Origin of the sequence: Streptomyces cellostaticus, assembly GCF_023630175.1 — a bacterium.
In the GTDB taxonomy this organism is placed as follows: domain Bacteria; phylum Actinomycetota; class Actinomycetes; order Streptomycetales; family Streptomycetaceae; genus Streptomyces; species Streptomyces cellostaticus_A.
On sequence record NZ_JALLIN010000011.1, the window covers coordinates 54,641 to 111,821 of the forward strand.

Consider the following 57,181-nt stretch of genomic DNA (forward strand, 5'->3'; position numbering starts at 1 on the left):
ACCTGCGTGTCGAGCTGGCGGTCGGTCAGGGCGGCCTGCCGTTCGGCCACCTTCTCCTGCTCGATGAGGATCTCCTGCCGCCGGGCGGCCTCGGCGAGCGGACCGGCGGCCGCGGCCCGCGCCCCGGCCTCGTCGGTCTCGGCCTTGATCTCCGCCTGCTTCAGCGCGAACGTCCGCTGGGCGACGGCGATCTCCTCCTCCGCCTTCAGCCGGGCCTGCTCCGCCGCCCGCCGGGCCACGGCCTCGGCGATGTCGGCCTCCTGCTTGGCGCGGGCGGCCTCCGGGCGGCCGAGGTCCTCCAGGTAGGAGCCCTCGGTGGTGATGTCCTGGATCTGGAAGGCGTCCAGCACCAGGCCCTGCCCCGACAGGCTCGCCTCCGCCTCCTCGGCGACCTGCCCGGCGAACGCGGCCCGGTCCCGGATGATGTCCTCCACGGACATCCGTCCCACGATCGCGCGCAGCGCGCCGGAGAGCACTTCCTGGGTGAAGCCGACGATGCCGTCCTGCTGCATCAGGAACCGCTGTGCGGCAGCCCGGATGGAGTCCTCGGTGCCGCCGACCTTCACGATGGCCACACCCTCGAGGTTGGCCTTCACGCCGCGCAGGGTGACCGCGCCGCGCACGGCGACGGGGATGTGCCGGGAGGACAGGTCCAGGGTGAACTTCTGCTGCACGAACGGCACGACGAAGACGCCGCCGCCGACGACGACCTTCTGCCCGCTGTTGTCGGTGAAGACCCGCCCGGTCTCGGGATCGGTGGTCTTCTTGCCACGGCGTCCCGTGATGATGAACGCCTCGCTCGGACCGGCCACCTTGTAGCGGCTGACGACGACGAGAGCCGACAGGACCAGGAGTACGACGACTCCGATCACGGCGACGACTACAGGACTCATGACAGTGCCCCCAGACACGTAGCACCCCGGAGGGTTGGAAGGACCGCCCCGTCAGGGCGGTGAGAAGTTGGCGAACGGGCCGCGGGACGCGGCGCGGGTCAGCGGTCCACCGGGCGCACCAGGACGGACGTCGTGGACGGCGCCGCCTCCACCCACACCTCGGAGCCGAGGGGGACGGGCGCCGTGCTGCGCGCCGCGAGCTTGACCGGCTGGCCGCCGAGGCGCAGCAGCACCTCGCCGAACCCGCCGGCCGGGATGGCGGTCACCACCTTGCCGGACGCGCCGATGAGGTCGTCCCCGGTGGGAGCCGCCGCCGTCCGGTCGCGCATCAGGGCGCGGCTGAAGCGGTATGTCAGCCAAGCCGCGCCCACCCCCGTCAGCGCGCCGACGCCGGCGGCTCCCACCGGGCCCACCCCCGTGGTCGCCTGTGTGATGACACCGCCGAACCCCGTCATCGCCAGGAATCCGGCGACCACCGGCAGCGACAGCCACCCGTCGAGGCCGCCGCCCAGCGCGCCGTCGAACACGCCGTCCAGCAACCCGTCGAAGACCAGCGACAGGGCGAGCAGCACGACCCCCGTGATGCCGAGTCCCAGAAACCAGGCCATGCGTGCCGTCCCCCTCTCGTCCGTCGCCGGTCTTCGTCCTGATGTGATCCTGACACCTGAGGGTGGGGGTTTCATTTCCCGGTTCCGGCAATGTTCACGCGTTTTCGATGCCGGTCGACAGCCGGGCGGACGGCACCGGCCCCGCTCCGGGCCGGCCGCCGGCTGCCGCCGGGGCCCCGGTGCTCGCCGGTGCGGCACCCCGAAGCGCGCGCGTATGCGGAATCGAGACCTTCCCGCACGCCCGTGCGCACAACCCCGGCGGCGGCCCACGGGTCTAGTGCGGCAAACCTTTCCGGTCGCAGCGCTGGAGTGCCGCGTCGGTCACGGTTCGCCCCGTCGCGAACGGTGACCGACGCGGCACCGGAAGCGACTTCTGATCCGGGAACGAGCCGGCGGCCGGCCGCACGGCACCACCTTCCGGGCGGGTGGTCGCGCGGGTCGTGGCCGTGGCTTCACCATCGAGGAGAGGACTTGCCGTGCCGGGTCTGAGGGGTACGTCGCTGACGGCGGTGGTGGGCGGCATCCTGCTGCTGACGGGGTGTCAGGATGCGGCGGGCTCCCACGCCGGTTCGTCCGCCCCCTCCGCGTCCTCGCCCGCCGCGAGCGCCTCGGCGCCGGCCGGCACCGCGCCGAGGGCTCCTGCCACCGCCACACCTTCGGCCTCCGCCGCCACCGAGCCGGCGAACCCGGCCACCCGCACGCCTTCGCGGTCGTCCGCCTCCGCCGTCACGGCCGGGAGCGCGTCCCCCGCTCCCACGCGAACCCTCTCCCCGCCCGCCGCCCGGAACGACTGCCGCAACCTGACCGTCAGCGACACCGTGAAGGCCGCCGTGACGGGGTCGTACCAGCGCGCGTTTCCCCGTTTCGTGCACGTCCGGCCGGTGCCGCAGCAGTTCTTCTACGGCCGGTGCGGAGACGTCGGCTACGCCGCCACCCGCTTCGAGGCGACCCCCGGTGCCACGCAGGAGGAACTCGTGGGCATGCAGGACGAGGGCAGTGCCACCAAGTACTTCCGCTTCACGTCCGCCGGCGGCTGGACCTATCTCACGAGCGACGCCTTCCCGCGTGGAGCCCACGGCTGCCGCGACGTCCCGCAGATTCCCGAAGCCCTGGCCGCGGTCTGGGGGGACTGCCCGCTCGCACGGTGAATGCGGGGCGAGCACGACGGGGAGACCGGGCCGCCGGCGCCGGGCCCGGCTCTCGGTCGGCCGGGCGCGCCGGGACGGTGGCGGTCCGCACGGCGCCCGTGCGGTCCGGGCGATCGAAGGCTTCCGGATCCCGGCAGTGACGGCGGACCGCGCGCGGTGCCGGGCTTCGCGCCGGGAGGCACGCGGAGGCCCTGGACCTCATACGGTCCGCGACCGCACCGCGACCGCACCGCGCCCGCTGTTCCTGGGGCCGGGACCACGGGACCCCGCGGCTGCGCGGTCACCTGTGCGCGGTGCCCGCGCTCGCGGCCCGAGCCCCGGATCGGCGGCGCGTTCGCCACCCGCGCGGGCGCGGCCGCCGGCCGGTCCTCCGGCCCGGCTACGCCAGGCCGGAGGGGGCGCCTGCCTCGGTGGCGCCGGTGGTGCCGGCCGCCGGGGCGGACGGGACGGTGCGGCGCTGGGCGTGCAGTTCGTCGCGGAGCCGGCGGACCTCTTCCGTGAGGGCGGAGATCTCGCTGTTCGTCCGGGCCTCGGTGGCGCGGAGCTCGGAGAACCGGTCCATGAACCAGGACGCGAGCGTCGCCGTGACCAGACCCGCGAGCGCGATGCCGCCGACCATCAGCGCGATGGCGATCAGGCGCCCCTCGGTCGTCGTGGGATAGAGGTCGCCGTAACCGACGGTGGTGACCGTGGTCACAGACCACCACAGGGCGTCACCGAACGTCGTGATCGAGGCGTCCGGGTTGCGCCGCTCGACGTCGAGGATCGCCAGGCTGGACAGGAACAGCAGCAGAGCGGTGCAGGCCCCCACGTAGGTGCCCAGACGCAGCCGGACCCGGCCCAGAGTGGAGGCGTTGCGGCGCACCACCATGAACACGATGGTCACCAGCCGCAGGGGGCGCAGCGGCGGCAGGATCAGGGTCGCCAGGTCGAACAGCCGTACCTTGACGAACTGCCACCGGCTGCCGGCCATGACGAAGCGCAGGACGAACTCGACGGCCAGCAGCGCCCAGATGGCGAAGGTCACGGTTGCGGCGGTGTTCCGCCAGGCGCGGGGGAGTTCCGGGGCGAGGATCGGCACCGCGTAGGCCGTGAGGTAGACCACCGCGAGGCCGATGAGCCAGCCGCCGGTGCGCTGCTCCCAGCGCCGGAGCCGTTCATTCCTGATGGCAGGTGTGGCAGACATGGCACGCCATTGTGGCATCGGGCCGTGTGTGCCGGTCATGGCGGCATGCGCTCCGGGCCCCTCCCCGGGAGGAGGGCGGCCGAGCCGGGCGGCGCGGGCGGGACGAGGGGAGGCCGCGATCCCCCTGCGACCACGCGGCCACGCGAGGCCCCCGGGGCCGGAGGGCAAGGCTCGGCGGGGCCACCGGATCGCCGGATCGCCGGATCGCCGGATCGCCGGATCGCCACGTCGCCGGTTCCGTGGCTGGGCCCGTCGCGGCGAGGGTGCCCGGCGGCGAGGCTGCGGAGCGTGGAGCGGGTCAGGTCAGCCGCGGCGGGACCCAGGCGTGGTGCCGAAGGATCATCCGCGTGCTGATCCGGCCGGGTGTCAGCCGCATCGCCGTGTTCCGCAGGGCGACACCCAGGGGGTGGGAGAGCTGCTGGCCCATCCGCCCGGCCTGGCGGGCGGCCCGCGCGACCGCCTGGCTGCGCGGCCGGCGCTCGGCGTCGTAGCGGGCGAGCGCGGCCTCGACGGTGGGCTCGGTGCCGAGCGAGGCCGCCAGCACGACCGCGTCCTCCAGCGCCTGGCAGGCACCCTGCCCGAGATGGGGTGTCATCGCGTGCGCCGCGTCGCCGAGCAGGGCGATCCGGCCGACCGCGTACGCGGGGAGCGGCGTGCGGAGCTCGTCGACGTCGTGGTGGAGCACGGCGTCGGGCCGGGTCGCGTCCAGCAGGGCGGGGATCGGGTGGTGCCAGGTGCGGAACCGTCTGCGCAGCCAGGTCAGGGGGTCGGCGAAGCGTGTCCCGGCGGGGAGGTCGAGGACGGCGTGCCATTCGGCCCGCCCGTCCAGGAAGGCGATGTGCCCGAACTCCATGCCCCGGCCCCAGGTCAGCTCGAAGTCGTCGTGCAGATCGACCGCGTGCTCGGTGATGGCGCGCAGCACGGTCGAGCCGCTGTGGACCGGGCCGGGGTGGGCCGGGAGGAGGCGGCTGCGCACCCTGCTGCCGATGCCGTCGGCCGCCACCGTCAGGTCGGCGTCCAGGACCCTGTCGCCGCAGCGCACCCGGACCGTCCCGGGGCCGGTCTGCTCGACAGCGGTCGCCTCGGAGCCGATCAGCAGCGATGCGGCGGGCAGGCGGTCGCGGAGCAGCCGGTGCAGGGTGGAGCGGGGGATGCCCATGATGGGCGTGCCGACCGCGTTCTCCAGCGCCGAGCCGTCCATGCGGGCCAGCCGACCGCCCCGTGGTGTGCGGGTGCCGCCGCGGTACTGGCCCCGCGAGGCCTCCCGTACCGCCGCTCCGACGCCGAGTTCGTCCAGCGCCCGCAGACCGTTGGCCGCCAGTGAGATACCGGCCCCCGCGTCGTCGAGCGCGGGCGCGCGCTCGACGACCGTCACGTCCCACCCGACGCGGCGCAGGCCGATGGCGGCGGCAAGCCCGCCGATGCCCCCTCCGACCACCACTGCCCTGCCGCCCATGCCGACCCCCCGGTTCTTCTACACCTGTAGAAGGTGATCCTATCCAAGGTTCTACAGGTGTAGAAAGGGGGTATGGCTTCCGACCGGCGCACCCTCCTCGCGGACTCCGCCATCGACGTACTCGCCGACGAGGGGATCCGCGGCCTGACCCACCGCGCGGTCGACCGCCGGGCCGCCCTGCCGACCGGCACCACCTCGGCCTACTTCCGCACGCGCGCCGCGCTGCTCACCGCACTCGTCACCCGCCTGGTCCACCTCGACCAGGAGGAACTGCGGACGACGGCCGAGGGGCTGCCCCCGCTGCGTACCGCCGAGGAACTGGTGACCGGCATGGCCCTGCTCGCCCGGCAGCGGCTGGCCGGCGAGGGCCGCCGCCGTTCGCTCGCCCGCTACGCCTGCGCCGTCGAGAGCGTCCGCGACCCGGAACTGCGCGAGATCCTCGTCCCCCGCGAGAACGCCGGCCGCGAGGCCGTCCGGTCGTTTCTCGCCGCGCGCGGCGTCACGGACGTCGAGAGCCGCACCCACACCCTGCTGACCTGCATCGACGGACTGGTCTTCGATCGGCTCGTGAGCGGCGGCGAGGTAGGGCGCGAGGCCCTGGAGGGCCTGGTCGCCGCCGCGCTGCGCTAGCGTCCTCGGCCTTCGGTGGTTGGACGTACGCCGGGGCGCGGAAACGGCCCGGCCGTGGCGAACGGTCCTCGAACACCACCGTCCATGTGTGGGTCTCCGACTCGCCGGCCGGTCGGCCGCGCAGCGGTGACGGCGCCGGCGTCGGCGGCCGGCGGCCGCGCACCTGCCGCCGTGGCCGCTCCCGCGGCCGCTGCCGGCCGGAGAGCCGACGTCAGTGCCGGCCGGCCGCCGTCTCCCGCCCGCCGGTGTGTGACGACGGTCGGCGCCCGGGAACGTGTCACTGCACGGCGGGCGCGGAGGCGAGGAGACCGAGTGAGGGCATCAGGTGGGCGGGAACAGCCGGCGGGGCTGGGTGTGCCGGCTCTCGTGTCGATCGGTGTCGGCGGCATGGTCGGCGGGGGGATCTTCTCGGTCCTGGGGTTGACCGTGCAGGTGGCGGGTGCGGGCGCCTATGTCTCCTTCCTCGTCGGTGGCGTCGTGGCGGCTCTGACGGGTGTCTCCTACGCGATGCTGTCGGTACGGGTCCGCAGCCGCGGGGGCACCGCCGCGTTCCTCGACCAGTCCTTCGGAACGCGGGTGGCCGGGCCGCTCAACCTGCTGCTGTGGCTGAGCTACTTCGTGATGCTCGGGCTCTACGCCGTGGCTTTCGGTTCCTACCTGGCCGCGCTGCTGGGCCTGTCCGGCGGCTGGAACCGACCGTTCGGCAGCGTCGTCGTGATCTGCTTCGCGGCGCTCAACCTGGCCGGCGCCCAGGTGGTCGGCCGGGCGGAGTCGGTACTCGTCTATTTCAAGGTCGCCGTCCTGCTGGTCTTCTGCGTCGGCGGGCTGGCTTTCGTGGACACCGCCCGGGTCGCTCCGTCGGCGTTTCCGCACGGCGGCGCCGTCGTCTACGCCGGAACCCTGATCTTCCTCGGTTACGAGGGCTTCGAACTGATCGCCAACGCCGCGGAGGACGCCGCGGAACCGGAGCGCACCCTTCCGCGGGCGTACCTCCTCTCCATCGGCAGCGTGATCGTCCTGTACGTGCTGGTGGCGTTCGTCGCGGTCGGCAACCTCACCCCGTGGCAGATCACCCACGACCGGGACTACGCCCTGGCCGTCGCGGCCCGGCCGCTGCTGGGCCAGGCGGGGTTCTCCCTCATCGCCATCGCCGCCGTCGTCTCCACCGCGAGCGCCATCAACGCCACCCTCTACGGCACCGCCAAGTTCACTTACCTGATGGCCCGCCACGGAGAACTTCCCGAGCACCTCGCCGAGCCGGTCTGGAACCGTCCGATCGGCGGGCTCCTGGCCACGACCCTCGGCACGCTCCTGATCGTCAACCTGGTCGACATCGAAGGCATCAGCCTGATGGGCTCGGCCGGCTTTCTGGTCGTCTTCGCCGCCGTGAACCTCGCCGCGTCCCGGGTCCCGGACGCCCGCCCCGCCGTGAGGGCCGCCGCGGGCTGCGGCGTGGCAGCGTGCGTCGGCTGCCTCGCGGCGCTGACCGCCTACGCCGCCACCACCATCCCGAGGCAGCTCGCCGTGTTCGGCGCCATGCTCGGTGTCGCCGTGCTCGCCGAGGCCGTCATCCGGGCACGCGGCCGCACCCTCCCGCCGGGCACCAGGCCGCCCGGCCCCGCATCGAAGCGGTGACCGGACCCGGGATCGCAAGCAGCACGAGGCGGGACACCGCCACCCGCCAGGGAGGAGCAGCCCCGGGAGGCCCGAAACCGCAAGGCGGCTGACGCACGGGACGGCTGACGTACCGGTGCGCGCGGGCGTGGGCCGCCGTGCGCGCTGTCGGTGCGTCGGACTCCTCGCCGAAGCTCATCAGGGCGCTACGGGTTGAGTACGACCTTTCCGGCGACGGTGCCGGACTCCGCCAGGCGCAGCGCCTCGGCGGCGCGGGTGAGCGGCAGCCGGGCGGCGATCTGAGCGGTGATCTCCCCGCGCTGGAGCGCCGCGAACACCTCGGCGAGGTCGGAGTGCAGCCGGGCCCGGAAGCGGCCGCGGCTGAAGCCCCGGCCGGCCCAGACGTTGAAGAAGTAGGCGCGGCGGCGGTTGGGCAGCGCGTTCCAGGCCCACACCCGGCCGAGCAGTTTGAGCACGGGCCACTGCTTGGAGCCGTTGTCGTCCCGGGTGGAGGCGCTGCCGTAGCAGACCAGCGTTCCGCCGGGCGCGAGGAGGCGCCAGGAGTCGACGGCGCTGCGGCCGCCGACGTGGTCGAAGACGGCGTCCACCCCGTCCGGGGCAAGCTCACGTACGCGGGCCGGAACGTCCTCCGTGCGGTAGTCGATCGGAGTCACTCCCCGTTCCCGCAGGAGGTCGTGGTGGCGCACGGACGCGGTGCCGATCACCTTCGCGCCCGCGGCGTGGGCGAGTTGCACCAGGACCGAGCCGACGCCCCCGTTGGCGCCGTGCACCAGGACGGTCTGCCCCGCGCGCACCCGGGCCTTGCGGTGCAGCATCTGCCAGGCGGTGATGCCGTTGACCACCACGGTCTCGGCCTCGGCCGCACCGATCCCGTCGGGCACCGGCACCGCGTCGGCGGCGTCGACGAGCACGTGGCTGGCCCAGCCGCCGACCTTGACCAGCGCGGCCACCCGGGTGCCGACCAGGTCCGGACGGACACCGTCTCCGGTCTGCGAAACGGTGCCGACCAGGTCGTAGCCGGGGACGAACGGGAACGGCGGCTGGTCGTAGTAGCGGCCCCGGCGCATCTGCTGCTCGGCGAAGGAGACACCGGTCGCCTCCAGGCGGATCAGGACCTGACCCGGACCCGCGGCGGGGACGACTCCCCGCCGTATCCGCAGCCCCTCGGGCTCCACCGTGCCCGGCAGTACGACCTCGACCAGCGTTTCGCCGCTCACGGCTACCTCCAGAGGTTCTCATGCATGTCAGTGGCTCACTTGTTCGTTAGAAGTTATAACTAGCAAGAGCGTGACGGTCAAGTGCTTTCGCGATAGGGTCTAACGAAAGTGTTCGGTGAGCGAAGGGACGGGGCACGTGGCGACCAAGGGCAAGGGGACGACGCCGCGGGAGCGGTACCGGGCCCAGGTGCGTGCGGAGATCAAGGAACGCGCCTGGGAGCAGATCGCCGCTTCAGGGGCGTCGGGGTTGTCCCTGAACGCCATCGCCCGGCAGATGGGCATGAGCGGACCCGCGCTCTACCGGTACTTCGCCAGCCGCGACGACCTGATCACCGAGCTGGTCCGGGACGCCTACCGCAGCCTCGCCGACACCATGCGGGACGCCGCCGCGTCCGGAGCGGATCTGGCCGGGCTCGGGCACGCGCTGCGCACATGGGCGCTGGACGACCCCCAGCGCTACTTCCTCGTCTACGGCACACCGGTCCCCGGCTACCACGCCCCCGATGACATCACCACGATCGCGTCCGGGATCATGGCAGCCCTCCTCGACGCCGCCCGGCCGGCCGGCGCCCCCGCCGACGCCGCTGCGGACGGTCCCGACGAGGCCCGTCTCGAAGCACACCTCGCCGAGCACCGGGAGTGGGCGGCCGACCACCCCGCGGCCCCGCCCGCCCTGCGCCGCGCCCTGTCCTTCTGGACCCGTCTCCACGGCATCCTGTCCCTGGAACTGGCGGGCCACTTCACCGGCATGGGCCTCGACCCGGCCGTGCTCTACGACACCGAACTGCAACAGCTCACGCGACGGCCCGCGGCGTCCACCTCGCGGCCCTGAGCGATGTCGTCGTCGCCCTGCCCGGTCCGCGGCCGGCCCCGGCGGACGGCGGCCCGGGTGCGGCCGGTTCCTTCGTCCTGGGCGTGGCGCGCCGGCCGTTTCGGTGTCAGCCGGTGCCGGTGCCGGTGATCGGCCGGCGGTCGGAGCACACGGAGTCCGGCTGCGCGTTCGCGGCCTGCCAGCCCTTGAGCTCGACCCGTGTCCCGGGCCCGATGACGTCGTACACCTCCTTGCCGGTGTCGGGTCCGAGGGCGATGGAACCGGAGTTGGTGTCGTGGCCGATGCTGTTGAGACCCGCGGAGCGGTCCAGCGCCCAGAGCAGCAGTCGCTCGTGGTGATCGCGGTCGGTGAAGGTGACCGCCCACCGCCTGGTCGCCGAGGTCTCGCCGACGCCGGCCGGGCCGGGCATGGTCAGCGTGGGGTACTTGGCGGTGACCGTGACCGCCGTCTCGCCGATCGGGCAGAGGGCCACCGGCCCGTCGATTCCGTACGTGTCGCCCCCGACGACCAGCAGCTTGGAGTTCAGGTCGACCGTCATCCGCCGCACGGGCGCCGGGGACGGGGCGGGGCGCGGGGTGTGGGACACGGACGTCGCGGGAGGTGCGGCCGGCTTCGCGGGGGAGTCGAGGACGCCGGAGGTGACGACGGTGGCGACGCCGAGGGCCGCTGCCGCGACGGCGGTGGTGGCGAGCACGGCGCGTCGGTTGCGGCGCCGCCGTACCGCCCGGCTTCTGACCTGCGCGCCCGAAGTCGGGGCCGGCGCCGTGCCCGACACGGCCAGGTGGTGGAACCGGGCGGACAGCTCCGACTCCGTCAGGGGCTGCGGGGGCTGCGGCTCAGGCACAGGCTTCCTCCGTCGGGTGCGATGCCTCGCTCACGAGGTGAGCGGCGAGTGCGGTGCGGCCGCGTGACAGGCGCGCCTTCACGGTGCCGGGAGCCGCTCCGGTCTCGGCGGCTATCTGCTCCACGCTCAGATCGCACAGGTGATGCAGCACGATCGCGGTCCGCTGGGCCTCCGGCAGGTGCCGCAGGGCGCTGACCAACGCCACGTGGTCCGGGCTCGGTCCGGACACCGGCCGCGGGGCGTGCTCGCCCCGGACGAGCTGCCACCAGTGGCGTGCCCGCCGCCAGCGGCTCATCGCCAGGCGGTGTGCCACCGTGCGGATCCACGCCTCCGGATCCCGGTCGCCGTTCAGGACGGACGCACGCCTGTCCCAGGCACGTATGAATGCCTCCTGCACCACGTCCTGCGCCTCGGCGTGGTCGCCCGTCAGGGCGTACAACTGGCCGACCAGACGCGGGTAGGCAGCCGTGTAGAAGAGGTCGAACTCGTCTTCGGTCACCGGGTGGTGCTTTCCTCCTACGGCGCGGGGGGCATGGTGTACCGCCGCTGCGGCGGTGGTCATGCGGTCGTGGTGGCGCCGGCGGCGCTGTGGTCGAGCCACTGCTTCCAGGTCAGGTTCCAGTCGCCGTAGCCGTTTCCGGGGGCGACCGTGTCCTTGTTCGAGCCGGTGACCTTGATGACGTCGCCGACCAGGACCTGGTCGTAGAAGCCCTTGGCGGTGCTGGTGGCGAGACCGACACAGCCGTGTGTGACGTTGCCGTGCCCGGCCGCCGTGTCGGCGTGCGGGTTCTGGTGCACGTAGGTACCGGACGCCGTCAGGTGCAGGGCCCAGTAGTAGTAGTCGTGGTACGTGTCGTTCGGGCCCATGCCCACGGTGCGGGAGTCCATGAACACCTTGGGCTCCTTGTCCATGACGACCATCGTCCCTCTCCACGTGTCCAGCCCGGGCCTCCCCGCGGTGATCGGGATGCGGCTCCTCCTCCCACCGGTGTCGACGGTCATCATGTCCGTCTTCGTGTCGACGGTGGCGACCAGCGAGCGGCCGATGGTGAAGCGGCTCACGCCGTGCGAGCCGCGGTGGAGGGTGATCCTGGTGCCCGGCTTCCAATAGGTGGTGCGGGGGCGGAAGTCCACCCGCTGCCCGTCCCGGAGGTTCCGGTCCCGCACCCAGCTCCAGGCGCCGGTCGTGCCGGACGAGGTCTCCACGCGCAGCCAGCTCTCCACGGCCTTGCGCTCGGCAGCGGGGACCGGCCGGGCGAAGGTGACCGATATCGGCATGCCCACACCGACCGTGTCCCCGTCGGACACGTGCACCTGCGACCGCGCGAGCACGGTGGGCTCCGGCACGGACGGAGCCGGGCGGGCGTTCGAGGTCTCGCGCGTACCGTCCCCGCCCCCGCCCACGGCCTTCGCGCCGACCGCGGCGGACGCCTGGGCGTCCGGTGCGTCGGCCTCCCGGACGCCGGTACCCGCGTCCGCCGAGCAGCCGACGGCCGAGAGCAGAGCGACACAGGCCGCGACAGCGGCCCCGAGACGACCGGCGGTCCGACCGGCCGAACGGTTCCAGTGCATGAGCCCCCCTGTGAGGTGTGGTTGTCGACACCTCTACGCACGGGCTCGACGCCGGGTTGCATCGCGGCGGAGCTTTTTTCCCGGACCGGCCGTCCGACTCCGCCCGCGGCGATCGGGCGGCAGCGCCGTCCCGGCGGCACCGGTGGCCCGGAACGTCCTGTGCCGCCGTCCGTACGGGACGCCACCCGGGTCGTCCGGGAAGGCGCAGCCGGCGAAAGGCGTTCCGCGGCGCGGCGAACCTCCACCCGGCTTCGCGCATCTACAGGTGGTAAGCGCGCACTGACCTCGCGCGCCGATTCGTCTTCGAGGGGAACCGAGACTTCATGAAGAGCAAGCTGACCACCGTGGCCCTTGCGGCGATCGTCGTCGCCGGCACCGCCGCCGTCCCGGCCTCGGCCGCCGCCGCCAAGACCGCACCGGGCCGCTGCCACACCGCCGACCTGCGGGCCGGCTTCGCCACGGGGGAGGACGCGAAGCCGGAGATGGGGCAGCACGAGAAGCAGACCCAGGCGTACATCTGGTTCACCAATCGCAGCGGGCACACCTGCACCCTGTCCGGCTTCGCCGGTGTCGACATGATCGGCGCTCAGCCGACCGACGGCACCTGGTCGCTGGCGCGCTCCTCCGCGAAGGCCGAGAAGGTGACCCTGGAGCAGGGGGACACGGTGGACTTCAGCATCACCCTGCTCCCCGTGGCCGGGTCCACGCCGCGGACGGAGAAGTTCGTTCCGGCGAAGTTCCTGGTCACCCCGCCGAACGAGACGAAGCACTTCACGTTGAAGTGGCCGTTCGGCGGCCAGATCCTCAAGCAGGACGGCGCCACCCACCCCGGTACCTACCTCAACCCGGTCGGGCGGTGACGGACCGGACAGCCTGGGAGCGTCCCTTCGGCGCCGCCGGTGGCCACCGCGGGGTTCCCGGAACGCGCGCTCGCGGCTCGGGAGGCGACGGCGCTCGGCCGGGCGGTGCGGCGCCGGCGCGCACAGACGGCGTGCGCTCGGGCCGACCCCATCCGATGGCCGGCCGCTGAACGGCCTTGACGGACCGCCCCGCCCCGTCCTCGGCCGTCATGCTCCCGACGCCGATGAGGACGGGCCGGGGTCCGGCGCGGAGGAGTTCCTCCACCGGGCCGAGGTCCGGCGCGGAGGAGTTCCTCCACATTCCACCGGCAGCCGTTCGGCCGCATCAACGTGGGGCCACCACCACCTGCCCACGCCCCTCCGCGCCGGAACGCCACCCGGAGGGGCGTGGCACCAATGCCGCGCTGAAGCCGTGCAGGATGGGCCAGTTCACCTGGCCTGCCGTCGACGGATCCCGGAAGGGCAGGCGAGGGAGGGGCGGTTGGGGGCGTGGCGCAGCTTCGCCACGGGCTCCCTCGAAGAAGCGGTCGGCCACGCGGAGGGCGAAGCGCCCGGCCGCCCGGTCGGCCCATGGCGCGGGAGCCCGTGACGACGGGCGGGAAGTCGCCGGTCGGCTCCGTGGGCTGAGGTGCAGAGCCTCACACAGGCTCCTCGGCCTGCGGGGCACGCTGCGGGTCCGGTGTCCCGGCCGTGTGCAGCGAGGCGGCGAGGATCCGGCAGACCTCGACTCGCTGGCCCTGGTCGCAGCCCTCCAGAAGTCGCTCCAGGCGGCGAAGCACCGCCAGGTCTCGCCCGCAACGTGCGATCACGCCCAGGACCACGCAAGCGGGCACCACCAGCACCGTCATCGCGGACAGGGTCATGAGCCGTAGCCCTTCTTGATGTACGCCACGACATCCCAAGCCTTGGTGCCGTACAGGCATGAACTGTGGCGATTCAAGATCACTGTGCGATCGCCGAGGTGAGCCGAGTGAGGGGAGAGGAACTCGACAGCGTTCCCCCGTGGCAGGCCGTCAGCGATGCCGTGGGCCAGGAGGTTCGCACAGAGCGCCTCCACGGTGTCGCCGCAGCACCACTCGATGACGAGATCGCCGGAGTGATGCGTGTAGCAGTTGGCGAACCCGTGCGGCGCTGCTGTTCTGTTCACCAATCGTGGACGACGCAGGATGCGACTCATCAACAGATCGCGCACGCGTAGGTCCGCGCTGCATGCCGAGTCGACCCACTCCTCGGCCTCCTGCCTTTCGTCGCGGGAGAGGCCGCCGGGGGCGCGCTTCCAAAGAAGTACTTCACCCTCGCGCCCGGACGGCAGACGCAGGCGACCGTGATCGGAGCGGGCCACGGTGACCTGCGCCGGGCTGAGGGCGTCGTGGAGAACCAAGCGGTTCCCGTTCCCTCGGATGCGAAGCCCCGGGACTCCGCGGATGCCTCCGTAGTCATGGTCGAACCGTGGCAGGAGCTCACGCAGAACCTCGTCCGCCATGTCGGACTCCAGGGTCAGTTCCAGGCTCCGACCGTCCGGCCCCGCTTCACGCACGCCGAGAAGAGCACCGTTGAGTTGACGGTCCTGGAAGCCGCTCGCCAACACATGGGCCATGTGCGCTTCCAGACGGCGCTGATGGGGCTCGGCGGCGTCTGCGACAGAGGGTCCGAGATAGACGTCGGCCTGCCGGGCGAGCCTGGAAGCGGTGGAGAGCGTGAGTGACGTCTGGTTGCGGATCTTCTTGGCCAGACGGTTGGTGTTGCGTGAGCTGGACATGCGTCGGCCCTCCTTGTTTGCCGCCCGGCGACGACAAGAAGAGACAGATCGGATGTCCTGAGGCGTTCTGACTGCCAGCTGCGGGTGACTCTCCAGAGCCCACTGCTCGCTCCGGCGCCGGGACCGGATGTAGCGAGACACGCTGCCGCAGCAGCGCCGCACACAACGTACATCAGGATCTCGCGCTCCGTCCGGAGAACGGGCGCCGGGCGGAGCCGCGGAGCCGCCGGGTCTCCTGTCGCCGAGCGTGCGAGACGCATGATCTGGGGAGTCCAGCCGAAGCCCTCACCGGGCACCCCGAGGGTCATCGCCTCCAGCCGGTCCCAGGAGGAAGAGGTGAACGGGAAAGGGGGCGGGCGTCGCTGAGGGGACAACTGCGCACGGTCCGCCCGGTGCGGAGATCAGATGTCGAAGAGGCGTTGCAGCTGACGGCACCCATGAGCCTCCGGTACCGGGTTTCCCCGTCATCTGGCCGGAGCCGCGTGGTGCACGTGCCGCCTGCTATGCCATTTTCAATGGCATACTCAAAGCGTGACTGATGACGATGTGGACTTCCGGCCCGGCGACGGCCCCGCCAGCGGCATCTCCGTCACCCTGACCGCCGGAACTCTGCGCGCGATCCGTGAGCGGGTCGGCAAGCGGGGTGTCTCGGCCTATCTGGAGAAGGCGGCCCAGCGGCAGATCGAGCGGGACAACCTGGACGAGCTGATCGCGGACTTCGACAAGGTGCACGGCCCGGCCGACCCCGAGGCCGTGGCGGCCAAGCGCGCCCGGCTGACCGGGGGCGATTCGCAGGCCGGGGCGGCCGCGTGAGCGGTGTCCTGATCCTGGACAGCGAGGGCCTGGCAAAGGCCGTACAGCGTGACCGGGAAATCCACGAGTGGCTGACGGCGGCTCGCGACGCGGACCTACCAGTGATCACCTCAGCCGCTGTGCTGGTCGAGGTGATCCACCCGAAGATCAACGACGCCGCACTGAGGTGGACCCTGTCCCGCCTGAGCGTCGAGCCCGTGACCCAAGTCGTCGCGCAGTCCGCTGCCGCCTTGCTGCGGGCGGCGGGGCTGCACGGTCACCAGTACGCCATCGACGCCATGCTGTGCGCGACCGCCCTGCAGCATCCCGGCCGGGTGACGATCCTGACTTCCGATGTGGAAGACATCGGCCTGCTCACCGCCGAGCATCCACGCGTGAGCGCGGCGAAGGTCTGAGCCGGGGCTTCTGGGGACGGTGCCATCGGCGCCGCCGCGGAGGCGCCACACGTCCTTGACGGTGAGCCGCTCCACCGGGATCCGTCACACCCCGGCCCGGCCCGGGGTGAGGTGCGACGGCGGGCGGGCCGCCTCCGAGGACGATGTGGGTGCCGAAGATGTGCGGACTGTAGTCGGTGGACTCCAGGGAGCGGGCGGCCAGGAAGACCTCCTCATCGGAGGACTCCTGGGTCTTGCGTGCCGCCGCGGCTTCCTGGGGCGTACGGATGCGGTCGCGCGTCAGGCCCAGGTGAACAGGCCCAGCGTGGCCAGCGAGGCCGCGGCCTGGGGGAGCTGCCCGATCGAGCACGGAGCCTTCACCTGGAGGGCCCGACGGTCACATTGACGGCGTACCGGCCGGTTCTTTGTGCACTTGCACCGGAACTCGGGCACCCGCCAGCTCCTACGGTTTCCCAAACCCGAGGGGCTCCGGGCATTTCCCGGAAATGATGCCTCCAGTTCAGGGCCTGCCGGCCCGTCACGGTCGACGGGTGGCCCGAGGAAAGGATCGCAATGCATCGGATTCAGGCGCTGCACCCCGGACTCGGGGGTGTCCGCTTCCAGGCTCAGGGGGCGGAGGACGGCATCCTCGGGCAGACGGAAGACAAGATCAACTCGTTGTTCGATCCGCTCGCCAAGGGACTCGGTGACTTCGTCTTCGCCGACGTCACCGTCTTCGGGACCACGTTTCCGTGGATCGTCGCCTGGCTGGTGATCGCCGGTCTGGTCTTCACCCTCTACTTCGGTTTCATCCAGTTCCGTACCCTCAAGCTCTCCCTGGGCCTCCTGCGCGGCCGGTACAGCAGGCACGACGACCCGGGCGAGATCACCCACTTCCAGGCGCTGTCCTCGGCACTGTCGGGCACGGTCGGTCTCGGCAACATCGCGGGTGTGGGCGTGGCGATCACCATCGGCGGTGCCGGTGCCACGTTCTGGATGGTGTTGTGCGGTCTGCTCGGCATGGCGTCGAAGTTCGTGGAGTGCACGCTCGGTGTGCGCTACCGCGACCAGCACGCCGACGGGTCCTTCTCCGGCGGTCCGATGAAGTACCTGAGCAAGGGGCTCGCGGAGCGGCTGCCGGGTACGGCCGGCCGGGTCTTCGGCAAGGTCATGGCCGCGCTCGCGGCCGTCATGATCCTGCTGTTCGGCGTCGGCGGCGGCAACATGTTCCAGGCCAACCAGACCGTCACCCAGATCCGCAACATCACCGGCGGTGACGACGGCGCGCTCGGCGGCAGCGGCTCCGCACTGATCATGGGTATCGTGCTGGCCGTCGTCGTCGGCGCCGTGATCATCGGTGGCATCAAGTCGATCGGCAAGGTCGCCAGCCGCCTGGTTCCGGGCATGGCCATCATCTACGTCGGCGCCTGCCTCATCGTCATCCTGACCAACGTCACGTCGGTCCCGTCGGCGTTCGGCGCGATCTTCCACGAGGCGTTCACCGGTGAGGGCGTGGTCGGCGGTGTCATCGGCGCGCTGATCGTCGGCTTCACCCGCGCCGCCTTCTCCAACGAGGCCGGCCTGGGCTCCGCGCCCATCGCCCACTCCGCCGTGAAGACCCGCTACCCGGTGACCGAGGGCCTGGTCGCGCTGATCGGGCCGTTCATCGACACGGTCGTCATCTGCACCATGACCGCGCTGACGATCGTCATCGCCGACAGCCCGTTCTGGAACCAGGCCAAGGCCCAGTACGCGGCCGACGGCAGCAAGGCGGACGGCGTGACGGTCACCTCCTCGGCCTTCGAGACCGTCCTGCCGTGGTTCCCGAAGGTCCTCACCGTGGCCGTCCTGCTCTTCGCGATCTCGACGATGATCACCTGGTCGTACTACGGCCAGAAGGCGTGGACTCACCTGTTCGGCAAGACGAAGACCAGCGAGCGCGTCTACCAGCTGATCTTCTGCCTGTTCATCGTGGTCGGCGCGGTGCTCACCTTCGGCAGCGTGCTGGACTTCACCGACGCGGTGCTGTTCCTGCTGGCCCTGGTCAACATCGTGGGCCTCTATCTCCTCGCCCCGTTCGTCAAGCAGGAGCTGGCCCGGTTCCGGGAGGCGCTGCGCACCGGTGACGTCGGTGCGCGAGGGGCGGCGGAAGCACGGGTGCAGGCCGCGGAGGAGACCATCGGCTGACCGCACAGCCTGCCGGTCCCAGGACCGGACCCGGGCTCCTTGGACTCAGTGCCCGTACGACGACGTGTGCGACGCGTCCCGTACGGGCACTGTCTCCGTCTCCAGCAGCAGCTGAAGGTGCGCGAACAGGCACTGGTGCGGGTCGGTCAGGTCGATGCCGCTGATCGTCTCGGCTCGCTTCAGCCGATAGCGCAGGGTGTTGGTGTGCAGGTGCAGCAGGCGGGCCGCCGCCCGCATGTTGAACTGCGCGGCAAGGTACGCCAGCACGGACGGCACCAGTCCGCTTTCATGCTCGCGGTCGTGGGCCAGCAGCGCGGAGATGCGCGGATCGCGCAGCCGCGGGTGCTGCTCCAGCAGGGCGAGCGTCTCGCTGACGAGGACCTCGGAGCGTACGTCGGCAATGGTGGCCACACACCGATCGCCCCGGTGCGTGATGACGCCCAGCACTTGGTCCGCCTCCGTCTTCGACGCGGCGATCGAGTCCAGCCCTTCGACCACCGAGCCCACGGCCGCGCGCACATCGAGGTGCAGGCGCTGCTCGGCCGACCGCACGATGTCGCCCGCCAGCCCGGCGACGATGCCCTCGCCGGCTCCTTCCGGCAGCCCGGGCAACAGCAAGTACACCCGGCTGCCACCGGCTGCCACCAGGGCCCGGCGCCGGAACGCGCCGGCGTGCACGGTGACCAGGCTGGTCATCTCCGCCCGGCGCAGCTCGAAGGCCGGGCGGTCGGCGGCAGCGGAGTCGCCGACCGGGGCGGAGCCGGACGGGGAGAAGCCGGACGGGGAGGAGCCCGTCGAGGCGGGGCCCCCGGGAGCGGATCCGGTCGGAGCCGAGTCCGGCCGAGCGAGGTCCGTCAGGGCGAAGGCCACGACCGCCGCCGGCTTCGTCAGCTCGGCCCCGATACGGGCGGCGAAGGTGCGCGGGTCGATGTGGCCGTCGAGCATCCGCCCGAGCAGCGCCTCCTCCACCTGAAGGTCCGACGGCGTCCCGGTCCGATGCCGTACGAGGAGCAGGGCCGCGGCACGGGCGGCGCCGACCAGGGCCTGCTCGGCCGTGTCGGACAACGGACCGTTGGCCTCCTGCACCCAGATCGAGCCCAGCCACTGATCCTGGACCCGGATACCGATCGCCAGCCGCCGCCGGATCCCCAGCTCGGCCCGTTCCTCGACCCGCACGACCTCGCCGCCGGCCCGCAGCCGCTCGAACACACCCCACTCGCGCAGCAGCGACAGGTAATGGGCGGGGCCCTCCCTGCTGAGGATGGAACGCCGCCGCAGCTCGTCCACCCCTTCGTCGGAGCGGGAATAGGCCAGTACGCGGCTGGTGGCATCCTCGATGCTGATGTTGCCCCCGGTGAGGGCGGCTACGGTCTCGGCCAGCGCGAAGAGGTCGGCGGGCCGCTCGGCGGACTCCGGCTCACCGGCCCGACGTGCGTCGGCGATCACGTCTCTGACCAGGGAGTCCAGGTACGCCCAGCGGACCTCCGGACGGATGCCGAGCACCACGGTCCCGGTGTCCTCGGAGAGTTCCTTCAACGTCTCCCGGTCGTCGTCCGGATCCATCTTGACGACCACCGCGGCGGCCCCTCGCCGGGCGGCGGCCCGCGCCAAGCGCAACGCCCGGCGCCCACGCGCGCCGATGATCAGCACCAGATGCGTCCGGTACGACTCCGGCTCCTCGTCGGCGTCGAGGATGGCCACGTCGCAGACCTCGATGTCCTCCAGCCCGCCGGGCGCGGCGACCAGGTCGATGGCCGGCTCACCGAGCGCGAGCAGCAACTGCCGTATGCCCGCGCCGGCCGGAGGCGTCGTCGTCTCGTCCACGATGAGTAACCGTCCTACCCGCCCCCGCTGGATGATAAGACAAACATACAAAGAGGTGGCGAAGGTGGAAAACTCCCCGCGGCGCAGCATCGCCGTTCCAGGGCCACCGGGTGGAGCCAGGTAGCTTCTGACCCGGGCGTACGCCCGCTGGTGTGGCGCCTGAGGGCCGCTGCTGCCGTGCCGAAAGAGGGGCGGCCGACACCGCCGGTCAACGTTCTGGCACACGACAGTGGATCACGGCGGACAGCAAAAAGGCCCGGGTCTTTGACCTGGGCCTTCTTCGTGGAGCGGGTGACGAGAATCGAACTCGCGCTCTCAGCTTGGGAAGCGACGGCGTTCGGGTGGTCGCCCTCGCGCTGACCTGCGGATACACGCTCAACGATGATGGTGTACTTCTTCGGCGCATGCTCCTGTTGACCGTAGTCGTCCGCTCTGAAGGGCACGCGGTGGGCACGGCACGGTGAAGCTGTCCGACCAGAGGTGCGGCGGCGTCCGTGTGGGTTCCACGCCTCCGGGCTCTGCTCGCTCGAGCGAACCTTGGTTGCTTTCGCACATCCCGCAGGAGTCCGCCGGGCGCACCACTGCAGGCTGAGCAGCCCCTCTGACTGCCCTGCGGCCGGTTCAGATCTGGCCGAGGTCGATCTCCGCCGCGAAGGGGACGGTGATCTTCAGGGTGCTGGCGAACACGTCCCCTTCGCGGTATGTCCTCGTCGCAGGATCGAGCAGGTACGTATACACCAGCGGTGTGCCCGTCGCGGCCTGCTCGATCCGCCAGTAGAAGCCGATCCCGGCCTTGGCGTACTGGTCCACCTTCACGATCCGGTCGGTGGTCTCCGAGCCCGGTGACACCACCTCGGCCACAAGCAGTACGTGCTCCGGACGGGTGGGCGTGATGTCGATCGTGTCCGCACGGTAGACGATGACGTCGGGGCGGCGATTGGTCAGCGGGACGTCCTGGAGCCGGACGTCGAAATCCGTGTCGGCGTTCCAGTCGGGGCCGGCTGCGGCGTCCAGGGCGTTCGCCAGGAGTCGGGCCAGCCGATTGTGCCGCTTGGATGCGCTGGGGCTCACGACGACCATTCCGTCCACGATCTCGATGCCGGCGCACTGCTCCTCGGACCACGACTCGTACTCCTCGGCCGTGATCTGCTGGTGCATCCACGCCGGGGCCACCATCTCGGCAGTCATGACACGCCTCCCGGACACTGTGCGGCGGGCCCGATCCCGCTGCGCTCAGCGTACCGACTCGCACGCGCCCGGGGCGGCTCGGAGACCTCGGTCGCCTCGACACTCTCCCTCGCCGAGTGGAAGAGCGGCGTGTTGTGCTCATGAGCATCGGGCTTGACCCACCGCGTTGCCGCTCTGGCGCCGGCCTGCGATTCGTTCAACGGCTCTGCCACCACACCAGGCCGCACCCGACGAGAGCAGAGCCTGCAGCCGTGGCGACGCCGCGTACGGCGGCGAACAGGGCGGCACGCCCCAGGCGACGAGCGGTTCGCAGCCGCTTTCGTTCCGTGAGCTTGCTCATCGAGGTCTCCTCCGATCATCTCGTCGCTGCTGCGAGCTGGCGGTCCGAGTTTCGTGCGGTGGCTTGGAAGAGACACGGCCGGGCGGGAGGACCGGGCGTTTCTCGTTCTACGCTGCTGGCCGACGAGGTGCCCGCTGCACCCGCTGCGGGCGGTCCCGGGCGCGGCGCTAAGGAGGGGGAGCACGGGTGACAACACGGTCTCGGGAGGCGCGACTGCTCTACGAGCAGTTGCGCGCACTGGAGCAACAGGCGTGGGAGGCCCGCCGCCGAGCCGGCCTCCGGTACTCACGGCGAGAGGTGATCCAGGCGCTCGCCAGGCCTCCGTACGGGAGGAGAGTCGGCGACCAGCGGATCAGCGACTGGGTACCGACAAGCGACAAGGAACCGAAGGTCCCGAGCGACAGGAGCAGCGACGACGTTCTGGCGCTGGTGCGACTGTGGAGTTCCTGGGCGGGTGAAAGTGTCAACGAGCGTCATTGGCGCAACCTGCTGGAGCAGGCGCAGCCGGTGCGGGTCCTGCGTACGATGCTGGCCGGCCCCGGGCGGCCGGTCCGTGAGTTCACCGATCCGTTCACGCTGGAAGTGCACGAGGCTATCGATGGCGGTGGCGCGTCGGGGTTGCCGTTACTTCCCCTCTACGTCGAACGGCAGCACGACCGGTGGCTGGCCGACGTGGTGAACGGCCTCGTCGCGCGGTCCGCCAGGCAGCCGGTCGGCGTACTCGCCGTCCTCGTCGGTGAATCATCGACCGGCAAGACGAGGGCGTGCTGGGAAGCGCTCAACCTGCTCCCGCCGGACTGGCGGCTCGTGCTTCCTCTGGTACCGAGCCCCGCCGAAGCACTGATCGCCGCATTGGCCGAGATCACTCCCCGCACCGCCCTGTGGCTCGACGAGATCCACCGCTTCCTGAGCGGAGACCGGGGCGAACAGGCCGCTGCCCACCTGCGAGAAGTACTCAACGACCCGCGGCGGGGGCCGCTGCTCGTCCTGGGCACGACATGGCCCGGCCTGTGGGCGGATCTGGTGAAGCCGCGTAAAGACGGCGACCGCGGAGATACGCATGCACAGGCCCGTGCCCTCCTCACCGGGAAGCACTACCGGGTACCGGACACCTTCGAGGACACGGACATGCCCGAGCTGCGGCGCCTGGCCAGTGCGGACCCCCGGCTCAAGGAAGCGCTGGAACAGGGGAGGCCAGGGCGGATCACGCAGTACCTCGCGGGTGGTCGAGCGCTCATCGACCGGTATGAGACCGCCACGGCCCTTCAGAGGGCCCTGATCGAGTCAGCCATGGATGTCCGCCGTCTCGGGCACGACATACCCCTCCCGCGCATCCTCCTGGAAGCGTCGATCCGCCACTACCTCTCCACTGACCAGTACGACTTGGTGGCGGACGGTGAGATCGAGCACGCACTGGCGGAACTCAGCGAGCCGAGGCGTGGAACTCGGGGCCCTCTAACGCCCGTCATCTTCCGTGAGCCGGGCAGGCCTCGCGTCCTCACCGACGACGTCAGACTCGCGGACTACCTGGATCAGCACGGCAGGAAGGAAAGGCGCACCAAAGAACCACCGGCGGGGCTGTGGGACGCACTGGTGGACCACGCCGCGCGGGATTCCTTCATCGCGTTGGCCGAGGCGGCCAGGGACAGGGGGCACCTGAGGGTCGCCCTGCGTCTGCTCGCGGCAGGGGTGGAAGCCGGGGTGCCGGGTGCTGCCATGGCAGCGGCTCAGTTCTTGGAGGAAGAGGGGAGACCGGACGATGCACTGCTGTGGTGCCTGCCTCTCGCGGAAGCCGGGAACGTCGCGGCCATGGGCCGGGTGGCCGGGCTCATGGAGGCGACCCGGCCGGACGTTGCGGTGGCCTGGCACAGGAAAGCCGCCGAAGCGGGACGAACGTATGGCTGGCTCTACGCCGGCATGCTTCTGCGCAGGGCTGGAGAGCTCCTGGAAGCAGAAGTCTGCCTCAGACGCGCGGCCGATGCCGGCGTGCACGGCGGACGTGCAGAGCTGGCTTACCTGCTGCAGCAGGCGGGGCGGACGGGGGAAGCACTCGTCCACCTTCAGCAAGAGGCCGAGGCGAGTGGTGGGTACGCAGTGGTGGAGACGGCCGCCCTGATGCGGGAGCGCGGTGACAGCGGCCTCACCGTCCTGGCGTGGCTGTTGCCCCGTGCAGCGGAAGAAGGCAGGAGGGACGGAGGCGGTATCCCTTGGGTAGAGCACGCGTTGTTCCGGCACCTGGCCATGGACGCCCTCCTTCGAAGCCGATTGCGAAGCCTTGCCGATGAGGAGGGCCAGGACGACGCGGTGCGGCGCGATTTGACCGCACTGCTGGATTTCGTGGAGGAGCTCGCCAAGGGTGCCCTTCGGGAGAAGGGCACGAACACGCCAGAGGCGCTCAGGCAGCATGGCCGCCTGGCGGAAGCACTCGTCCCGTACCAGAAAGAGGCCGACACCGGTCGACGGGACGCGGTGGTGCATGTCGCCGCCCTGCACGAGCAACTGGGGAGACCCTCGGAGGCCCTCGCCTGCTACCAGCGTGCGGCGGAAGGAGGTGATCCGGAGGTCTTCCCGCAGATCGCTCGCCTGATGACGGCAGCCGAGGGGCCGGACGAGACCTTTGACTGGTTGAAGTCGTGCGCGGACCGTCACGGCGAGAAGGGCTACCCGGACCAGCGGTCCGCCGTGGCCGAGCAGCTCCGCATCGCGGGTCGCACGGACGAGGCTCTCGCCTGGCTCCGCCGCGCCTCGCGGACCGGTGACCCGTACGCCTGGCGTCAGTACGCTGAACTGCTGGAGGCGGCCGGTCGCATGGAGGACGCTCAGTGCATGCGGCGGTACGGCTGGGAGCCCTACGGCGAGATCTCGAAACCGTGGAGTGCGGCCCCGCCGGCGGTTCGGCGGCTGGGCCACGTCCGAACAGCCGGAGACTGATGCGGAGCATGCCGGCGTTGGGTCACCACTACCGCGCAGCCAACAGAAACTCCATCGGATGGCGTGTCAGACCCGTGCGTCAGACTCCTGCTCATGTCCACACGATCCGACATGGCTCTCGAGATCCACCTCACAAGGATCCTCTCTGCCGCTACGGCGGAAACCGTGCGGAGCGCAGTCACCGTAACTCTGCGCCACGTACAGTCCGGAACCGGAGGAAAGCGAAAAGGAGGAAAGCGACTTGCGGAACTCCTCGGTGCGGCACGATTCTCGGCCGCTCAAGCAGAAGAATGGGAGATTGTGCGGGCCCTTCAAGATGCTCTCTATTATACAGAAGGGAGACTGCTCAGGCCCGACTATGAAGAGAAGTATCGATTGCATTACCTGGATCGCGGCCCTCGTGACAAATTGGGGCTTGATTCGATCGCAAGAACCATGGTCACGATCAACGAATTCTGGTGTGCGGAAGTCGAGAAGTATCTCAACGGCCACCCTGAAGCTGTTGTTTCGGATGTTTTGGAACACATCCGCAAGTTGGGTGCGGACGCTAAATTCATGCAAGCTCCCGTAGAAGATCCAGCACGCTATTACATCCCTCGGGGGATAGCTGAGCGTGCGCTATGGACGGAGCGAGTGCTGGAGAATCGGGTAGAGGTGGCAGATCCAGCGGGATCTGCGCGCCGAATCGTGTCATCCCCTGAAGCGCTGGCCGTCCTGGCGGCGGACGAAGACGGCCTTACGGTCCTGCGTGCCGCAGAGCTGCAGCGCAGGGCGGCCCGCCTGCGTGAGTTGCGTCGGCTGACCGAAGACGCCACTACCACCGAACACGCTCTGCAGCAGGAACTGAAGGGGATGTACTGGATATTCGGCGGACACTTCATCGGTGAGGCTCGGCAGCGAAGGCTGGTGCCTGGGGATGAGGTTGATATCCCGCTCATCCGTGGTGATGGCTCTCTTCACGTAGTCGAACTAAAAAGAGCCGCAGGAGTGAAGCTGGTGAAGGAGCATCGAGGCTCCTGGGTGCCAAGAAGAGAAGTGCATGATGCTGTGGGTCAGGCCATCAATTATCTCGTCGGCCTGGACGAGGATCGAGAACGCATATTGAGGGAGTTCGGGGTCGATACGCGTCGCGCAAGCGCACTAATTCTCATTGGGCACCCGCTAAGTCAGCCGGAAGTTGATGAGGCGGATATCAATGAGGCTCTGCGCGTTCACGCATCACATCTGAATCGGGTCGAAGTTCTCACTTACAAAGAACTTATCGACAGTGCAGAGAGGGCCCTTGCGCTAGGCGATGTTATTTGACGTGGAGGCCATGAAATGCGCTCCACACTTGCTGTGATCGGTTCATCCTGGACCCGACAGTGGGCCAGCTCCGTACTGGGGACTGTCGATACAGCGTGGGCCGGGCGGTCTCGAACACCGGCGTGAGCAGGCCGTCAGATGCGGCCCTGTGGGGGCCGTGGCACTGGACACATGGCGAAGGCCCGGGTCTTTGACCTGGGCCTTCTTCGTGGAGCGGGTGACGAGAATCGAACTCGCGCTCTCAGCTTGGGAAGCTGATGTTCTACCATTAAACTACACCCGCGTAATTACGGACACATCGGCTCCGCGGAGCCGATGACCGAACGCTCGCTCACTGTACCCCATCGTGGACCCCCGGTGCCCGGACCCGGGGGGTTCACGTGCGTCCGGGGCATGGGATACCGCTGCGGGGGAACGGAGTTGGGGCGTACCGTGGCGGGGTGGGAGAGGGGCCGGGCGAGGCCGGAGTGCCGCCTGGAGAGTCGTCTCTTTGATCCCGTAATGTGGCTTTCGTCGTCAGGGCAGCAGGACGACGAGGCTCTTGGGGAAGGGACTTGAGGGATTTGATGGAACGCACCGTCGTTCGTTGCGCGGACGGGCACGTCTTCAGCGCCACTTCGTTCCCGATGCAGAAGGCCGAGCGGCTGGGCCCCGGCCGGCTCGTGAGGTGTCCACGGTGTGCCCGGCTCCGCAGTGTGGTGCCGGTCGCCCTGGAGAAGCGGTAGCCGGACCCGACCGCACACGAACAGAGGCGCGCGGAGCCGTCGCGATTGTCGGCGCTCCGCGCGCCTTGCGTATCCTCGGGGCGTGCTTCTCTCAGACAAGGACATCCGGGCCGAGATCGACGCCGGGCGGGTGCGGATCGATCCCTACGACGAAACCATGGTGCAGCCGTCGAGCATCGACGTCCGGCTGGACCGGTACTTCCGGGTGTTCGAGAACCACCGGTACCCGCACATCGACCCCGCGATCGAGCAGGCCGATCTGACCCGGCTGGTCGAGCCCGAGGGGGACGAGCCGTTCATCCTGCACCCCGGTGAGTTCGTGCTCGCCTCGACGTACGAGGTGATCACGCTCCCCGACGACCTCGCCTCGCGTCTGGAGGGGAAGAGCTCGCTCGGCCGGCTCGGGCTCGTCACGCACTCCACCGCAGGGTTCATCGACCCGGGGTTCAGCGGTCACGTGACGCTGGAGCTGTCCAACCTCGCCACCCTGCCGATCAAGCTCTGGCCCGGAATGAAGATCGGTCAGCTCTGCATGTTCCGGCTGACCTCGCCGGCCGAGCACCCGTACGGCAGCGAGCGCTACGGCTCCCGGTACCAGGGGCAGCGTGGGCCGACCGCCTCCCGGTCCTTCCTGAACTTCCACCGGACCCAGGTGTGAGAGCGGCCACCAGATGAGCGAGGCGCGGGAGAACCTGACCTACGAGCGGTTCGGCACCGCGATCCGCGAGCTGGCGCAGACCATCGCGGACGACGGTTACGAGCCCGACGTCGTGCTGAGCATCGCGCGTGGCGGCGTGTTCGTGGCGGGCGGGCTGGCCTACGCCCTCGACTGCAAGAACATCCACCTGGTCAACGTGGAGTTCTACACCGGCGTCGGCACCACCCTAGAGATGCCCGTCATGCTCGCGCCCGTGCCGAACGTGATCGACTTCTCCGACAAGAAGGTGCTGATCACGGACGACGTGGCGGACACCGGCAAGACGCTCAAGCTGGTGCGCGACTTCTGCCTCGACACCGTCGCCGAGGTGCGCTCCGCGGTGATCTACGAGAAGCCCCACTCGCTGGTGAAGTGCGAGTACGTCTGGAAGCGGACCGAGGACTGGATCAACTTCCCGTGGTCCGTGCTGCCTCCGTGCCGTAAGTCCGGTACACCGGTGACGCCGTCCAAGGACGCGCTCTAGGACGCCCGGACCGGTCCGGCGGCCGGAGGCCCGTGTGCCGTCCGGCCGCCGGACCGTGCCGTCAGACCATGATCACTGGGCATGCTGCGGTGCCCCGCATCTCCCCCGGACAGCCTCACCCGCGCGGTTCCTGCCCGAGCAGATGTGAAAGGCCCCCGGCGGGGCGAGCGCGGGGGCCTTCGCGAGTGGCGACGGGGCGGGCCGGTGCCGCGTCCGCCGGGGTCCGCCGGGGTCCGCCCCGTCACGACGTCCGACGGGCGGACCCTGACCGGCGCGGCCCTAGAACGTGCCCAGCTTCACGATCGACAGCAGCGCGACGAGCTGGATGGCCGACGCTGCCAGCGCCTTCGGCCAGGGCAGGTCGTGCGAGCGGGACACCATCAGAGTGAGCAGGGCGCCCGCGCCGATCCACGTGGCCCAGCCGAGGAGCTGGACGAAGCCGGCGTCGCCGCCGAAGAACATGGCGAAGACCAGGCGGGGCGCGTCCGTGAGGGACATGATCAGCATGGAGAGGCCGACCGTGGGCTGCCAGGCACCGTCGCCGCCGAGCTGGCGGGCCAGGGTGTGGGTGACCACACCGAGGACGAAGGCGCTCAGCACCATCGCCACGGCCGTGATCAGGACGATCGGGATCGCGTTGGACAGCGTCGCGTTGATCGCTTCCGCGCGGGCCCCGTCGAAGCCGAAGACGGCGAGCAGGCCGTAGAGGAAGGTGACGATGAGAGCCGGGGCCCACATCGTGTAGTCCCGCATCCGCAGGAACGTCTGGTTCGGGGCGAGGACGACGCCCTTCAGCAGTTCCTTCCAGTGCAGGGGCGGGCCGATCGGGCCGGACGGCGCGGCCGCGCCGGCGTGGTACGTCGAGCCCTGGGTGTAGCCGGCGGCCTCGTCGACCGAGAACGCCTGGGTGTGGCCCGGGTTGTTCGCCGCGTACGGGTCGTGCCCGCCGTGTCCGCCGCCCGGTCCGCCGTCGCCGAAGTACTCCGGGCCGTCGTCGGCCCGTCCCTGGTACCCGTACGGCTGCCCCTGCTGCGGGTACGGCGGCTGCGGCGCCGCCGGATAGCCGTACGAGGGACCCGCGGGCCGTCCGTACGACGGTCCCGGCCGTCCCTGCGCGGGCCCGCCCGGCCGCCCCTGTCCGTACGACGGTCCCTGCGGCGCCTGCTGTCCTTGGGGGGTGCGGTTGTCCCGGCCCCCGCGTCCGATCCTGAATCCAGCCACGTCATCGAACGTACCTGGTCCCGGGGACCGACGTACCGGACCAGGGTGTCCGGGCCCGGCTTTGCGGCTGACCTGTGACATCCCCTAAGGGACCGTCAGGGTCGGTGGGGGAGGTCGGCGAAAGCCGGCGGGGTCGGCGCCGGAGAACGGGTGCGCCCGCGGCGGGACGACCGGGGTGCCCGGGGAGACGGCGCGGGGTCCGGTGGTGGTCCCGTCCGGGGCCCGGTCGCCTTCGGCCCGGTCGCCGACGGGCCCGCCGGGTGATCCGGGCCGGCCCGGATCACCCGGAAAGGAACTCCGAGCTGGAGAAGGTCATCGCGGGCCTGCGGCCGAGCAGGTCCTCGGCCGACCCCCGGTACACCGCGACGGTGTCCCGCGTTCCGCCCCGGTGCGTCCGCACCACCAGGTCCGCCCGCCCGTCCCCGTCGAAGTCGCCGGCCGCGAGGACCCGGGTGGTGCCGGGTGCGGGCGGCGCGAGGGTGACCGCGCCCGTCCCGGACAGCCCGGCCGGCCCCGCCCGCAGGACACGCAGCCGGGAGCCGCTGGAGACGAGTTCGTCGCGGCCGTCGCCGTCGAAGTCGGCGGCGTCCAGCATCGTGCCGGGCACGGTGAGTGCCGCCCGCGCGGCGGGGGTGGGCAGGTCGTAGCGCAGAGACGTTTCCGCCGCTCCGCCGACCGCCGCGTCCAGGGCCGTGCCGCGGCCGAAGCGGCCGAGGGCCACGTCGACGCCGGCGGGCAGCCGGGTGCCGGTGCGGACGGGGCCGGCCGGGCCCCCGAGGACCAGCGAGGCCGGGCCGGCGCCCTGCGCGGCGCGGACCACGAGGTCGTCGCTGCCGTCGCCGTCGACGTCGGCCGCGGGCCCGGCGGGCACCTCGCCGGGGGAGGCCAGCGGGGCGCCGGCCGCGCGCGGGGCGCCGTTCCGGCCGAACGGGCCGCGCAGGTAGGACAGCCTGCCGCCGGACGCGTGCAGCACCAGGTCCTCGCTGCCGTCCCCGTCGAAGTCGCCGCACACCGGCTGGTCCGGCCAGTCGTTGCCGAAGCGGGCGCGGTCCGGGACGGTGAGCCTCACGGCGCGGCCGGTCAGCCCTGCGGGAGAGCCGAAGAGCACCTGCAGCGGCACCGGGGGCCGGCCCTGGCCGTCGTAGGGCGGGTCGGTGGAGACGATCAGGTCGGTGAAGCCGTCGCCGTCCAGGTCGCAGCCCTCCTCCGCGTCGAAGACGGCCGGGAGCCGCCCCTCGGTGGGAGCGGCCCGCCTTTTCGGGGTGAGCAGTTGCCGTGCGCCGGGTGCGAGTCCGTGCGGGCCGCCGTAGACGATCCCGATGCCCGCGTCGTCGGCGTGGCTGTCCTTCTTGACGAGGTCGTTGAGGACGAGGTCGCGGTGGCCGTCGCCGTTGAAGTCGTCGGGGACGTCGCTCCCCGCGCCGCGCGGCACGGGAAGCCGCGCGGGGGCGTCGGCCGTCCGGGCGGGCGGGGATCCCTGCGCGCCGCCGGCACCGCCCGGGCCGCAGGCGGCGAGGAGCAGGGTGCCGCAGAGGACGGCGGTGGCCGCGGTACTGGTCCCACGTCTGCGCACGCGCACCGCGCACCTCTCCCGACTCTCGGACGACGACCCCGCCATCATGCACGCGCCCCCGGGGCGGGGTAAGGGGCGGGGCGGCGGATCGGTCACGGCCGGCCCGCGGACACCGCGGCGCCCCCGGACCGAGGTGCGGTCCGGGGGCGCCGTGGGCTGGTCAGCGGGTGGTCACTTCACCGGCTCCGGCTCCGGCTCGCTCTCCGTCTCCGCCTCGCCCGCCGGGTCGACCGGCGTCCTGACGGAGTCGAGGAGCAACTGGGCGACGTCCACGACCTGGATGGACTCCTTGGGCTTGACGCCCGCGGCGGAGCCGCTTTCAGCCGCGGCCTTCTTGCCGTTGACCGAGTCGGTCAGCATGACCAGGCAGAACGGGCAGGCGGTGGAGACGATGTCCGGGTTCAGCGAGAGGGCCTCGTCGACGCGCTCGTTGTTGATGCGCTTGCCGATCCGCTCCTCCATCCACATCCGGGCGCCGCCGGCGCCGCAGCAGAAGCCGCGCTCCTTGTGGCGGTGCATCTCCTCGTTGCGCAGGCCCGGGACCTTGCCGATGATCTCGCGCGGGGGCGTGTAGATCTTGTTGTGGCGGCCCAGGTAGCACGGGTCGTGGTAGGTGATGATGCCCTCGACCGGGGTGACGGGGATCAGCTTGCCCTCGTCCACCAGGTGCTGGAGCAGCTGGGTGTGGTGGATGACCTCGTAGTCGCCGCCGAGCTGCGGGTACTCGTTGCCGAGCGTGTTGAGGCAGTGCGGGCAGGTGGCGACGATCTTCTTCGCCGACTTCGGCTTCCTGGACTCCGCCGTGACCTTGCCGTCGTCGTCCAGCTCCTCGCCGAACGCCGTGTTCAGGGCCATGACGTTCTCCATGCCGAGCTCCTGGAACAGGGGCTCGTTGCCCAGGCGGCGGGCGGAGTCACCGGTGCACTTCTCGTCGCCGCCCATGATCGCGAACTTCACGCCCGCGATGTGCAGCAGCTCGGCGAAGGCCTTGGTGGTCTTCTTGGCGCGGTCCTCCAGGGCACCGGCGCAGCCGACCCAGTACAGGTACTCGACCTCGGTGAGGTCCTCGATGTCCTTGCCGACGACCGGGACCTCGAAGTCGACCTCCTTGAGCCACTCCAGGCGCTGCTTCTTCGCCAGGCCCCAGGGGTTGCCCTTCTTCTCCAGGTTCTTGAGCATCGTGCCCGCCTCGGACGGGAACGCGGACTCGATCATGACCTGGTAGCGGCGCATGTCGACGATGTGGTCGACGTGCTCGATGTCGACGGGGCACTGCTCGACGCAGGCGCCGCAGGTGGTGCAGGACCACAGGACGTCCGGGTCGATGACGCCGTTCTCCTCGGCGGTGCCGATCAGCGGCCGCTCGGCCTCCGCGAGGGCGGCGGCGGGCACGTCCGCGAGCTGCTCCTCGGAGGCCTTCTCCGCGCCCTCCATGGTCTTGCCGCCGCCGGCCAGCAGGTACGGCGCCTTGGCGTGGGCGTGGTCCCGCAGCGACATGATCAGCAGCTTCGGGGAGAGCGGCTTGCCGGTGTTCCAGGCGGGGCACTGCGACTGGCAGCGGCCGCACTCGGTGCAGGTGGAGAAGTCCAGCAGGCCCTTCCAGGAGAACTGCTCGACCTGGGAGACGCCGAAGACGTCGTCCTCGCCCGGGTCCTCGAAGTCGATCGGCTCGCCGCCGGAGGTCATCGGGAGCAGGGCGCCGAGGGCGGTGCCGCCGTCGGCCTCGCGCTTGAACCAGATGTTGGGGAAGGCGAGGAACCGGTGCCAGGCCACGCCCATGTCGGTCCTCAGGGCGACCGTGATCATCCAGATGAAGGACGTCGCGATCTTCAGGCCGGCGAAGAAGTAGGTGAGGTTCTGGAGCGTGGCGACGTCCATGCCCTCGAACCAGTGGACGACCGGGTACGAGATGAAGAACGAGGCCTCGTAGCCGTCCACGTGGTGCTGGGCGCCCTCCAGCGCGTGCAGCATGAAGATGCAGACGCCGACGATGAGGATGACGGCCTCGACGAAGTACGCCTGGCCGAAGTTCGAGCCGGCGAAGCGGGACTTGCGGCCCGGCTTGCGCGGGTGCGTGAGCTGGCGGATGACGATCAGGACCAGGATGCCGAGCACCGTCATCGTGCCGATGAACTCGACGAAGACGTTGTACGGCGCCCAGTCGCCGATGACCGGCAGGAGCCAGTCGGCCTGGAAGAGCTGGCCGAGGGCGTTGACGATCGTCAGCAGCAGCGAGAAGAATCCGACCGCCACGAACCAGTGCGCGACACCGACGACGCCCCAGCGGTTCATCCGGGTGTGGCCGAGGAACTCCCTGACCACGGTGACGGTGCGCCGGCCGGGCTCGTCGGTTCGGGTGCCCGCGGGCACGTTCTGGCCGAGCCGCATGAAGTTGTAGATCTGCAGGAGGGCGCGGGCGAACAGGGCCACGCCGACCACGATCAGAACCAGCGACACGATGATCGCGGCGAGTTGCATTTCGGGGCTCCTCGGGCCTGCGAGGGAAATTACTAAGCGGTAACTTATGCAGTCCGTTCGAGACTACCCGCATCTTCACTCGCACTGTAGCCAGGCGCGAGGTGATCTGGATCGCTGAGGTCTGCCTGAGCCGACTGGCAATCCGATCGTGTTATTCATACCGATTTGCTGCTTTCGCGCCTAACTTAGAGCCGTGCTCTACGGGATCGCCGCGGCCTGCGCCGCCCTCCTTCTCACCGCCGTGCTCGCGGCGCTGCTCCGGGTGCCCGCGCTGCGCGCGGGAATCGTGGACCGGCGGCGGCAGCGGCCCCTTCCGGTGCTCGGGGGAGTGGCCGTCGCGGCCGTCACCTGCCTGGTCGCCTGGGCGGGGCAGTGGATCGGGGTCGCCCCGTTCGGCTACGGGGTCGGCCGACTGCTCGCCGCCGCCGCCGGGATCGCCTTACTGGGGCTGGTCGCCGACGTGTGGCGGCTGCGGGCGCGGGTACTGGTCACGGGCGCGGCCGTGGCGGCGGCCTGCGTGGTGCCGTACGACGAGACGGGCGCCTGGGGCGGCCTCCTGGCCGTGGGGTGGATCGTCTTCGCCACGCTCGCCTTCAAGGGGCTCGACCACGCCGACGGGCTGGCCGGGACCGTCGGGGTGGTCACCGCCTTCGGGGCCGGGGTCTGTGCCGCGGCGGAACTGATGGACGGCCTCGCCGTGCTGCTCAGCGTGTTCGCCGCCGCGCTGACCGGGTTCCTGATGCACAACTGGCACCCCGCGCGCGTGGGGCTCGGGGCGTGCGGATCCCTCTTCAGCGGCTTCCTGCTCTCCTCGGCGGTCGTCTTCACGCGCGCGGGGTACGGGCTCGAGCAGAGCGGGGGTGTGGTGTTCAGCCTGAGCGCCGTGGCCGCCGCCGACTTCCTCCTGGTCGTCCTCGTGCGGCTCACCTCCCGCCGTCCGCTGCTCCGGCGGGGCCCGGACCATCTGGCGCACCGGCTGCGGCGGCTCGGGCCGACCCCGCCGGGGGCGGTCGTGCTGCTGGGTGCCGGATCGTTCTCGTCCGTGCTCGCGGGGGTGCTCGTGCACACGGGGTGGACCGGGGGCAGGGCGGTGCTCTGGGTGGTCGGCGGGGTGGTCTTCGTCGTTCTCGTACTCCTTCGCATTTCCGTTCAGCCACCTCGAAGAACGGCATCGACGCAGGTCAGAGGCCAGTTGCGTGTAAGGAACGGATAAGAGTTGAGCGAGCTCGACTCAGGTCTGTTGACCGCGAGGGCCCTCTCATGCACACTTGAGCCTGTTCCACTCAAGTCAGCTGGAGGAATCAACCATGGCACGTGCGGTCGGCATCGACCTGGGCACGACTAACTCCGTCGTCAGCGTTCTGGAGGGCGGCGAGCCCACCGTCATCACCAACGCCGAGGGTGCCAGGACCACGCCGTCCGTCGTCGCCTTCGCGAAGAACGGTGAGGTGCTCGTCGGCGAGGTGGCCAAGCGCCAGGCGGTCACGAACGTGGACCGGACCATCCGGTCCGTCAAGCGCCACATGGGCACCGACTGGAAGATCCAGCTCGACGGGAAGGACTTCAACCCGCAGCAGATCTCCGCCTTCATCCTGCAGAAGCTGAAGCGGGACGCCGAGTCCTACCTGGGCGAGAAGGTCACGGACGCGGTCATCACCGTCCCGGCCTACTTCAACGACTCCGAGCGCCAGGCGACGAAGGAGGCCGGCGAGATCGCCGGCCTGAACGTCCTGCGCATCGTCAACGAGCCCACCGCGGCGGCGCTCGCCTACGGCCTGGACAAGGACGACCAGACGATCCTCGTCTTCGACCTCGGTGGCGGCACCTTCGACGTGTCCCTCCTGGAGATCGGCGACGGCGTCGTCGAGGTGAAGGCGACCAACGGTGACAACCACCTCGGTGGTGACGACTGGGACCAGCGCGTCGTCGACTACCTGGTGCAGCAGTTCAAGGCCGGCCACGGCGTGGACCTCGCCAAGGACAAGATGGCGCTGCAGCGTCTGCGCGAGGCCGCCGAGAAGGCGAAGATCGAGCTGTCCTCGTCCTCCGAGACGTCGATCAACCTGCCCTACATCACCGCGTCCGCCGAGGGCCCGCTGCACCTGGACGAGAAGCTCACCCGGGCCCAGTTCCAGCAGCTCACCGCGGACCTTCTGGAGCGCTGCAAGACGCCGTTCCACAACGTCATCAAGGACGCGGGCATCCAGCTCAGCGAGATCGACCACGTCGTCCTCGTCGGCGGCTCCACCCGTATGCCCGCCGTCGCCGAGCTCGTCAAGGAGCTGACCGGCGGCAAGGAGGCCAACAAGGGTGTGAACCCGGACGAGGTCGTCGCCATCGGCGCCTCGCTCCAGGCCGGTGTCCTCAAGGGCGAGGTCAAGGACGTCCTGCTCCTCGACGTCACCCCGCTGTCCCTCGGCATCGAGACCAAGGGCGGCATCATGACCAAGCTCATCGAGCGCAACACCACGATCCCGACCAAGCGCTCGGAGATCTTCACCACGGCCGAGGACAACCAGCCGTCGGTGCAGATCCAGGTGTACCAGGGCGAGCGTGAGATCGCGGCCTACAACAAGAAGCTCGGCATGTTCGAGCTGACCGGTCTGCCGCCGGCGCCGCGCGGCGTCCCGCAGATCGAGGTGTCCTTCGACATCGACGCCAACGGCATCATGCACGTGACCGCCAAGGACCTGGGCACGGGCAAGGAGCAGAAGATGACCGTCACCGGCGGCTCCTCGCTGCCGAAGGACGAGGTCGACCGCATGCGCCAGGAGGCCGAGCAGTACGCGGAGGAGGACCACCGCCGCCGCGAGGCCGCCGAGAGCCGCAACCAGGGCGAGCAGCTCGTCTACCAGACCGAGAAGTTCCTCAAGGACAACGAGGACAAGGTCCCCGGCGAGGTCAAGACCGAGGTCGAGGAGGCCGTCGCCGAGCTGAAGGAGAAGCTCAAGGGCGAGGACACCACCGAGATCCGCACCGCCACCGAGAAGGTCGCGGCCGTCTCGCAGAAGCTGGGTCAGGCCATGTACGCCGACGCCCAGGCCGCCGGTGGCGCGCCCGAGGGTGAGGCCAAGGCGGACGACGACGTCGTCGACGCCGAGATCGTCGACGACGAGCGCAAGGACGGTGCCGCGTGACGGAGGAGACCCCGGGCTTCGAGGAGAAGCCCGACGTCCCCTCCGGCGCCACCCCCGACGACGCCGAGCCGAAGGCCGCCCCCGAGGAGGGGGCGGCCCCGGCCGGGGACGCAACCGCAGACGCCGGCCTGGTGGCACAGCTGGACCAGGTGCGCACGGCACTGAACGAGCGCACGCGGGACCTCCAGCGCCTGCAGGCCGAGTACCAGAACTACCGCCGCCGCGTCGAACGCGACCGGGTCGCGGTCCGGGAGATCGCCATCGCGAACCTCCTGACCGAGCTCCTGCCCGTGCTCGACGACATCGGCCGGGCACGGGAGCACGGCGAACTGGTCGGCGGCTTCAAGTCGGTGGCCGAGTCGCTGGAGACCGTCGCGGCCAAGATGGGCCTGCAGCAGTTCGGCAAGGAGGGCGAGCCCTTCGACCCGACGATCCACGAGGCCCTGATGCACAGCTACGCGCCGGACGTCACCGAGACGACCTGCGTGGCCATCCTGCAGCCCGGGTACCGCATCGGCGAGCGCACCATCCGCCCCGCGCGGGTGGCCGTCGCCGAACCGCAGCCCGGCGCGCAGACCGTCAAGGCCGAGGGCGCCGAGGAGAACACCGAGGCGGACGCCGCCGACGACAAGGAGAACGGTGGCCCGGAGGAGGGCTGACGTCATCACCGGGGACAGGAAGGAGGGACGTCGGGGATGAGTACCAAGGACTTCATCGAGAAGGACTACTACAAGGTCCTCGGCGTCCCCAAGGACGCCACCGAGGCCGAGATCAAGAAGGCGTACCGGAAGCTCGCCCGCGAGTTCCACCCGGACGCCAACAAGGGCAACACCAGGGCCGAGGAGCGCTTCAAGGAGATCTCCGAGGCGAACGACGTCCTCGGCGACCCGAAGAAGCGCAAGGAGTACGACGAGGCGCGCGCCCTGTTCGGCAACGGCGGCTTCCGCCCCGGGCCGGGCGCCGGCGGCAACCTCAACTTCGACCTCGGCGACCTCTTCGGGGGCAACGCGCAGAGCTCGGGCAGCTTCGGCGGTGGGCTCGGCGACGTCTTCGGCGGCCTGTTCAACCGCGGTGGGACGGGCACGACCCGGACCCAGCCGCGGCGCGGCCAGGACATCGACACCGAGGTCACGCTGAGCTTCACGGAGGCCATCGAGGGCGCCACGGTGCCGCTGCGGATGTCCTCCCAGGCGCCCTGCAAGGCCTGTTCGGGCACCGGCGACAAGAACGGCACACCGCGCGTGTGCCCGACCTGCGTCGGCACCGGACAGGTCGCCCGGGGTTCGGGCGGCGGGTTCTCGCTCACCGACCCCTGCCCCGACTGCAAGGGCCGCGGCCTGATCGCCGAGCACCCCTGCCTGGAGTGCAAGGGCAGCGGCCGCGCCAAGTCCTCGCGCACCATGCAGGTCCGCATCCCGTCCGGAGTGACGGACGGGCAGCGGATCCGGCTGCGCGGCAAGGGGGCGCCCGGTGAACGGGGCGGACCGGCGGGCGACCTCTACGTGGTCGTGCACGTCGGCGAGCACCCGGTCTTCGGGCGCAAGGACGACAACCTCACCGTCACCGTGCCGGTGACGTATCCCGAGGCGGCCCTCGGCGGCGAGGTGCGGGTCCCGACCCTCGGCGGCCCACCGGTCACCCTGAAACTGCCGCCCGGCACCCCGAACGGCCGCACCATGCGCGCCCGGGGCAAGGGCGCGGTCCGCAAGGACGGCACCCGCGGCGACCTCCTGGTCACCGTCGAGGTGAGTGTCCCGAAGGACCTGTCGGGGAAGGCTCGTGACGCGCTCGAGGCGTATCGCGAGGCGACCGCGGGCGAGGACCCGCGGGCGGAGCTGTTCGAGGCCGCGAAGGGAGATTGAGGGCCCCATGGACACACCCGGCCGTCGGCGTAACCCGTATGAACTGACCGAGGAGACCCCGGTCTACGTCATCTCGGTGGCGGCCCAGCTCTCCGGACTCCATCCGCAGACCCTGCGCCAGTACGACCGTCTGGGTCTGGTCTCCCCCGACCGCACGGCCGGCCGGGGCCGCCGCTACTCGGCCCGGGACATCGAGCTGCTCCGCCAGGTTCAGGCGTTGTCCCAGGACGAGGGCATCAACCTGGCCGGTATCAAGCGCATCATCGAACTGGAGAACCAGGTCGCCGCGCTCCAGTCCCGCGTCGCGGAGCTGCAGTCGGCCCTGGACGGCGCGGCGGCCGCGATGCGGCAGCGCGAGGCCGCCGTCCACGCCTCCTACCGGCGCGACCTGGTGCCGTATCAGGAGGTGCAGCAGACCAGCGCCCTGGTGGTCTGGCGGCCGAAGCGGCAGCAGCAGGCGGACTGACCGCCCGCGGCGGACGGCACCGGAAGGGGCCGGGGACGGGAGACCGTCCCCGGCCCCTTCCGCGTGCGCGGCGCCCGCCGAGATTGCCCGGATCTTTGCACGCGTGTGAACTTCCTTTACGTGGAGGGTCCGTAAAGGCCGTTTGGAGGGGGTTCCGCTCCTCCTTCACAGGTACGGCGGAGCGTGCTGTTGCGCACTCGTTAAGTAGTTCCGCTTGACGCCGGGTGGCCGCTCCGCGTTGTCTTTTCAGACACCTGGGTCGTAAAGCAGCACCCACGTCCGGATCGCACCTGAAGTGAGCCCTCGAATGCGTCGTATCGCCATATCCGTGGCAGCGTCCACGATGATCCTTTCGCTCGCCGGGTGCGGCGTGCTGGACGCGACGGGGGACGGTGCGAGCGCGAGCCCGACGAAGGGCGACGACGTCACCATCGGGCTGCTGCTGCCGGAGAAGGCGAACACCCGCTACGACCGGTTCGACTACCCGATCATCAAGAGCAAGGTGGCCGAGCTGACCCACAAGAAGGGCACGGTCCGGTACGCCAACGCGGACGCGGACGCCGCCCGGCAGGCCGGCCAGATGCAGTCGATGATCGACGACAAGGTCGACGTGATCCTGCTCGACGCGGTCGACTCGCACGGCATCGTCGGCGAGGTGAAGAAGGCCCAGGAGGCGGGCATCCCGGTCATCGCCTACGACCGTCTCGCCGAGGGCCCGATCGACGCCTACATCTCCTTCGACAACGAGCTGGTCGGCGAGGTGCAGGGCCGCACGCTGCTCGAGGCCCTGGGTTCGGGCGTGGACACCTCCGACAAGGTCGTCATGATGAACGGCTCGCCCACGGACCCCAACGCCAAGCAGTTCAAGCAGGGCGCGATGTCCGAGCTGAACGGCAAGGTCGACATCGCGGCGTCCTTCGACACCACCGACTGGAAGCCGGAGAACGCCGAGGCCAACATGGCCAAGGCGATCGGCCAGATCGGCAAGGACAACATCGCCGCGGTCTACTCCGCCAACGACGGCATGGCCGGCGGTGTCATCAAGGCCCTGAAGGCGGCCGGTGTCACCACCCTGCCCCCGATCACCGGCCAGGACGCCGAACTGGACGCGGTGCAGCGGATCGTCGCCGGCGAGCAGTACATGAGCGTCTACAAGTCCTACCCGGACGAGGCCGAGGCCGCCGCCCAGATGGCCGTCACCAAGGTGCAGGGCAAGGGCATCCAGTTCGACGCCCTGACCCAGGACCGGGTCGACAGCCCCACCGACAAGAACATCCCGTCCCGCCTCGTCCAGGTGAGCGCGCTGACCCGGGGCAAGATCAAGGGCACCGTCGTCGCCGACGGGATCTACTCGGTCGGCGACATCTGCACGGCCAAGTACAAGGCGGCCTGCGCGTCCATGGGCCTGAAGTAGCCCGTGTCCCACCCCCCCAGGTTGTTGCGGTCGGGGCGGGCGGAAGACCGTACGCAACGGCGTATACCGGCCGTTTTCCCCGCTCCGGGCGGCCGGAGCCGTGTTGCGGACCCGGTCCCGGCCGCGCATAGTTGCGCTGCGGAAGAGGCGGCAACCGGGGGTGGAATGGGCGATGGCCGGGCACGGGACGGAGCAGCACCCTCACGGTGCCGACCGGCTGTGCGAAGCCGGGGATCGCGTGTATTCCCGGGCCGTACGCCGGGGGCGGGTACCGCGCACGGACGCCGAGCCGGTGCCCTGCCTGCTCGAACTGGCCCTGCTGCACCCCGATCCGGACGACATGGACTGGCTGGTGCCGACCTCGCCGCAGGAGGTCATGACCCGGCTGCTGCGCGGGGTCCACGACGAGGTCAGGGAGAGCCAGCGGCGGGTGGGCTCGGCGGTCGCCGCCTTCGAGTGGTACGCGGATCTCGGGCGGCAGCTCCAGGCGCTGTCGGCGTCCGGTGAGGGCACGGCCATCCGGGTGCTGGACGGGCTCTCCCGAATCCAGGCCGCGATGGACGAGGCGACCGCGGCGTGCACCGCGGAGGTGCTCACCGTGCAGCCCGGCGGCATCCGGCGCGAGGCCGAGCTGACCGAGGGGCTGCACCGGGCGCTGGCGCTGCGCGGCCGGGGCGTGCGCATGCGCGATCTGTACACGCACGTCGCCCGGCACGGGCAGGGGCTGCTCAACTACCTGGAGCTGATGGGCGGCGCGGTCGAGGCCCGCACCCTGGACGAGGTCATCGACCGGCTGATCCTCTTCGACCGCACGGTCGCGTTCATCCCCGCCAACTCCGAGCGCACGATGGCCCTCGAACTGCGGCACCCGGCCCTGGTCGAGTACCTGGTGACCGTCTTCGAGCGGCTCTGGCGCCTGGCGCTGCCGCTGACGGCCCCGCTGCCCGACACCGGGATCGAGGGCATCTCGCACCGCGAGCGGTCCATCGCCGCGCTGCTCGCCGAGGGCCACCAGGACGCGGTGATCGCCGAGCGGCTCGGCATCAGCGTCCGTACCTGCCGGGCGCACATCGCCCGGCTGTCGGACACACTGGGCGCGGCGAGCCGTACCCAACTGGGCGTCCGCCTCGCCCAGGTGGGCCTGGACGGCCCCCCGCGCAGCGGCCCGCAGGCCACGAGCGCCGCGCTGGGCGTGCCCGGCCAGGGCTCCCCGAGCGTCCGCTGAGGCGCCCGGTCCCGCGCCCCGTCGTCAGTGGTGCTGTCCCGGGACCGGCGTCCCGGGTTCCTGGTCCGGTTCCTGGTCCAGCAGCCCGGAGCGGGCGATGAGGAACCCGAGCTGGGCACGGCTGCCACTGCCGAGCGCGGCGGCCAGCTTGGCGATGTGGGCCCGGCAGGTACGCACGTTCATGCCGAGCCGCCGGGCGATCGCCTCGTCCACGTGGCCCTCGACCAGGAGCTTGGCGATGGAGCGCTGCACGCCGGTGACGCCGTCGACCGGGGGAGCGTAGGCCGGCTCCTCCAGGAGGGGCACGCCGCGCCGCCAGAGCTGTTCGAAGACCTTGACCAGGTACTCGACCAGGCCGGGGTGCCGCAGTTCCAGTGCCACCTGGCGGTCGTCGCGGGCCGGGATGAAGGCGACCTCGCGGTCGAAGATCATCAGACGCTCGATCAGCTCCTCGAGCGTGCGGATCTCCACCCTGCCCTTGGCCATGATCTCCGCGTACGCGAGCGTCCCCTGGCTGTGCCGCACCGTGTGCTGGTACAGGGTGCGCATGGAGATGCCGCGGTCGATGACGGCCTGACCCCGTTTCAGGGCGATCCCGAGGACGTTCTCGCTGCGTCCGCCGCCGGGCTGCACGGTGAGCACCTCGTGCCGGCAGTCGGCCGTGGCCCGTTCGATGGCCGCGTTGATCCGCTCGATGCCCTCGTGCACCGTGACCGCGTTGGTCTCCCCCGTACTCTGGGCGCTGATGGCCATGAATGGCTCGAAGGAGTCGGTGAGTTCGATCGCGGCGTGTCTGCGCTGCTGGATCTCTCGTTCGATCGGGTGCAGGCGCTGGGCGAGCGCGGCGGCGGGCGGTACCGGCCGCAGCCACTTGGGGTCGTCCGGATCGGGGTGCAGCAGGGCGAGTTCCAGCAGGCAGGGGGCGACTTCCGCCTCCGGGCGGGCGACGCGTCCCAGCCGCAGCGCGTCGGCGTACAGGCGCTTGCCGTCTTCACAGAGATCTGTCATCCCGTGAGGATGATGTGTCTCGTTTGTGTGAGTATTAGGCAAATCTCCACCCCCCAGGGTCCTGTACATGCAGGAACATGATGCACCGCTTCTGTGGCTTTGACGTGGCTTGATGAGCCATCGTCTTGAGGGCGGGGGAGAGACACAGGGGAAGTGAGGACGAAGCCCATCATGTGCAAGAGAATGCTTCGCTCAGTACTTGCCGTGGCCTTCTCCACAGGACTGGTCTTCGGCACGGTGAGCACGCTGGACCTCGGCTGGGACATCGTACGGCCGGCCGGTCACGCGGACTCCGCGCTGGATCTCGGCTGGGACATCACGCCCCGCACGAGCCAGACCGCGTCCGGGCAGGATCTCGGCTGGGACGTCGTGAGGGCGGGTGCGAGGGCATGACCACCCCGCCCGACGACCGGTCCTTCCGGCGAGAGATGGCCACCGCCTACCGTTCCGGCTGGCACTTCATCGACCTGGTCACCGCCATCCCCCACAGTGGTGACTCGCTGATGGTGACCGTGTTCGGAGAGCCGGTCGTCGTCACGCGGGACGAGGACGAGGACGTACGGGCCTACCGGTGCCTGCGCAAGCCGCGCGGGGCGCCGCAGCCGGTGCGGTGCGCCATCCGCTACGGCATGATCTTTGTGAACCTGGACCAGAGGGACCACCGGCTCGCGGAGCCGGAGGACCCGGAACTCACGACCATCTCAGCCACCCCCCGCAGTGCCTGACGCGATTCCCCCGTCGTAACAGATCGCTCAGGTACTTCCCCCCGCAGCGGCGTCACCGTGACCTGAACACGGTGACGCCGCTGCAGTTTGTGCGGGTGTCCAGTGATATGTGCGTGTTCCCACCTTGGCTCAAAACCGACGGTCGCGGCGTGCCGGGCGGGCGGTGTCAGCCGTGCCCGAGTGCCCGCTCGACCTCGATCTCGATGACCACCCGCCGCGGGTTCTCCGCCGGCACCCGGTGGTAGCGCTCGGCGTACCGCCGCTCCGCCTCCGCCACCCGCTCGCGCTCGTCGCGCACCCGCGCCCTGCCCTCCAGGGTGGCCCAGCGGCGGCCGTCCACCTGGCACACCGCGACCCGGGCGCCCTCGGTGCCGGCCGCGCGGACGTGGGCCGCCTTCGCGCTTCCCCCGTTCGTGATCACCCGGGCCAGCCGCGCCCCGGGGTCGTAGGTCACCCCGACCGGCACCACGTGCGGACTGCCGTCCGGGCGCAGGGTCGTCAGGGTGCACAGATGCCGTTCCCGCCAGAAGGCGACATAGGGCTCGTCCGGGGCAGCCGGGTCTACGGAGTGCTGGGCCATGGCCGAAACCTAGCCGGATATTCCCCCGTCCCGCTCCCTGCCGTGCCTTGAGTGGAATAGACTCAACTTTGTGTACGCTGGTCAAGTCAGCACTGGGAAGGACCCGGCCGCCGAGCCGACGCCGAGGAGGAGAACGGACACGTGGACGCCGAGCTGACCAACAGGAGCCGGGACGCGATCAACGCGGCCGGCAATCGCGCAGTCACCGGGGGGCACCCGGACCTCACCCCCGCTCACCTGCTGCTGGCTCTGCTCGAGGGCCAGGACAACGAGAACATCACCGACCTGCTCGCCGCCGTCGAGGCCGACCAGGCCGCCGTACGCTCCGGCGCCGAGCGCGTGCTGGCCGGCCTGCCCAGCGTGACCGGCTCCACCGTCGCGCCCCCGCAGCCCAACCGGGAGCTGCTCGCGGTCATCGCCGACGCCACCGAGCGCGCCAAGGCGCTCGGCGACGAGTACCTGTCCACCGAGCACCTGCTCCTCGGTATCGCCGCCAAGGGCGGCGCGGCCGGCGAGGTGCTCCAGAAGCAGGGCGCCGACGCCAGGAAGCTCGAAGAGGCCTTCACCAGGGCCAGGGGAGGACGCCGCGTGACCACCGCCGATCCCGAGGGTCAGTACAAGGCCCTGGAGAAGTTCGGCACCGACTTCACCGCCGCCGCCCGCGAGGGCCGGCTCGACCCGGTCATCGGGCGGGACCAGGAGATCCGGCGGGTCGTGCAGGTGCTGAGCCGCCGCACCAAGAACAACCCCGTCCTCATCGGTGAGCCCGGCGTCGGCAAGACCGCCGTCGTGGAGGGGCTCGCCCAGCGGATCGTGAAGGGCGACGTCCCCGAGTCGCTGAAGGACAAGCGGCTGGTGGCGCTCGACCTGGGCGCGATGGTGGCCGGCGCCAAGTACCGCGGTGAGTTCGAGGAGCGGCTGAAGTCCGTGCTCGCCGAGATCAGGGACTCCGACGGGCAGATCATCACCTTCATCGACGAGCTGCACACCGTCGTCGGCGCCGGTGCCGGCGGCGACTCCGCCATGGACGCGGGCAACATGCTCAAGCCGATGCTGGCCCGCGGTGAGCTGCGCATGGTCGGCGCCACGACCCTGGACGAGTACCGGGAGCGGATCGAGAAGGACCCCGCCCTGGAGCGCCGCTTCCAGCAGGTGCTGGTCGCCGAGCCGACCGTCGAGGACACCATCGCCATCCTGCGCGGGCTCAAGGGCCGGTACGAGGCCCACCACAAGGTGCAGATCGCGGACAGCGCGCTGGTGGCCGCCGCCACCCTGTCCGACCGGTACATCACCTCCCGCTTCCTGCCCGACAAGGCCATCGACCTGGTCGACGAGGCGGCCTCCCGGCTGCGCATGGAGATCGACTCCTCCCCGCTGGAGATCGACGAGCTCCAGCGCTCCGTGGACCGGCTCAAGATGGAGGAGCTGGCGATCGCCAAGGAGACCGACGCGGCCTCCCGCGAGCGCCTGGAGAAGCTGCGCCGCGACCTCGCCGACAAGGAGGAGGAACTGCGCGGCCTGACCGCCCGCTGGGAGAAGGAGAAGCAGTCCCTCAACCGGGTCGGTGAGCTGAAGGAGGGGCTGGACGACCTGCGCGGCCAGGCCGAGCGGGCCCAGCGGGACGGTGACTTCGACACCGCGGCCAAGCTGCTCTACGGCCGTATCCCGGAGCTGGAGAAGGAGCTGGAGGCCGCCTCCGAGGCCGAGGAGGAGGTCGCCAGGGACACCATGGTCAAGGAGGAGGTCGGCTCCGACGACATCGCCGACGTCGTCGGCGCGTGGACCGGCATCCCCGCCGGGCGCCTGCTGGAGGGCGAGACGCAGAAGCTGCTGCGGATGGAGGACGAGCTGGGCCGGCGCCTGATCGGCCAGAGCGAGGCCGTGCGGGCGGTGAGCGACGCCGTGCGGCGCTCCCGGGCCGGGATCGCCGACCCCGACCGCCCCACCGGCTCCTTCCTCTTCCTGGGCCCGACCGGTGTCGGCAAGACCGAACTGGCCAAGGCGCTCGCCGACTTCCTCTTCGACGACGAGCGGGCCATGGTCCGCATCGACATGTCGGAGTACGGCGAGAAGCACAGCGTGGCCCGGCTGGTCGGGGCGCCCCCCGGCTACGTCGGCTACGAGGAGGGCGGCCAGCTCACCGAGGCGGTGCGGCGGCGCCCGTACAGCGTGGTGCTGCTGGACGAGGTGGAGAAGGCCCACCCCGAGGTCTTCGACATCCTGCTGCAGGTGCTGGACGACGGCCGCCTGACGGACGGCCAGGGGCGCACGGTCGACTTCCGCAACACCATCCTGGTGCTCACCTCCAACCTGGGCAGCCAGTTCCTGGTCGACCCGGTGAGCAGCGAGGCCGAGAAGCGGGAGCAGGTGCTGGAGGTCGTACGGGCCTCCTTCAAGCCCGAGTTCCTCAACCGGCTCGACGACCTGGTGGTCTTCACGGCGCTGACCAAGGCCGAGCTGGAGCGGATCGCGGGGCTCCAGATCGACCGGCTGGCCGGGCGGCTGGCCGAGCGCCGGCTCACCCTGGACGTCACGCCCGAGGCTCTCGCCTGGCTCGCCGAGGAGGGCCTGGACCCGGCCTACGGCGCCCGCCCGCTGCGCCGGCTCGTGCAGACCACGATCGGCGACCGCCTCGCCAGGGAGATCCTCTCCGGCGAGGTCAAGGACGGCGACACGGTCCGGGTGGACCGCTTCGAGGGGGGCCTGGTCGTGGGCCCGGTCACGGGCAGGACGCTCTGACGCGAGCGGCGGTGCGACCTGGCGGCGGGGGCCGCCGCCCCCCAGGTCGCACCGCCCCTGCCGCACGGGCCGCCCGGTCCGGCGGATCATGTCAGCCCTGGGCTGACAGGCCGCGTCGGGGCTTGCCACCCCCCTCCCCGCATGGGGGAGGATGGCGGGATCCAATGAAGGGAAAATCACGGTGAGCATCGACCCGTCCTCGATTCCGAACTTCGGGGGCCAGCCCGAACCGCAGCCCCAGGGACCGGTGGGCCCCGTCGTCCCGGATCAGGACCTCGTGAAGCAGCTCCTCGACCAGATGGAGCTGAAGTACGTCGTCGACGAGGAGGGAGACCTCGCGGCGCCCTGGGAGCAGTTCCGCACGTACTTCATGTTCCGCGGGGAGGATGAGCAGGCGGTCTTCTCGGTGCGGACCTTCTACGACCGCCCCCACCAGATCGACGAGAAGCCGCAGCTCCTGGAGTCGGTCGACGACTGGAACCGCCGCACGCTGTGGCCCAAGGTGTACACCCACACCCACGACGACGGCACCGTCCGCCTCATCGGCGAGGCGCAGATGCTGGTCGGCACCGGTGTCGACCTCAACCACTTCGTCTCCTCCACGGTGAGCTGGGTGCGGGCCGCGATCGAGTTCGACAAGTGGCTGGTGGAGCAGCTCGGCCTGGAAGAGGACGTCAACGAGGCGGAGAAGCCCGAGGACGACGGGGAGTAACCCCGCCCCGGCCGGTCCGGGGGCCGCGACCCCCGGACCCCGCCCTCAGACGCGCCGCGGCCGCTCCGCCGCTTCCCGCGGCACCTCCGCGCGGGCCGCGGGAGCGAACCGCGCTCACGGCGGCCCCCGCCTCGCGGTCGTCGTGGACCACCGCGTCGGGGACGGCCGCCACGCCCGCCCGCTGCGGCGGCGCACGGCAGAAGGCGAAACCGCCGTTCGCGCGGCACGGGCAAGCTCCCCGTCCCCCCGGCCGACGGTCGCGCCCTCACCCTGGACCTCGACGCACTTCCGCGCCCGGAGCCCGAGGCGGACACCCGCTGACGAAGGGCTCCCGGTGCGGCCGAGCCGTCGGCGGAACAGGGCTGTACCGGATTCTGTCCGCCGCCAGGCCACGCCACCCGTCCAGGACGATCCCGAACCCATCGCGCGCGGGTCCCCGGGGGTGTTCACCCGGGACATCACCCGGCTGCCCGGCCCGGCCAAAGGCTTCTGGTTCCACGCGTGCGCGATCATCGGCATCGTCAGCCGCTACATCGTCCAGACATCGTCCAGCACACCGTCGTACTCGCCGAAAACGGCCGAACGGGCCGAGGAACCGATCCGTGAGACCGTTTCACGCAACGGCAGCATCGTGCCCCACACGGTCCATATGGTGGTGTTTCCTGCTCCACATGGGAGCAGCAACCGGCTCCCCCCCCCACCTTGTCCAACCGCTGCTCCGGAGCGCCCGGATGAGTGAAGATGACACAGTCCCCGTCGCACTCAGCTCTCTGGTCATCGTGGCCAATGGCTACGTGGATGCCTATCTGTACATGGCGCACGGTGGCGTCTTCGCGGGAGCACAGACGGGGAATCTGGTCCTGTTCTGTGTCGACCTGGCCCAGCCTCGATCCCACGGATCCCTTGCGCACCTGTGGCCCATGATGGCGTTCGTCGCGGGCGTCGTCGTAGCCGAGTCGTTCCGTGGCGCCTCGACGCAAGGCAATCGAGTGGTCCGCTGTCCGTTGCTGTACGCCCTCGCCCTCGAAACCGCGGTGCTGACCGTGATCGGACTGGCGTCCGGGGGCATTCCGCAGACCGCAATCACCACATCCGTCGGATTCGTCGTCGCACTCCAGGTCGTCTTCTTCCAGATGGTCAGACCAGCCGCCTTCCTCACGGTCGCCATGACCGGGAACCTGACAAGGGTCACCGGCGCGGCGCTGACCGCACGCCGTACCCGGAGCCGGTCCGACCTACGTCTCGCGGTCCTGTACGCGTCAGTCATCCTGTCCTTCGGCGCGGGTGCCGCGATCGGCGCGCTGGTCACCGCTGCCATGGGAACACGGTCCTCACTGGTGGCCGCGGGGCTCTTCGCGGTGTCCTGGACGTCGCTCCTCGTGATGGTCCCCGGCAGGACGAGGTCCTCGGACGGCACCGGCACATGACGAAGCAACCGAGGGCCCGGAACGCGCGACACCGGGTGGTGGGAGGGATCGAGACGGCAACGCGAAGCACACGGCCTGACGCTCGGGGGCGCGGGCGAGATGGCGGGCCGGGGCCTTCCGTGCGGCCTGCCGCACCGCCGCCGCCCTTTCGCGAGGCAACCGAGGTTGTCGCGTCTCAGCAGATCGTGAAGTACGTGAGCGGGGATGGGTCGTGCGGGGAGGTTGTCGAAGTACGAGTCGGGCAGGCGCAGCGCCTCGGCGATCGCGTACTGGAAGGGACCGGACGCCACGTAGGTCAGGAACTGCTTCGCCGACCGCACGGCGGCGACCAGCGCCGCTGTGGAGGTGACCCAGGCGAATCCCTGTTCGTACACCTATTTGCTTGCGGCGCGGATCAGGTGGTGAGGAGAGCGGTCAGGACGACGGCGGGATCGGCGTCAGGCGGTCCGGCCGGCCACCAGGTGCCCTGGTCCTTGGTGTACGGATACCACAGTCCGTCCCGGCCCAGGCGCAGTTGGGCGTCGCGGCCCTCGACGGTCCAGCGGTTGCGCCAGGAACGGAGCCGGGGCGGTCTGCCGTCGGCCCAGTCCGCTCGCAGCGCCTCGCGGTCGCGCTCCAGACGGGAGGCGGGCGGGGTCCAGGGGCTTTCCAGTACGTCCAGGGATGCGGCGCCGCCGTGCCGCCACGCGCGGGTGGCGGCGGCGAGGTCGCGGGGGGTGCGGCCGCAGTTCGAGGCGATCCGGGCGAAGACCTCCAGGGTGGGGTGAGCGGCGGCGAAGCGGACGGCGTCCTGCCAATCGGTGAGCGGGACGGGCGGCACCGTGTCGGCATGCCGCGCGCCAAGGGCTCCGGCGAGCAGATGGTGGGCACGCGTCGCGGCATCGGCGGCGAGCAGTTCGAGCGCGGCAGGGTCCACGCCGGGCGCCGGGACGGCCGAGTCCACCAGCGCGGGGCCGCGGCCGGCCCGGTCGGGCAGCGGGGGCGGGGCGGGCAGGGACGGCAGGTCGGCGCGTGCGGCGAAGGCGGGCCCTGCCAGATCGCCGGTCCGGGCCGGGGACCCGTCCGGGTCCGCTCCTGCCGTTGCCGCGGACACTGCGGCTTCGGCGGAGGCGCGAGCGGTGTTGCGGCGGCCGAGCTCGTCCATCAGCTCCCGCTCGCCGCGACCCCGCAGGAGCAGCAGTACGAAGGGGTCGCGGTCCAGGAGCCGGGCGACCTGGTAGCAGAGGGCGGCGGCGTGTTTGCAGGGGTAGCCCCAGTCAGGGCAGCTGCACTCGGGGTCGAGGTCCCGGGGGCCGGGCAGCAGCGGGACGCCGGCGGCCTCGGCGTCGTCGGCGAGCCCGGCGGGCATCTCGCCGTCCAGCAGCGCGGCGATGTTGGCGGCCCGCTCGGCGATCATGTCGAGCAGTCGGTCCCACTGCCGGTCCGTCAGCTGCTCGACCTGGACCGTGGAGCGGTACGGGGTGCGGCGGCTGCCCTGCACCGGGGCGGCGGCCGAGCCGGGGGCGACGGTGACCGGTCCGACCGCGCCGCCGCGCGCGTAGGTCCGGCCGCGCGAGAGGCGGCCGGAGTCCAGGGAGGACTCCTCCAGGGAGCGCAGCCATGCGCGGCCCCACCAGGAGGCGGCGAAGGGCGCGCGGCCGCCCTTGGCCGGCGGGAGTGCGTCGAAGGTGCGCGCGGCTTCCCTCTGAGCCGGGGTGCGTCGGCTCATCGTCCCTTCCTTCGCAGCGTGACCAGTTCGGCCAGCTCGCTGTCGCTCAGCTCGCTGAAGGCCGCCTCGCCCGAGCCGAGCACCGAGTCGGCCAGTTCCCGCTTCTGTCGGAGCATCTCGGCGACCCGGTCCTCCACGGTGCCTTCGGCGATCAGCTTGTGCACCTGGACCGGCTGGGTCTGTCCGATCCGGTAGGCGCGGTCGGTGGCCTGGTCCTCCACGGCCGGGTTCCACCAGCGGTCGTAGTGGATGACGTGACCGGCCCTGGTCAGGTTGAGTCCGGTACCGGCGGCCTTGAGGGACAGCAGGAACACCTTCTTCTCGCCGGTCTGGAAGGCGTCGACCATCTCCTCGCGGCGTTTGACCGTGGTGCCTCCGTGCAGGAACAGGGTGCCCACGCCGCGGTCGGCCAGGTGGCGCTCGATCAGCGCGCCCATGGCCACGTACTGGGTGAAGACCAAAGCCGACCCGTCCTCGGCCAGGACGGTGTCCAGGAGTTCGTCCAAGAGTTCCAGCTTCCCCGAGCGGCCCGGGAGCCTGGCGCCCGCGGGCTCCTTCAGGAACTGCGCGGGGTGGTTGCAGACCTGTTTCAGGCCGGTGAGCAGCTTCATCACCAGGCCGCGCCGCGCCATGCCCTGCTTGTCCTCGATCTCGGCCATGAGCTCGCGCACCAGCGCCTCATACAGCGAGACCTGCTCCTTCGTCAGGGATACCGGCTGGTCGGTCTCGGTCTTGGGCGGCAGTTCGGGCGCGATGCCCGGGTCGGACTTGCGCCGGCGCAGCAGGAAGGGGCGGACCAGCGCGGCCAGCCGCCGGGCGGCCTGTTCGTCGCGGTCGCCCTCGACAGCCGTGGCGTAGCGGTCACGGAAGGAGGTGAGCGTGCCGAGCAGGCCGGGGGTGGTCCAGTCGAGCAGTGCCCACAGTTCGGACAGGTTGTTCTCGACCGGGGTGCCGGTCAGTGCGACCCGTCCCCGGGAGGGGATCCGGCGCAGGGCCTGGGCGGTGACCGCGTGCGGGTTCTTGACGTGCTGAGCCTCGTCGGCGACGAGCAGGCTCCAGAGCTGCCCGGTGAGGCGTTCGGTGTCGCGGCGCATGGTCCCGTAGGTGGTCAGGACGAAGCCGCCGTCCGCACCGCCGTCGAGGCCGGCCAGGTCGCGGCCGGGACCGTGGAAGCGGCGCACGGGGGTGGCCGGTGCGAAGCGCCGGATCTCACGCTCCCAGTTGCCGAGCAGCGAGGCGGGGCAGACCACCAGGGTCGGTCCGGCGGTGATCTTCCGCTCCTGGCGGCGCAGGTGGAGAGCGATCAGGGTCACGGTCTTGCCCAGGCCCATGTCGTCGGCGAGGCAGCCGCCCAGGCCGAGCGAGGTCATCCGGTGCAGCCAGTTCAGGCCGCGCAGCTGATAGTCGCGCAGGGTTGCGGCCAGGGCTTTCGGCGGCCCCTGGGGCTCGCGCGCGGCGCGGGCCTCGGGGTCGGCGATCCGGGAGCGCAGTTCCTCCAGTAGACCGGTGGCGGTGACCGCCACCGGCTCGCCGTCCACCTCGACACTGCCGGTCAGCGCGGCGCCCAGGGCGTCGATCGCGGTGAGCGAGACCGCCCTGGACTGTCTGGTCCGTCGCAGCCGGCGGACCAGCTTCGGGTCCACGACCACCCACTGGTCGCGCAGCCGAACGATCGGCCGGTGTGCCTGGACCAGCCGTTCCAGTTCCTCCTCGGTGAGTTCCCGGTCTCCGAGGGCGACCCGCCAGCGGAAGTCCAGCAGGCCGCCGGAGGACAGGAACGACTCGGCCGCGGACTGCGTTCCCTTGCGGTGTACGGGTTCCAGGACGCCGGAGGCCGTCAGCTCGCGTACCAGCTCCTTGGGCCAGTGCACGGCGACCCCGGCGGCGGCAAGGCTTTCCGCCGCGTCGCCCAGCAGCGCCTGGGCCTCCTCGTCGGACAGCTCCAGGCGGGCCGGGGCGGCGGAGTCCAGCAGCCGTCCGGCCGGGGGCCAGGCGCGGGCGGCCCGGCGCAGCGTCAGCAGCGTGTCCACCCGGGCCCGTGGGCCGAACAGTTCGGGGGCGGTGGCCCTGCCGGACCACAGGTCCGCGGCGTCGGCGAGAACCGTGGGATCGGCCAGGCTGCGCAGTTGGACCACGGCCCGGAAGGAGTCCGCGCGGCCCAGCTCCAGCCGCAGCGAGACAGCCAGCCCCGCGTCGCGGCCGGCGGCGACCTCCGCCGCCCACGCCCGCTGCTCGGGCACGGACTGCGGGGCGCGCGCCGCGAACGCCGCCCCGCCGGTCACCTGGCGGGCGGCGGGAGGGCGGGCGAGGGAATCGGCCAGGGAGTCCAGGAAGGCCCGCAGCAGCGGCTGGGCCGCCGGAAGCACGAGGGGGGAAAGGCCGGGCACCGCGACCGCGCGGGCCTCGGGAGGCATGGCGGCTGCCAGGGAGCTCAGCCGCTCGTGGTCCTCGGTGTTCAGCGGGCCGACCCGCCACGCGTCGAAGCCTTCCGGTGACACCCCTGGAAGCACCCGGCCGCGGGCGACCAGAGCCAGACCGAGCAGGGCCGCGGCACCCCAGAACGCTGTACTGGCCGACGCCCGCCCGCTGCCTTCGGTACCGAGCACCCGGCAGCGGGTCAGCAGCGGCAGCGCCTGCTCCACCGGCAGCAGTACGGCGACCACCCTGGACCGGCGTACGGACGAGCCGTGCGGGCGGACCACGGTGAGTTCCCCGGGTTCCACCCCCAGGTCCGGCGGCTCACCGCCGGGCGTCCAGAACGCCACCCGTCCCGACCGGGGCGGATCCGCGGGAAGGAACACCGCCTCGCCTGCGGCGAACTCCGGCAACCGGGCGGACAGATGCTCCTGGTTCGGAATCGCCGACTCGGTCGCAGCCGGCCCGCCGGATCCGGCCGTGCGGGGGGCAGCGGACTCTGCCGACGCATAGACCTTCGCCACTACGCCCACTCCTGGCACACGTTCCTGCAACTCTTCGGGAGGGTGCGAGTCCCCCGCGCGCCCTCGGTGGGGCAAGGCTATCCGCGTGGGCGGACAGGGCGTGTCAAGAATGGCTTCGCCCACTCAGCGGAATGCGGAAAGATGCCATCAGCAGCCACCACGGACGGCTGCGACACCTATGCGGTCGCGGCCCCGTACCGGTGCCGGAAGCCGCCACCGCCTCAATCAAGGAAACCCTCGCCGTGACCGCCGACCCCGTGCCCACCTACCAGTTGAAGATCGCCCTGCGAGAGACCAGCCCGCCGGTCTGGCGCCGGGTCACTCTGCCCGCCGACACTTCGCTCGGCTGCCTGCACGACATCATCCAGGCATGCTTCGGCTGGGACGACTCGCACCTGCATTCCTTCACAGAACCTGGCTCCGGCCGCCAATTCGTCGACTTCGACGCGCCTTTGGAGCACGATCCGGACCGCGACGCCGACGAGGAGTCCGTGACCGTGGCCGAGGTGCTGCCCCACGAAGGCGGTCGGCTGGGGTACACGTACGACTTCGGCGACGACTGGCGGCATCAGATCACGCTGGAGAAGACCTTCCCCACGTCCACCCCCGACCGGCGTATCCACTGCACCGGTGGACGCCGCGCCATGCCCTACGCCGAGGACACCGGCGGCGCCTGGGGGCTGCAGGCCGTACTCGACGCCGTCGCGGACCACGGCGCACCGGCCCCCGAGCCGTGGACGGACCTGATCGAAACGCTGCGCGAGGAGGGGTTCGACCCCGCCTGTTTCGACTGCGAGACCCTGGACCGGGAACTGGCCGGACTGGACCCGCGGCCGCCCACGGCCACCCAGGTACGAGGGTCGGCCGCAGCCGCCCCCGGCGGGCGGCGCTGCTCCTGCGGCGAGGTCCACGACGACGTGGACGACGTGGACGTGGAGTTCGTTCCGGTGCGCCCTGTCTCCCTGGCACCGCGCCCGGAGCTCGCCGCGGCCGCCCGGCAGGTGCCGCTGATCGCCACCGCGCTCCGCCTGGCCCACTGGTGCCGGGGCGGACGAGCCGTCACGTCCCGGGAGGTGCTCAAGCCCGCACTGGGCCGCCTGGCCGTCCAGGAACTCGAACTGTGGGCCCAGGACGAAGAACTGAGCGCACTGCGGCCCGCGGAGCGCGACAATCGCCTGGCCCGTCTGCGCAGCTCCGGCGACCTGCCCTGTCTGGACACCCCTTGGCGGCTCGCTCTGTACGCGGACCTGGTGGAGATCAGCGCGGGCACCGCCCGCCCCGGTCCTGACCTGCCCGCCACCGAGGGAGACGAGGGAGTACTGGAGCTCTGGTGCCAGGCGCTCGAGGACGAACTCGACGACCTGAACGACCTCGGGAACCTCGGCCTGTCCCCGTGGCTGTCGGCCGCGCTGGGCATGCGGGACGAGGACAGCGACGGCCTGGCAGCGGTGGTGCTGCGGGCACTGTACGAGGTGCCCGACGGCGAATGGCTGGACACGGCGCTGCTCGTCGGCGCCCTCCGGGCGGGCCTTCCGAAGCAGGAGGCACGACTGGCCGAACTGCTCGTCCTGCAGATCTTCGACCAGGCCGCCGTGCTCCTCGCCGAGTACCAGGCGGCGGAGGTCGAGGCCGGCCCGGACACGAGCCCGGAGCGCGACCACATCCTCCTCGGCATCACGGGGAGCACCGAGGACAGCGACGGCACTCCCCTGCCCGGGAAACGGCTCAGGCTCACCCCCTTGGGACGCCACGGACTGCGCGAGTACCTGCTTGCCGAGGGACTCCACGCTCCGCTGATCGGCGAACTGGCCGACGCCGACGCCCCGACGCTGCTCGACGTCCTGCTCGACTACGACCAGGACGCCGCCCAGTCCGAGATCACCGGATGGATCAGCCATCGGGGCCAGGGCCCGGCCGCGGTCCAGCTCATCGACGCCTGCGCCGGACTGGAAGCCGACGCGGCCCTCCGTCGGCTGACCGCCACAGCGGTGCTGGCAGAACTCGATGAACCCAGAGCGCTCGCGGTCCTGCGCAAGGCAGCGGCCTCGGGTGTCCCTGGCTGCGCCGAGACTGCGGCGATCGCGCTGGTCGACCGTGGCGAGATCCCCGAGGGACACGGTTCGGAACTCCAGCTCTGGGGGCTCGTCGACCATCTGTGGGGCCCACTCGGCGTGGGCGACGAGGCATTTGCCATGTTCCTGGACCACGAGGGGAACTTGGTACTGCCGCGTCTGGAGCAGGCTGCCGACGACCTGTGGCGCTGCGGCCACCCCGCCACCGGGCCCGTCCTGGAAGCGGCGGGGCGACACCTCAGGGCTCGGGACGAGGTGCTGGCCAAGCGGCTGCGCAGGTCGGCGACCAAAGTCGGATCCCAGCGCCGACGATGAAGTCGAACCCGCGCCGAAAGCCGAGAGGCGCGTCAGGCCCAGGTTCTGCGGTTGCCGACATGCGCGATCGCTGCGCGACGCTGGGCCGGCAGAGGCTGTGCTCGATCCTTGAGTCCTGTCAGCTCTCGTAGTGATAGCGACATTGCGCGATCAGGACGCCGTCCTCGGCTGCCTTGTAGATCAGTCGGTGCTCGTCGTTGACGCGGCGCGACCAGTAGCCCTGGAACCCGTGCTTGAGGGGTTCCGGTTTGCCGATCCCCTCGTTGCCGTTCCGGGCGATGTCCGCGGCAAGCGTGTTGATGCGCTTCAGGATCTTCCGGTCCTGAAGCTGCCACCACAGGTAGTCCTCCCAGGCACGGGAGGAGAAGGTGATCTTCAACTCGCGGCCCTATTCGTCGGTCGCCAGCTCGCGCACGGTGCCGCCGCCGTTCTCCAGCTCGTCGATGGACGCGAGCAGACGTCGGGCGTTCGCCGGGTTCCGCAGCAGGTATGCCGTCTCCTTCAGGGACTCGTAGTCCTCAAGGGAGACGATGACGACAGGCTCATGTCCGGCCCGGGTGATGACGACCTCTTCGCGGTCGTCGGTGACGGAGTTGAGCACCTCGGCGTACCGCGCGCGACTCGGAATACGTCATGGTCTTCATGATCGACCGCCTTTCACGTACAGGAAATTGCACGTCCGTCCCTGTTGGTGCGGCAAGCGCCGGAATGACAGCCGCGGCGCGGAAGTGTCGTGGCAGGCGGCAGGGAACGCGTCGGCCGGTCCCGCAGGGCGGCGGTCAGCCCGCGAATGCCTTGCGGAGGCGTTCCGCGGCGTCTGCCGGCACCTCGGTGCGCTTGCAGAACGCGAACCGCGCGAACGGGGCGCCTTCCTCGCGGTGGTCGTAGAAGACCGCGTTCGGGATGGCGACCACGCCCGCCCGCTCCGGCAGTGAACGGCAGAAGGCGAAACCGTCGCTCTCCCGGAGCGGGCGGATGTCCGTGGTGATGAAGTACGTGCCCGTCGGCCGGAACACCTCGAAGCCCGCCTCCGTGAGCCCGGCGGCGAGCAGATCCCGCTTCGCCCGCATGCCGGCGCGGAACTCCTCGAAGTACGTGTCCGGCAGCGCGAGCGCCTCGACGACGGCGTACTGGAACGGCCCCGACGACACGTACGTCAGGAATTGCTTGGCGGAACGGACGGCCGTCACGAGTTCCGCGGTACCGGTGACCCAGCCGACACCTCGTTGGCCCACCTATTCGTCTGTCGTGGGACAGGCCCCGCTGCGGATCTCCGGCACCGCCGGTGAGCCGGTCGCGCAAGCTGTCCGAACCGGTCTTCCGGCCGCACCGCCGGGCCCGGTGACGCGGCACTGTCCGTCGCATCCTGACCACACGAGGGAAGGAGCCGTCCATGAGCGTCGACGTGATCGTGCACGCCGAGTTCCCCAAGGGGTAAACGGTCCTGCTCGGGGCCGACGGAAAGGTGATCATGACCCCGCGGAGTGAAGAGCACTCCAGCACCATCAGGTCGATGCAGATCGACTCTCTCGCTCTCGGCCGTCATGCGAAGGTCACCTCCGACGTCTACATCGACTTCCCCGCCGACGAGAACTCCGCCCCCGACCTCGCGATCCTGCGCGAGGATGCACGCAAGGAAGGTAAGCGCTACAGCTTCGAGGACGTCCTGCTGATCTCCGAGGTCGTCTCGACCTCTTCCGCACGCAAGGACTACGACGACTGCACCGCGAAGTACGGCCGCTACGGCATTCCGGTCTACCTGGTCGTGGACCCCTACGCCCAGGAAGTCGTCCTCCACACCCAGCCGACCGGCACCGGTTACATCGCGGCACACACCCACAGGTACGGCACGGGCAAGCTTCCCATCCCCCTGGCCGACGGCCGCACCTTCACTCTTGACCTCGACGAGCTCCCGCGCCCGGAGCCCGAGGAGGGAGATCGCTGACGAAGGGCATCTTGGCGACGGCTCTTGGCTGTGTCACGGGTGTGGTGGTGGACTCCCCGGCAATATCCCCGCCGTGCTCAGTCCCAGTCGGCATCCGGCAGCATGGCCTCCGCGATGCGAAGGGGAA

Annotated in this window: 49 protein-coding genes, 1 tRNA gene and 3 pseudogenes (2 of these 53 cut by a window edge); 26 read left to right on the plus strand and 27 right to left on the minus strand. The window is 70.9% G+C overall.

The window, feature by feature from the left end:
* The 3 genes from MXD57_RS09435 to MXD57_RS09445 all read right to left on the minus strand — a co-directional run.
* On the minus strand, positions 1-893 hold the 5' portion of the coding sequence (locus tag MXD57_RS09435) for an SPFH domain-containing protein (protein WP_250400877.1). Its footprint begins 640 nt before the window's first position; only the first 893 of its 1,533 coding nucleotides appear in the window; the start codon lies at positions 891-893; its stop codon lies beyond the left edge, outside the window.
* A gap of 98 nt (positions 894-991) precedes the next feature.
* Positions 992-1,501 (minus strand): hypothetical protein, encoded by a 510-nt coding sequence (locus MXD57_RS09440; RefSeq protein WP_250400878.1) that lies wholly within the window; start codon positions 1,499-1,501, stop codon positions 992-994.
* 541 nt (positions 1,502-2,042) lie between these two features.
* Positions 2,043-2,258, minus strand: a complete 216-nt coding sequence (locus MXD57_RS09445) for a hypothetical protein (protein ID WP_250400879.1) — start codon at positions 2,256-2,258, stop codon at positions 2,043-2,045.
* 73 nt (positions 2,259-2,331) lie between these two features.
* Here MXD57_RS09445 and MXD57_RS09450 point away from each other — a divergent pair, with 73 nt between their 5' ends.
* Complete coding sequence (locus tag MXD57_RS09450) at positions 2,332-2,649, plus strand: hypothetical protein (RefSeq protein ID WP_250400880.1); 318 nt, start codon at positions 2,332-2,334, stop codon at positions 2,647-2,649.
* Positions 2,650-3,028: 379 nt separating this feature from the next.
* On the opposite strand, the gene MXD57_RS09455 is transcribed toward MXD57_RS09450, so the two are convergent.
* A complete protein-coding gene (locus MXD57_RS09455) occupies positions 3,029-3,835 on the minus strand; it encodes a potassium channel family protein (protein ID WP_250400881.1) in 807 nt (268 codons plus the stop codon).
* Positions 3,836-4,133: 298 nt separating this feature from the next.
* Complete coding sequence (locus MXD57_RS09460; protein ID WP_250400882.1) at positions 4,134-5,291, minus strand: FAD-dependent monooxygenase; 1,158 nt, start codon at positions 5,289-5,291, stop codon at positions 4,134-4,136.
* Positions 5,292-5,363: 72 nt separating this feature from the next.
* On the opposite strand from MXD57_RS09460, the gene MXD57_RS09465 reads away from it, so the two are divergent.
* Complete coding sequence (locus MXD57_RS09465) at positions 5,364-5,921, plus strand: TetR/AcrR family transcriptional regulator (RefSeq protein ID WP_250400883.1); 558 nt, start codon at positions 5,364-5,366, stop codon at positions 5,919-5,921.
* Positions 5,922-6,233: 312 nt separating this feature from the next.
* Positions 6,234-7,556, plus strand: coding sequence for an APC family permease (locus MXD57_RS09470; RefSeq protein WP_250400884.1), 1,323 nt, complete (start codon positions 6,234-6,236; stop codon positions 7,554-7,556).
* A 185-nt stretch (positions 7,557-7,741) separates the two neighbouring features.
* Here MXD57_RS09470 and MXD57_RS09475 read toward each other — a convergent pair whose 3' ends face one another.
* Positions 7,742-8,773, minus strand: coding sequence for a medium chain dehydrogenase/reductase family protein (locus tag MXD57_RS09475; RefSeq protein WP_250400885.1), 1,032 nt, complete (start codon positions 8,771-8,773; stop codon positions 7,742-7,744).
* A 115-nt stretch (positions 8,774-8,888) separates the two neighbouring features.
* On the opposite strand from MXD57_RS09475, the gene MXD57_RS09480 reads away from it, so the two are divergent.
* Positions 8,889-9,605 carry a TetR/AcrR family transcriptional regulator gene (locus tag MXD57_RS09480; protein ID WP_250400886.1) on the plus strand — a complete coding sequence of 239 codons (717 nt, stop codon included), beginning with the start codon at positions 8,889-8,891 and terminating at the stop codon, positions 9,603-9,605.
* A gap of 106 nt (positions 9,606-9,711) precedes the next feature.
* Here MXD57_RS09480 and MXD57_RS09485 read toward each other — a convergent pair whose 3' ends face one another.
* Genes MXD57_RS09485 through MXD57_RS09495 form a run of 3 tightly spaced genes read right to left on the minus strand, consistent with a single transcriptional unit; the run spans position 9,712 to position 12,021 of the window.
* Positions 9,712-10,449 carry a hypothetical protein gene (locus tag MXD57_RS09485; protein ID WP_250400887.1) on the minus strand — a complete coding sequence of 246 codons (738 nt, stop codon included), beginning with the start codon at positions 10,447-10,449 and terminating at the stop codon, positions 9,712-9,714.
* On the minus strand, positions 10,442-10,948 hold the full coding sequence (locus MXD57_RS09490) for a SigE family RNA polymerase sigma factor (protein ID WP_250400888.1): 507 nt from the start codon (positions 10,946-10,948) through the stop codon (positions 10,442-10,444). The genes MXD57_RS09485 and MXD57_RS09490 overlap by 8 nt, the downstream gene beginning before the upstream one ends.
* A gap of 59 nt (positions 10,949-11,007) precedes the next feature.
* Positions 11,008-12,021, minus strand: a complete 1,014-nt coding sequence (locus MXD57_RS09495) for a L,D-transpeptidase (RefSeq protein ID WP_250400889.1) — start codon at positions 12,019-12,021, stop codon at positions 11,008-11,010.
* 323 nt (positions 12,022-12,344) lie between these two features.
* Between MXD57_RS09495 and MXD57_RS09500 the strand changes: the two genes are divergently transcribed.
* On the plus strand, positions 12,345-12,881 hold the full coding sequence (locus tag MXD57_RS09500) for a DUF4232 domain-containing protein (RefSeq protein ID WP_250400890.1): 537 nt from the start codon (positions 12,345-12,347) through the stop codon (positions 12,879-12,881).
* Positions 12,882-13,519: 638 nt separating this feature from the next.
* On the opposite strand, the gene MXD57_RS09505 is transcribed toward MXD57_RS09500, so the two are convergent.
* Both MXD57_RS09505 and MXD57_RS09510 read right to left on the minus strand, forming a co-directional pair.
* On the minus strand, positions 13,520-13,744 hold the full coding sequence (locus tag MXD57_RS09505) for a hypothetical protein (RefSeq protein WP_250400891.1): 225 nt from the start codon (positions 13,742-13,744) through the stop codon (positions 13,520-13,522).
* A complete protein-coding gene (locus tag MXD57_RS09510) occupies positions 13,741-14,640 on the minus strand; it encodes a hypothetical protein (protein WP_250400892.1) in 900 nt (299 codons plus the stop codon). The genes MXD57_RS09505 and MXD57_RS09510 overlap by 4 nt, the downstream gene beginning before the upstream one ends.
* A 531-nt stretch (positions 14,641-15,171) precedes the next feature.
* Between MXD57_RS09510 and MXD57_RS09515 the strand changes: the two genes are divergently transcribed.
* The 3 genes from MXD57_RS09515 to MXD57_RS09530 all read left to right on the plus strand — a co-directional run bounded on the left by MXD57_RS09515 (position 15,172) and on the right by MXD57_RS09530 (position 18,014).
* Positions 15,172-15,453 (plus strand): hypothetical protein, encoded by a 282-nt coding sequence (locus tag MXD57_RS09515; RefSeq protein ID WP_250400893.1) that lies wholly within the window; start codon positions 15,172-15,174, stop codon positions 15,451-15,453.
* On the plus strand, positions 15,450-15,848 hold the full coding sequence (locus MXD57_RS09520) for a PIN domain-containing protein (protein ID WP_250400894.1): 399 nt from the start codon (positions 15,450-15,452) through the stop codon (positions 15,846-15,848). Before MXD57_RS09515 ends, MXD57_RS09520 begins: the two co-directional genes overlap by 4 nt.
* A gap of 552 nt (positions 15,849-16,400) precedes the next feature.
* Complete coding sequence (locus MXD57_RS09530) at positions 16,401-18,014, plus strand: alanine/glycine:cation symporter family protein (protein ID WP_250400895.1); 1,614 nt, start codon at positions 16,401-16,403, stop codon at positions 18,012-18,014.
* Between the two features lie 45 nt (positions 18,015-18,059).
* Here MXD57_RS09530 and MXD57_RS31775 read toward each other — a convergent pair whose 3' ends face one another.
* The 3 genes from MXD57_RS31775 to MXD57_RS09545 form a co-directional block, all read right to left on the minus strand.
* Positions 18,060-19,838, minus strand: coding sequence for a PucR family transcriptional regulator (locus MXD57_RS31775; RefSeq protein WP_250400896.1), 1,779 nt, complete (start codon positions 19,836-19,838; stop codon positions 18,060-18,062).
* A gap of 621 nt (positions 19,839-20,459) precedes the next feature.
* Positions 20,460-21,026 (minus strand): Uma2 family endonuclease, encoded by a 567-nt coding sequence (locus tag MXD57_RS09540; protein ID WP_250400897.1) that lies wholly within the window; start codon positions 21,024-21,026, stop codon positions 20,460-20,462.
* Positions 21,027-21,222: 196 nt separating this feature from the next.
* Positions 21,223-21,366, minus strand: coding sequence for a hypothetical protein (locus MXD57_RS09545; protein WP_250400898.1), 144 nt, complete (start codon positions 21,364-21,366; stop codon positions 21,223-21,225).
* A gap of 297 nt (positions 21,367-21,663) precedes the next feature.
* On the opposite strand from MXD57_RS09545, the gene MXD57_RS09550 reads away from it, so the two are divergent.
* Together MXD57_RS09550 and MXD57_RS09555 are read left to right on the plus strand one after the other, a co-directional pair.
* Positions 21,664-24,297 (plus strand): tetratricopeptide repeat protein, encoded by a 2,634-nt coding sequence (locus MXD57_RS09550; protein ID WP_250400899.1) that lies wholly within the window; start codon positions 21,664-21,666, stop codon positions 24,295-24,297.
* A 111-nt stretch (positions 24,298-24,408) separates the two neighbouring features.
* Entirely contained in the window at positions 24,409-25,602 is a 1,194-nt protein-coding gene (locus MXD57_RS09555) for a Shedu anti-phage system protein SduA domain-containing protein (protein ID WP_250400900.1), read from the plus strand.
* Between the two features lie 209 nt (positions 25,603-25,811).
* Here MXD57_RS09555 and MXD57_RS09560 read toward each other — a convergent pair.
* Positions 25,812-25,885 (minus strand) — tRNA-Gly (locus tag MXD57_RS09560).
* A gap of 524 nt (positions 25,886-26,409) precedes the next feature.
* Between MXD57_RS09560 and dcd the strand changes: the two genes are divergently transcribed.
* Both dcd and MXD57_RS09570 read left to right on the plus strand, forming a co-directional pair.
* Positions 26,410-26,985 (plus strand): dCTP deaminase, encoded by a 576-nt coding sequence (gene dcd, locus MXD57_RS09565; protein ID WP_250400901.1) that lies wholly within the window; start codon positions 26,410-26,412, stop codon positions 26,983-26,985.
* 13 nt (positions 26,986-26,998) lie between these two features.
* The gene (locus MXD57_RS09570) at positions 26,999-27,508 is read left to right on the plus strand and encodes a phosphoribosyltransferase (RefSeq protein WP_250400902.1); all 510 of its coding nucleotides are present in this window, start codon (positions 26,999-27,001) and stop codon (positions 27,506-27,508) included.
* A gap of 279 nt (positions 27,509-27,787) precedes the next feature.
* On the opposite strand, the gene MXD57_RS09575 is transcribed toward MXD57_RS09570, so the two are convergent.
* The 3 genes from MXD57_RS09575 to MXD57_RS09585 form a co-directional block, all read right to left on the minus strand.
* The gene (locus MXD57_RS09575) at positions 27,788-28,810 is read right to left on the minus strand and encodes a Yip1 family protein (RefSeq protein WP_250400903.1); all 1,023 of its coding nucleotides are present in this window, start codon (positions 28,808-28,810) and stop codon (positions 27,788-27,790) included.
* Between the two features lie 199 nt (positions 28,811-29,009).
* Complete coding sequence (locus tag MXD57_RS09580) at positions 29,010-30,308, minus strand: FG-GAP repeat domain-containing protein (RefSeq protein WP_250400904.1); 1,299 nt, start codon at positions 30,306-30,308, stop codon at positions 29,010-29,012.
* A gap of 165 nt (positions 30,309-30,473) precedes the next feature.
* Entirely contained in the window at positions 30,474-32,780 is a 2,307-nt protein-coding gene (locus tag MXD57_RS09585; protein WP_250400905.1) for a heterodisulfide reductase-related iron-sulfur binding cluster, read from the minus strand.
* A gap of 193 nt (positions 32,781-32,973) precedes the next feature.
* Between MXD57_RS09585 and MXD57_RS09590 the strand changes: the two genes are divergently transcribed.
* The 7 genes from MXD57_RS09590 (at position 32,974) to MXD57_RS09620 (ending at position 40,884) form a co-directional block, all read left to right on the plus strand.
* The gene (locus tag MXD57_RS09590) at positions 32,974-33,993 is read left to right on the plus strand and encodes an MraY family glycosyltransferase (protein ID WP_250400906.1); all 1,020 of its coding nucleotides are present in this window, start codon (positions 32,974-32,976) and stop codon (positions 33,991-33,993) included.
* A gap of 94 nt (positions 33,994-34,087) precedes the next feature.
* Entirely contained in the window at positions 34,088-35,917 is a 1,830-nt protein-coding gene (gene dnaK, locus MXD57_RS09595) for a molecular chaperone DnaK (RefSeq protein ID WP_250400907.1), read from the plus strand.
* Complete coding sequence (gene grpE, locus MXD57_RS09600) at positions 35,914-36,576, plus strand: nucleotide exchange factor GrpE (protein ID WP_250400908.1); 663 nt, start codon at positions 35,914-35,916, stop codon at positions 36,574-36,576. Before dnaK ends, grpE begins: the two co-directional genes overlap by 4 nt.
* 36 nt (positions 36,577-36,612) lie before the next feature.
* Positions 36,613-37,779: a molecular chaperone DnaJ gene (gene dnaJ / locus MXD57_RS09605; protein WP_250400909.1), complete on the plus strand. Its 1,167-nt coding sequence runs from the start codon at positions 36,613-36,615 to the stop codon at positions 37,777-37,779.
* Positions 37,780-37,786: 7 nt separating this feature from the next.
* Positions 37,787-38,245 (plus strand): heat shock protein transcriptional repressor HspR, encoded by a 459-nt coding sequence (locus MXD57_RS09610; RefSeq protein ID WP_250400910.1) that lies wholly within the window; start codon positions 37,787-37,789, stop codon positions 38,243-38,245.
* Positions 38,246-38,552: 307 nt separating this feature from the next.
* Positions 38,553-39,659 (plus strand): sugar ABC transporter substrate-binding protein, encoded by a 1,107-nt coding sequence (locus MXD57_RS09615; RefSeq protein WP_250400911.1) that lies wholly within the window; start codon positions 38,553-38,555, stop codon positions 39,657-39,659.
* Between the two features lie 172 nt (positions 39,660-39,831).
* Positions 39,832-40,884, plus strand: coding sequence for a helix-turn-helix transcriptional regulator (locus MXD57_RS09620; RefSeq protein ID WP_250400912.1), 1,053 nt, complete (start codon positions 39,832-39,834; stop codon positions 40,882-40,884).
* A 24-nt stretch (positions 40,885-40,908) separates the two neighbouring features.
* Here MXD57_RS09620 and MXD57_RS09625 read toward each other — a convergent pair whose 3' ends face one another.
* On the minus strand, positions 40,909-41,961 hold the full coding sequence (locus MXD57_RS09625; protein ID WP_250400913.1) for a helix-turn-helix transcriptional regulator: 1,053 nt from the start codon (positions 41,959-41,961) through the stop codon (positions 40,909-40,911).
* Positions 41,962-42,096: 135 nt separating this feature from the next.
* On the opposite strand from MXD57_RS09625, the gene MXD57_RS09630 reads away from it, so the two are divergent.
* Both MXD57_RS09630 and MXD57_RS09635 read left to right on the plus strand, forming a co-directional pair.
* Positions 42,097-42,285, plus strand: coding sequence for a hypothetical protein (locus MXD57_RS09630; protein ID WP_199211336.1), 189 nt, complete (start codon positions 42,097-42,099; stop codon positions 42,283-42,285).
* Positions 42,282-42,617 carry a hypothetical protein gene (locus MXD57_RS09635; RefSeq protein ID WP_250400914.1) on the plus strand — a complete coding sequence of 112 codons (336 nt, stop codon included), beginning with the start codon at positions 42,282-42,284 and terminating at the stop codon, positions 42,615-42,617. The genes MXD57_RS09630 and MXD57_RS09635 overlap by 4 nt, the downstream gene beginning before the upstream one ends.
* Positions 42,618-42,783: 166 nt before the next feature.
* Here the strand turns inward: MXD57_RS09635 and MXD57_RS09640 are convergent, their stop codons facing one another.
* Positions 42,784-43,197, minus strand: coding sequence for a pyridoxamine 5'-phosphate oxidase family protein (locus tag MXD57_RS09640; RefSeq protein WP_250400915.1), 414 nt, complete (start codon positions 43,195-43,197; stop codon positions 42,784-42,786).
* Between the two features lie 141 nt (positions 43,198-43,338).
* Here MXD57_RS09640 and clpB point away from each other — a divergent pair, with 141 nt between their 5' ends.
* The 3 genes from clpB (at position 43,339) to MXD57_RS09655 (ending at position 48,075) form a co-directional block, all read left to right on the plus strand.
* A complete protein-coding gene (gene clpB, locus MXD57_RS09645) occupies positions 43,339-45,936 on the plus strand; it encodes an ATP-dependent chaperone ClpB (protein ID WP_250400916.1) in 2,598 nt (865 codons plus the stop codon).
* Positions 45,937-46,117: 181 nt separating this feature from the next.
* Positions 46,118-46,648: a YbjN domain-containing protein gene (locus MXD57_RS09650; RefSeq protein WP_250400917.1), complete on the plus strand. Its 531-nt coding sequence runs from the start codon at positions 46,118-46,120 to the stop codon at positions 46,646-46,648.
* Between the two features lie 731 nt (positions 46,649-47,379).
* A complete protein-coding gene (locus MXD57_RS09655) occupies positions 47,380-48,075 on the plus strand; it encodes a YoaK family protein (protein WP_250400918.1) in 696 nt (231 codons plus the stop codon).
* A 218-nt stretch (positions 48,076-48,293) separates the two neighbouring features.
* On the opposite strand, the pseudogene MXD57_RS09660 reads toward MXD57_RS09655, so the two are convergent.
* From MXD57_RS09660 to MXD57_RS09670, 3 genes and pseudogenes are all read right to left on the minus strand, one after another.
* A pseudogene (locus MXD57_RS09660) lies at positions 48,294-48,428 on the minus strand (aminotransferase); the annotation flags it as partial.
* 41 nt (positions 48,429-48,469) lie between these two features.
* Positions 48,470-49,783, minus strand: coding sequence for an SWIM zinc finger family protein (locus MXD57_RS09665; RefSeq protein WP_250400919.1), 1,314 nt, complete (start codon positions 49,781-49,783; stop codon positions 48,470-48,472).
* Positions 49,780-52,731, minus strand: a complete 2,952-nt coding sequence (locus MXD57_RS09670) for an SNF2-related protein (RefSeq protein ID WP_374114674.1) — start codon at positions 52,729-52,731, stop codon at positions 49,780-49,782. The genes MXD57_RS09665 and MXD57_RS09670 overlap by 4 nt, the downstream gene beginning before the upstream one ends.
* Before the next feature lie 233 nt (positions 52,732-52,964).
* On the opposite strand from MXD57_RS09670, the gene MXD57_RS09675 reads away from it, so the two are divergent.
* Entirely contained in the window at positions 52,965-55,109 is a 2,145-nt protein-coding gene (locus tag MXD57_RS09675; RefSeq protein WP_250400920.1) for a plasmid pRiA4b ORF-3 family protein, read from the plus strand.
* A 118-nt stretch (positions 55,110-55,227) separates the two neighbouring features.
* Here MXD57_RS09675 and MXD57_RS09680 read toward each other — a convergent pair whose 3' ends face one another.
* The 3 genes and pseudogenes from MXD57_RS09680 to MXD57_RS09690 form a co-directional block, all read right to left on the minus strand.
* On the minus strand, positions 55,228-55,488 hold the full coding sequence (locus MXD57_RS09680; RefSeq protein WP_250400921.1) for a Txe/YoeB family addiction module toxin: 261 nt from the start codon (positions 55,486-55,488) through the stop codon (positions 55,228-55,230).
* A 9-nt stretch (positions 55,489-55,497) separates the two neighbouring features.
* Positions 55,498-55,753 (minus strand): annotated as a pseudogene (locus tag MXD57_RS09685) (type II toxin-antitoxin system Phd/YefM family antitoxin).
* A gap of 135 nt (positions 55,754-55,888) precedes the next feature.
* Positions 55,889-56,329 (minus strand): annotated as a pseudogene (locus tag MXD57_RS09690) (aminotransferase class I/II-fold pyridoxal phosphate-dependent enzyme); the annotation flags it as partial.
* A 245-nt stretch (positions 56,330-56,574) separates the two neighbouring features.
* On the opposite strand from MXD57_RS09690, the gene MXD57_RS09695 reads away from it, so the two are divergent.
* On the plus strand, positions 56,575-57,054 hold the full coding sequence (locus tag MXD57_RS09695) for a Uma2 family endonuclease (protein ID WP_308290679.1): 480 nt from the start codon (positions 56,575-56,577) through the stop codon (positions 57,052-57,054).
* Positions 57,055-57,131: 77 nt separating this feature from the next.
* Here the strand turns inward: MXD57_RS09695 and MXD57_RS09700 are convergent, their stop codons facing one another.
* A protein-coding gene (locus MXD57_RS09700; protein ID WP_250400923.1) for a hypothetical protein crosses the window boundary here: on the minus strand, positions 57,132-57,181 show its end. The gene runs 928 nt beyond the window's last position; the window shows 50 of its 978 coding nt (coding positions 929-978); the start codon falls outside the window, past its right edge; its stop codon occupies positions 57,132-57,134.

What these genes read in the sequence shown, in the direction of transcription:
- MXD57_RS09500 (WP_250400890.1), top strand. Translation starts at nt 12,345, where the DNA reads ATGAAGAGCAAGCTGACCACCGTGGCCCTTGCGGCGATCGTCGTCGCC.
- MXD57_RS09610 (WP_250400910.1), top strand. Translation starts at nt 37,787, where the DNA reads ATGGACACACCCGGCCGTCGGCGTAACCCGTATGAACTGACCGAGGAG.
- MXD57_RS09530 (WP_250400895.1), top strand. Translation starts at nt 16,401, where the DNA reads ATGCATCGGATTCAGGCGCTGCACCCCGGACTCGGGGGTGTCCGCTTC.
- MXD57_RS09455 (WP_250400881.1), bottom strand. Translation starts at nt 3,835, where the DNA reads ATGTCTGCCACACCTGCCATCAGGAATGAACGGCTCCGGCGCTGGGAG.
- dnaK (WP_250400907.1), top strand. Translation starts at nt 34,088, where the DNA reads ATGGCACGTGCGGTCGGCATCGACCTGGGCACGACTAACTCCGTCGTC.
- MXD57_RS09555 (WP_250400900.1), top strand. Translation starts at nt 24,409, where the DNA reads ATGGCTCTCGAGATCCACCTCACAAGGATCCTCTCTGCCGCTACGGCG.
- MXD57_RS09585 (WP_250400905.1), bottom strand. Translation starts at nt 32,780, where the DNA reads ATGCAACTCGCCGCGATCATCGTGTCGCTGGTTCTGATCGTGGTCGGC.
- MXD57_RS09570 (WP_250400902.1), top strand. Translation starts at nt 26,999, where the DNA reads ATGAGCGAGGCGCGGGAGAACCTGACCTACGAGCGGTTCGGCACCGCG.
- MXD57_RS09625 (WP_250400913.1), bottom strand. Translation starts at nt 41,961, where the DNA reads ATGTACAGGACCCTGGGGGGTGGAGATTTGCCTAATACTCACACAAAC.
- MXD57_RS09510 (WP_250400892.1), bottom strand. Translation starts at nt 14,640, where the DNA reads ATGTCCAGCTCACGCAACACCAACCGTCTGGCCAAGAAGATCCGCAAC.
- MXD57_RS09460 (WP_250400882.1), bottom strand. Translation starts at nt 5,291, where the DNA reads ATGGGCGGCAGGGCAGTGGTGGTCGGAGGGGGCATCGGCGGGCTTGCC.
- MXD57_RS09505 (WP_250400891.1), bottom strand. Translation starts at nt 13,744, where the DNA reads ATGACCCTGTCCGCGATGACGGTGCTGGTGGTGCCCGCTTGCGTGGTC.
- MXD57_RS09545 (WP_250400898.1), bottom strand. Translation starts at nt 21,366, where the DNA reads ATGAGCAAGCTCACGGAACGAAAGCGGCTGCGAACCGCTCGTCGCCTG.
- MXD57_RS09640 (WP_250400915.1), bottom strand. Translation starts at nt 43,197, where the DNA reads ATGGCCCAGCACTCCGTAGACCCGGCTGCCCCGGACGAGCCCTATGTC.
- dnaJ (WP_250400909.1), top strand. Translation starts at nt 36,613, where the DNA reads ATGAGTACCAAGGACTTCATCGAGAAGGACTACTACAAGGTCCTCGGC.
- MXD57_RS09615 (WP_250400911.1), top strand. Translation starts at nt 38,553, where the DNA reads ATGCGTCGTATCGCCATATCCGTGGCAGCGTCCACGATGATCCTTTCG.
- MXD57_RS09440 (WP_250400878.1), bottom strand. Translation starts at nt 1,501, where the DNA reads ATGGCCTGGTTTCTGGGACTCGGCATCACGGGGGTCGTGCTGCTCGCC.
- MXD57_RS09465 (WP_250400883.1), top strand. Translation starts at nt 5,364, where the DNA reads ATGGCTTCCGACCGGCGCACCCTCCTCGCGGACTCCGCCATCGACGTA.
- MXD57_RS09495 (WP_250400889.1), bottom strand. Translation starts at nt 12,021, where the DNA reads ATGCACTGGAACCGTTCGGCCGGTCGGACCGCCGGTCGTCTCGGGGCC.
- MXD57_RS09655 (WP_250400918.1), top strand. Translation starts at nt 47,380, where the DNA reads ATGAGTGAAGATGACACAGTCCCCGTCGCACTCAGCTCTCTGGTCATC.
- MXD57_RS09635 (WP_250400914.1), top strand. Translation starts at nt 42,282, where the DNA reads ATGACCACCCCGCCCGACGACCGGTCCTTCCGGCGAGAGATGGCCACC.
- MXD57_RS09575 (WP_250400903.1), bottom strand. Translation starts at nt 28,810, where the DNA reads ATGTCACAGGTCAGCCGCAAAGCCGGGCCCGGACACCCTGGTCCGGTA.
- MXD57_RS09620 (WP_250400912.1), top strand. Translation starts at nt 39,832, where the DNA reads ATGGCCGGGCACGGGACGGAGCAGCACCCTCACGGTGCCGACCGGCTG.
- MXD57_RS09540 (WP_250400897.1), bottom strand. Translation starts at nt 21,026, where the DNA reads ATGACTGCCGAGATGGTGGCCCCGGCGTGGATGCACCAGCAGATCACG.
- MXD57_RS09665 (WP_250400919.1), bottom strand. Translation starts at nt 49,783, where the DNA reads ATGAGCCGACGCACCCCGGCTCAGAGGGAAGCCGCGCGCACCTTCGAC.